The following is a 57,671-nucleotide window of genomic DNA, read 5'->3' as shown; positions in this document are numbered from 1 at the left end:
TTTGATAATATAGCGGATTCTACGCATTAATTGATGATATTCTTTCTTTGTAGGAAACCAAGCATCTACCCAATCCCAGTAAGTTTCAGAATTAGTTATAATCGTCAAATCATTGATGATATATGCATCTTTAAAGCGTGAACTAAGTTGGTTGGCTGAATCGGGTTCTAAAATTTGAAACAGCTCCCGATATGCCATACCACATGATGCGTCAAATTCATTGATGATCATTGTTTTCTGACCTTTATAGCCCGAGCCTAAATCAAAACGTTTTTTGTTAGTTGATGGAGTATGAGCGCCTAAACGATCATGTTGTTCTGCAATAAGTCGTGCTAAGAAAGATTTTCCACTATTTCCATCGCCTTGGATATAAATACTATTATGGTTCCGTTCTCCACGACTCATACGTTCAAACTCTTTTTGAATGTATTCTTGACGATTTTCTTCAAATTGTCGTTTATTTTGATTCCATGCTTTTTGGGCGGTTCGCTGTGTGAATTGCTCGAATAAATTTTCTTTGGCTTCAAGTGGTAGTAAGCCTTCTGATGAAATTTGATAACTCAGTTCTAAACAATAGTCATCAACCTCTAAGCCGTCTTCTGATTGTTCTTTGCTGTGATTTTTGATTTTGCCCATGATACTGTTGATATAGTCTCCATTTGATGATTGAATGACTTCCTCAACAGAATAGGGATATTTCCCCTCAGCCATATTTCGCTCATTTCTATGTGTCAAATACCTACAAGCTTTTATTGAGCTACGCACAACTTCAAGATTTTCTTGTCGTGAAATCTTTAATGCATTGTAAACTGATTGATAGCTATGTGCATTCTTAAAAATAATCACGAAATGCACGTGCAGGTATTTAGGTGTTCCGTCTTCATTGATATCCTTATCATGGTAAATGTAGTAAAAGACATCATCATCGTTTTGACAAAGCTCTTTGATGCGTTTTTCAACTGATTGTTTGAAATCATCTTCTGTAAGATTTTGATCAGCGTTTTTCTCATATTCATAAGAAATTTGTCCAAAATACTTCCGCTTTCGAGCGTTTGGATCAATTTTTTTTTGTTTCTTTTTAGTCATGTTTGACCTCCGTAGTGATTTTTTTTTGACACAAAATGATTGTAATGTGTCATTTTTGTTATGATAGATTTGATTATTTTTTTGGACGCCACAGACGGAGAGAAATGTGGCGTCCAAAATCATCAAAAAGGGTTCAAAATTTGACACAACACAGATTCAAATGATGTTCTAAATGTTAAGAGTTAGACGTGGATTGTTTTAATGATTTTCGTTTCTTGATACCGTATAGATAAGCTTTTTCAAAAATGCTGATCTTTTCAAGTCCATGTTCGTGCATGTTAATGTTCCAAAAACGCCTGGGCTTAGAGAATTGACCGTTAGATGTCATGATATAGCCGCTAAAACGCGGGGCATGATTATCAATATTATCTGTTTCGCCAAATACCATGCGGGCTAATTCATCTGTAATCGCACCGTTTGAGAGACAGATACGAACACCTAAATTATCACGAACAGCAGTAGAAAGTAATTCAGAACGTGGTTGCTGCATGCAGATACACATATAAACCCCACTACTGCGTGAGCGAGATACCACGGATAAAACTAGATCTTGAACCCTTTTCCGCTTTTTGGCATCAGTAATACTACTTAACATTGCAGAATATTCTTCAATGATAACGAGTTTCATTCTCATTTCTTGACCGAAATTGATAAATGTAGCACCAGTTATATCATCCCTTGCAGCTAATTGAGCAATCTCTTTTTCACGTTTAATGACTAGATCGAGCAAAGTTTCAAAATAAGCGAGGATTTCGTCACTATCTGAAATGATAGTACCTTTATCTAAAAAGTCCCATGAACTAAACTCAGATTTAACATCAAATATTGTTAAGTCAACTTCAGAATCAAACATGAAGACTTGAGCAATCATTGATTTCAAAAATGTTGTCTTTGATGATGAAGTATTGCCAACCAGTAGTAAATGAATATTTTTAACCATTGAAAAGGTCAATCCTGTTTCCACTGTTATTTCATAGTCATTTGCTGGCTTTAGTTCTGTGATACGTTTTGGATTCAGCTGTCTTGCTTGTGCTTCCTCAATACTATCTAACAGATAGACAAATTCTGTATTATCTTCAGATAGCCAGTAATCAAGAACAATTAAAGAGCGATTTTTCCCCACTAAACAAGCTGAGAGCATGTCAGCAAACTTTTCTAAATCATCAGTAGTTTGGTCAGCTAATTTATTGATAGTAACGGTAATGCGCCTGCTTTGCTTCGAGAAGCACGCAGTCGCTTTGGAAACATCTATGAACTTGCTGCCGACTTTTCGATTAGCAGTTGCTGAGTCCTTCAACGCATTATGGGTCTGATGCTCAATCAGTCTTAATTGACGATATCGAGAAAACGAACCTGCTTCTTTAATCCGATGAAGAAAACGCAAGAATAATGAACCATTGACAAGAAGCAAGACAGCTGAACCAAATATCATTAGATAGAATGCCCATTTACTGGGAGCCATAATCAGCTCTAGTTCAACTGCTTTCCTCATTAACCATTCACCAATCAACCCTGTGACTAGTAGCCCTACTCCAAGTAATTGAAGCAGGGTTACTAAACTAGGGTAGGCTCTCATCATATAGCCTAGATGTGAGTTTAAACGATATCTAATCATAACTTCTTACAGAGTTCTTCCAATTCAGCCCACATCTTACGACGTATCAATTCATAGTACATGTAAGCACGAATAAAATCAGTATAGCGGCCATTTGAATAAGTCAGACTCAGATTGATAAATGCATCAACGATTTCCTTATCTTGTGTGCTTAGGTATTTTGCAAATACCCGTCGAAATTCAATCGGAAGCTTATCAGCTTCTAAATCGTCTAATTCTTGATAAATACTATCCATTAGCTTGTCCTCCTGTTGGACGTGTCATATTGACTTCTTTGAGTTGTAAGAGTGGTTTAGCACTGACTAACTCGGTCAACCAGTACCCACCGTTTTTAAAAGAGTATCCATATGCGGTAATTTCGTAAACAACTAATGGTTCAATGGAAAGAGGTTTATCAATCGGAGATAATAAAGTTACGGTCTTACATTCTTGACCAACTGTTGAAAATTGATATTTGAGTTTTGAAGCCGTATCTTCTTTTTTATCGTAACCACGTTGATCCTTGATTTTTTGACCATTCTCATCACGAAGATAGTCTTTATACGGTGTGGCAACTGAACCCAAGTTCACTGCGGTAACTTTAATAGTCTCTTCAGAAGACTTATTAGCATTTGATACGATTTGATTAAACATAGACATAATGGTTCTCCGCTTCCTACTAGAGGAAGGTTTCTAAAAATATTTAAATCGTAAATAGTTGAACGTTCTTTATTTACATCTCTTATTGTATTATAAAAATTGGGTGCAAAAATGACAAAAATAAAATATTTTTAACTTAAAAACCACCCAAGTTTTATGGTATAATATATTAAACTGGAAGAGAGGTATCGAAGTATGAATACTGATGAAGCAATATATTCAATGATTAGCCAACGTGTAAAAAAGCGCAAAAAAGAAAAAGGGTACAATAATATTGATATTGTATTATCTGACCCTAATGTAGTTACAAATATTGTAAATAATAAGCGGTATAAGAAGAACAAGTATTTATTAACCCCAGCTTATGCGAAGGAAATTACTAGTAATTTATTTTTTGAATCAACATACACTCTTATTTGGGGTAACGAACAAGAACGTGAAGCCTATTTTGGCAAGTTGTTTTTTGTTGGAATTGATTATCTAATGAAAAAATATCCAACTATTGTAGAGCAAGCCTTGTGTTATTATGTACCATTTGCTTACCAATTAGCCCTGAAAGAATGGAAGACAAAATATGGCAACGGTATTGGTTTGTTGTTGCCAAGGTTTGATTATACAGAAAGTGAAGATCAGAGATTGTTAGCGACCCAAGTTCTGTACAATCATTATCAAGCTGAATTTGCAATAGAACACTTTGCTTATTTTGGGAAACGCTATACAAAAAAATTGGAAGAGCATATTAAATTGTTTTTTGAAACAAAGTTGTTAGCTATTCTAGAAAAAGGTGCTTTATTTAATAGGGGGAAACAATGTTACGATTTAATTTCAGATAGTTTGACTTTGGCAACGGATATGACATTTGATGCACTACCTCATCCATTTAGTGATAGTGAGTATCGACCACAATTTGATTTTGCACAGTCAACAGATATTTTTATTCAATCGTTAATTGATTATCAATCGCAGATGGAGGGAGAAGTGAAATTAGTTGATAATGTAAGTAGGTGGCATGTGGATTTACTATATAAAAATAATGAAAACCGCTAGGATTCATTAAATCTTAGCGGTTCATTTTTGCTTAAATTGGTTGATGATGGTGTTAAAAGCAGATAGTATTTCTTTTTGCTGTTTTTCAGGTAAGTTTTTTAGGTTGCTAACTAGGTCAGCTATGCTTGGATCTTCGTCTTTTGGGGTAATGTCGAAAAATGATGCGATATCAGAATTCAGTGCTGTCATAACTTTTTCTAACGTATTGATTTTGATATTAGTTTCTAGGTGTTCTAATTTATAGACGTAATTAGTACCCAAATCAGCCATTTCTTCAACTTGTTCTTGTGTTAGCCCTTTTTGCAACCTTAAAAGGCGAATACGTTTGCTAATAAACTTTTGTAATGATTCTTCCATTCTGCACCTCTTATTAGCAATAATACAGGTTTTATCTGTATTTATTAAGTTCTCAAAAGGTTGATAACAACTTTACAAGGTTGTTTTTGTGTGATAGAATTAGAATTAAGAAACCTTTTAAGGTTGGTTCTGTAAAATAATAATGGAGAATTTTATGGTAAAGAGCAAAATCAAATCCCTTGCAGCAACCACTGCAATCACAATCGCAGCCGTTGGTACACCAGCATTCGCTGAGGAAGTAACACCAACAGTTGAAACAAATACTGACACTATTGTAGAAACAACTGAAACTACAGCTGTCGAAGCACCTAAAACATCAGCTGATGTTAAACCAGCTCTTGATGCACAACAAGCTGTTGTTGACGCTACTGCCGCTGAAGCTAGCCAAGCTCAAGCTGATGCAGACGCAGCTAACCAAGCTGTTGCTACTGCTGAAGCTGACGTTGCGACTGCAACTGAAGCCGTGTCTGATGCAGAAGCTAACCTTGCTAACGCAACACCAGAAAACATTGCAGCAAACCAAGCTGATCAAACAGCTAACCTTGCTGACCAAGCTGCAAACGCTACTGAAACAGATGAAGTCAACGCTGAAATTGCTGACCAAACTGGTAAAGTCGCAGACGCTCAAACTACTGTTGATACAGCACAAGCAGAAAAAGACGCAGCTGATGCTGACGTAACCGCTGCTGAAGACAACGTAAAATCAGCACAAGACGCTATTTCTGGTACTGGTCTTGCTGAAGCTCAAGCTAATCTTGATCAAGCTAAAGCTGATGTCACAACTGCTGAAACTAATGTTACAACAGCAACTGATGCAGTCGCAACTGCAAGACAAGCTGACGCTGACCGCCAAGCTGCAATTGATGCAGCAACAACTGATGTTGCAGTAAAAACTGACGCTGTTGATACGTCTAGAGCTATTCTTACAAAAGCTCAAGATGATGTTGTTTCAACAACTGATACCTTAAATCAAGCAACTCATGCAGTAAATGATGCACAAGATGCTTTGGCAAATATTGATACTGTTACAATCGCAGACTTGACTCAATTTAAAGCTGATAAAGCCGAAGGCGACTCAGACTTTATGACTGATTCTGGTGCAGATGTAATCCAAGCATCAACTGTATCAATCGGTAAAGACAGTAAATCAGTAATTGTTGATATTGATAATCTTACAAATGAACAAAAGATTTCAGCTTCACAATTATATGTACAAGGTTTAGCTCAAATCCGTAAAGCTTTAAATGGATTGACATCTACTGCTGTAACACAAGCGGCCATTGATTTAGCACAATCACGTGCTGACCGATACGAAGCTCGTGGAACAAGCCCATTAACCGATGGACATATCGGTGCTGGTGTTGAAAACCTAATTCGTTTAGGTTCAAAATCAAACATCAAAACTGAAGAAGATTTGAAACGTGCAGTGTACAACGCTCTATTGAGCACATCATTTGCCGATGCAGTATCAAACTGGGGACACTTGCAAGCAAACTTAAACTTCGCAAACAACATTGGTATTGCTGTTGCAAATATAAATAATGATTATTGGTTGGTCGTAGCATTCACAAACGACGGTACAGTCATCACCAACCCAGAAAACCCAACTGCATTTCAAGCAGCGCTTGTGCAAGCACAAGCTGACCAAGACCAAGCTCAAGCCGCATCTGACGCAGCTAAAGCTCAATTGACTAAAGCGAGTTCAGATTACGCGACCGCTCTTGAAGCAAAAACCGCAGCAGAAAAAGTTTTGACTGAAGCTACTGCAACTCCACTTCAAACACAAGTCGCAGAAAATAACCTACGTCTTGCAGAAATTGCTTTGACAAACGCTCAAACTCGTCAAGCTGATGCACAGCAAGCTGTTGACAACTTCTCAGCAGACCTTGCAACTAAGAAAGCAGCACTTGATGACGCAAAAGCTAAACTTGCTGACGCACAAGCTGTCCAAGCAAGTAAAGTAACTGCACTTGACACAGCGAAAGCTGAACTCACAAAACAAGAAGCAACTCTTGCAAGCTTGAACGCTGAAAAAGAAGCTCTTCTTGCAGAAAAAGACCGTTTGGTTGAAGAAGCTAAAGCACTTGCTACTGAGTTGAAAGGTTACCTTGAAGCGCCAGCTATCCTTGCTGCTGCTAAAGCTGACTTGTCAGAAAAAGAAGGTGTCCTTGCTGACGCTCTTGCTAAGGCTGAAACAGCTAATAACGCACTTGAAGTTGTAAATGCTAAGCTAGCTGAAGAAAAAGCTAAACTGGCAGAACTTCAAGATGAGTACAACAAGCTCAAAGACCTTGAAGACAAAGCAAAAGACAATGTAATTACTGTTCTTCCTGACGGTACAGTCATTGCTGTACCAAAAGATGCTCCAACTGCTACTGAAAAGCCTGCTGTTGATCCTGCACTCTTTATTGCAAAATCAGATATTGGAGATGTGAATGCAGGTGTAACAGTCACACCAGAAGGCATTACCTACTCACGTGTTGCAAGAGCGAAAGCATTACCACAAACAGGAGAACAAGCAAGCCTACTTGCACTCTTTGGTGTAGCGGTATTGTCTAGCCTTGGTTTAACTGGTGCAAGAAGAAAATATAGAGGGTAGGTAAGGGATGGATATTGTTCATAAACTATTGTCATTTCTCTGGAAATTTACGAAGCTATCTTTTATAGCTATAGGAATTTTGATGGGATACATTTCTAAAGTAACAGGTAAAGTATGGAAAGAGACTGCAAAGCCAAGTCAAATAAGATACAAATGGTGGTGGGAAAAATAAAGCATTTGTTGCTTTATTTTTCCTTATGATAGGAAAAACAGAAAGAATAGTAAGATATGGGAGATAGAGCACAATTATTGAATAATCTCTATACGATACGTCAAGGGCTGACCTTTATCTATGAAAAAGAGATCGCTTTGACGAAGCTTGAAAATGCTAGAAGAAAAGCAGAGCTTATTCAAGAAGAACTAGCGGATTCATTCGCAGATGGAACAAAACCTGTATCGGAAAGACTGTTGAAGTGGTCATTCTATGCAGTGTTGATGGGAGCAATTGGAAATATAGCAAAATTCTTGTTTTTAGGTCTTTGGGGGGCAGGTAATGTTAGAGAACTGTTTTGGTATTTAGTCGCAAGTGCAGTTCTCGTTTTTCTAATCCAAAAAAAGATGCGTCAGCATAAAGGTGCATGGATAGGAATGGGGATTTTTATATCACTTTTCATTGTATTAACAACACCGCTGAATATTATACATGTAGCAGTTAAATCTTTTATGAGTGTTGATATTCTTGCAGCAATTGTATTTGGTATCATATCAGTAGTTGTAGTAGCTGTTTCTTTGATTTTAGGAAATCTTTTCTATCCTAGATGGGTTAGTTTTATTAATCAGCTGATTGATGAAGAAAATCGTAAGCGTATTGAAGACAATGAAATGAGGGTGGAAGAGTACAAGCGTCAAATTGAACGAAATGAAGAGATAGCACGGGAGAAAGAACAGTGTAAACTTGAACAAAAACAAGCTGCGCAAGTACTGTCAGTGTTTGGGCAGGGTTGGTATCCTAAAGATTATTATTTTATGGATGCTGTAGATTTCTTTATTGCATCACTTGAAAACTTCAAAGCCGATAATATCAAAGAATTGGTTAATCTTTATGATGATACACAATATAAAGCGACACAATTAGCCTATCAAGCAGAGATGCTACAACTGCAAAATGAACAATATATCAACAGCCTGAGAATGGTCGAACTCCTTCGATATAATAACTATATGCAAGCTGTACAGATAAGGCAATTAGAAGCTATTCGCATCAATACGGCTGAGGCAGCTTCTTACCTCAAAAATTTAAGAGTTCAAGAGGTTCATAATCATTATTATTGAGTATGAGAATTAAAAAATCTTCTTACTTATTGTAGGAAGATTTTTTGGATTCCTAAAAATTTCGGAAAGACTACGCTATTCCAATAATTTTTAGGAATGTTAATAGATTTTGAAAATTTTTGTTACTCCGAAACGCTTCTTTATCAAAACTTGGTCAGAGTGTATTTTTATAAAAATTCTGTATAATTCAGAAAAAACGTAAATAATTTAGAAAAATTCATTTGGTCAAAATTTGGTCAAATTCCCGCTTTTTATTACTCCATAGATAAGTAACAAACCCTTGATTATCGCCATTTTTGTTATATATTTTAACTTATTTTAACGTATAATTATCTGTTGGCGGAGTAAATAAAGCCTAGGAAACCTTGAGAAATCAAGGTTTTTTTGCACTAAAAAAACCGAAGTTTAACCTCGGTTCTTATGTCTATTGAACAAATAATTATAGAAAATAAAGAAACAGATAGCTGTCGTGGAAATTCCTAATCCCAAGTAAAATCCATGTGGAATAAATGTCAAGACGGCCTGTCGTTGACCAGGCTCTACGTCCAGTTTCATAAAACCATTTTGTGCTTTTAATATTGGTACCTTTTTACCATCGATGCTTGCAGTCCATCCCTTATCATAAGGAAGGGTTAGGAGCAGACTAGCAGGATTTTGACTTGAAAATTCTACTTCTACCTTGTTCGACTTTACAGTGGATACAACTTGCTTACTGGCTAGTATTTCCATAGCCTTAGAATATTGGCCAAGGTCTAACCGGAAAAATTGCGGTTTATCAAAGCTAACTTGTTCGTTTTCTGGAAAATGAATAGAGAAGGAAAGTTCAGTATCCTCTAAGAAATAACCAATATTGAAGAAGGAAAAGCTGTTGTCAAGTGTGAACTCATTTGACAGGTTATTGACAGTTACGACAACTTTTTTGACAGAGTCGTTTGAGAAGCTAATATTTGGTAAATTGAGATAGACCTGGCTATTGGCTGGAACATTTAGTTTATAAGTAATAGTTGCATCGGTCTGATTGACAGGTTTATTTACAGTTATGCGGCCTCCAAGGTCAACACCATTGAATGATTGAACGTCCTTAATCTGATAAAAATACTTGTAAGCCAGTCCTGTCAGTTCATTTAGAAAGGCAGATTGATTATCCAAGGACATATTTGTAAACTTGACATCTTTGTAAACAGAATTGGTCAAAAGTGCTAATCCCTGACTGTAGTTATTCTTATAGAGACTGATACTATCGGTACTCTTCTGAAAATCAAATCCATATTTATTGGGATTTGTGCTTGCCAGATTGTAGGTTATGCCAAAGAGGCTATCCGCAATCAAGGTGTTGTTCTGGTAACGCAGATTTAGATTGGTACCGTCTGAACGGAAACCCAGTTTATCTAAAGTAGAGCTAGAAGCGCGATTGCGAATGGATGAAAATTGAGAAATACCATTATAATTGAACTTCATGCTATCATTACCGGTTTGAGGTAACAAGCGTTCCATTCGATAGAAGTATTCATTGTCACTCTTGGTCTCTTTTACAAGATTGTCAATATCTGTCAACTTTTCTTCGTAATTCGACCGGCTAGGGAAATGCCACTCATCTGAAATTCCCTGAACCTGGTAATGAGTGTGGAGACCAAGTTCTAATAAGGTAAACAGTAAGAAAGAAAGTGGTATCCACTTGATATCAAACTTGAAATAATGAAGGCTGACAAATAGAACAAGATAGGCAAAGAGAAATTCAAAACTTAGTAAAAAGTTTACAGTGTCCAAGAAATCATAGTAATTTTTATAAATATATGTGAGGATAAAACCGGTTGACAGAATTGTAAAGGGAAGGCAAATTTGCCATATTTTAATGCTGGTCAAATAGGTACTTGTTTCTGCTGCTAGATAAATAATGACAATAGATAGTATCCAGGCGTAGCGGTAGAGGAACATATTTGGCGCGTGCATTCCCTGCCAGAATAGATTGAGTGGTTGTAGATAAAAACTTGCAATGATAAAGGTTACTAGCAGTCCATTTGCTAATTTTGTCTGCCATTTTATTTCTTTGACAGTAAAATAGAGCAAGGCTAAAATAAGCGGAGTTAGTCCAACAAAAATCATCGGAATAGATCCAAATTTTGTGGTGTCAAAACTTCCAACTAGACTCTTAGCAAAAAAGTCTAGATACCAGGAGTCCTCAGTTTTTAAGTTGACAATCTTTGTAAATGTCTCTCCGTGAGTCTTTAGGTCTAGATAGGTTGGCAGTAACATGACCATAGCAGTCAATGTTGACAGAATTGACACCACTGTAAAGTCTATAAATCGAATAATTTTTTTATCGAATTTGGTTAGCTGAGCAAGTGTCCAAATCAATAAAAAGATGGCAGTCATGTAACCAAAGTAGTAGTTTTGAATGAAAAGACAGGCTAGACTGATATAGTAGATAATCCGACCTTTACCATTCAGCATTCTGTGTAAACTCAGTAAAATAATAGGAACCAGAATAAAAACATCCAGCCAACTGGAAATTTCTAATTGACTAGTTGAGAAACTCATGAGAGCAAGGCTGGTGGAGAGAAGTAAGCTCCATTCAGTTTTGATGTTTTTATAAATGCCTCTCAGGCTAGTATAGGTTGACAATCCTATCAAGCCAAACTTTACAAGAGTTGACAGATAAATATAATCTGGCATGGACTGCAAGTCAAAGAAATATACCAAAGGCGATAGAAAAGAGCCCAGGTAGTAAGACGATAGGGCGTAGAAATTCAAGCCTAATCCACTTGTAAAGGTATAAAAGATTGAACTATTACCGTGTAAAGCATTCCGTAAAGTTTGATGAAAGATGACATATTGATGGAACCCATCGCTGGCCAAAATGGTTGTATCACTTCCCCACCAAATACCTTGGGTTGACAAGATAATGACCATTATTGTAAATGGAAGAAAAAAGGCTAACAGATAAAAAATGGATTTATGTTTAAAAATTGATTTCATAAATTTATAAGAAAAGGCGATAAAATCGCCTTTTTTGATTATGCTTTCCAGAGCTCTTGAACTTTTGCCTGTACTTCAGCATTTTCAAGGAACTCATCATAGGTCTCATCGATACGGTCAATGACCCCGTTTTTCGAGATGACAACGATGTGGTTGGCAATGGTTTGGATGAACTCATGGTCGTGACTGGCAAAGATAACGGACTCTTTGAAGTCTTTCACGCCATCGTTAAGGCTAGAGATGGATTCCAAGTCCAAGTGGTTGGTTGGGTCATCCAGCAAGAGGACGTTTGACTTGAGCAGCATGAGCTTAGATAACATGACACGGATTTTTTCTCCCCCTGACAAGACGCTGACAGACTTCTTGACTTCGTCGCCTGAGAAAAGCATACGACCAAGGAATCCACGCAAGAATGTATCGTCGTCTTCACCTTTTTCAGCGAACTGACGGAGCCATTCCAGGATGGATTCGCCAGTTGCGAAGTCTTTTGTATTGTCTTTTGGCAGGTAAGATTGTGAAGTCGTTATACCCCATTTGATGGTTCCTTCATAGTCGATGTCGCCAGCCAGGGCACGCATAAGGGCAGTTGTCTGGATGTCGTTTTGACCGATGATAGCGGCCTTATCACCTGGACGGAGGATAAAGCTGATATTGTCCAAAATCGTCTCTCCATCGATAACAACCTTGAGATTTTCAACTGTCAGCAGGTCGTTACCAATCTCACGCTCGGCCTTGAAGTTGATAAATGGGTACTTACGGCTGGATGGAATGATTTCTTCCAACTCGATTTTATCCAGCATTTTTTTACGAGAGGTTGCCTGTTTGGATTTTGAAGCGTTGGCAGAGAAACGGGCAACGAATTCTTGCAATTCCTTGATTTTTTCTTCCGCCTTAGCATTGCGGTCAGCCTGTAAACGAGCTGCCAATTCAGATGATTGTTTCCAGAAGTCGTAGTTACCGACAAAAATTTTGATTTTACCGAAATCTAAGTCCGCCATGTGGGTACATACTTTGTTGAGGAAGTGGCGATCGTGGGATACGACGATGACGGTATTTTCAAAATCAATCAAGAAATCTTCTAACCAGTTGATAGACTGGATGTCCAAACCGTTGGTCGGCTCGTCCAGCAGAAGGACGTCTGGCTTACCAAAGAGGGCCTTGGCCAAAAGCACCTTAACCTTTTCACCGTTGGTTAATTCGCTCATGTTTTGGTAGTGGCGGTCTTCAGCAATGTTCAGGTTTTGGAGCAATTGTGAAGCCTCAGCTTCAGCTTCCCAGCCACCAAGCTCGGCAAATTCGCCCTCCAACTCGGCAGCACGGACACCGTCTTCATCAGAAAAATCTTCCTTCATGTAGATGGCATCTTTTTCTTTCATGATACTGTATAGCTGCTCATTTCCCATGATAACCACGTCAATCACGCGCTCATCTTCGTAGTCAAAATGGTTCTGACGGAGGACGGACAAGCGCTCGTCTGGACCGAGTGAAATGTGGCCAGTTGTTGGCTCGATATCTCCTGCTAAAATCTTCAGGAAAGTTGATTTACCGGCACCGTTGGCACCAATTAAACCGTAGGTATTTCCAGCTGTAAACTTGATGTTGACATCGTCGAATAATTTGCGGTCGCTAAAGCGGAGCGACACGTCTGATACTGTAAGCATAGTTTCTCCTATTTTCTGTCTATTAGATTTATTGTACTAGAAAGCAGTCTAAACTTCAATTATAATCATCCTGGGATCAAAATATCTTCGTCATAGGATTTATGATCTTTTTGTAAGCTGAAGCCGCGACCACGAACTTGGCTAGCTGGTAAGATAATAATAAAGGCTGTTTCGTCAATTTGGAGTATATGATTTTCCAATTTTTGTACTTCTGGGATAGAAACAGTTGTCATTAACATGCGTTTTTCAGACCCAGTATAGCCACCAATTACGGGCAATTCTGTTACTCCACGGTCCACTTCGGTCGTGATATAGGATTTGATTTCCTTGTATTTTTGGGAAATAATCAAAAGGTTTCGAGAAGAGTTTGTACCCGTCATCATACGGTTAATCACATAGCTGATGGTCATCAAGGCAAGGATGGAGTACATGACAGTATCAGGATCGAAAGCGATAAAGCCAAGGCCAACGATAATACCATCAATAATAACCATGGTTTGACTGAGTGATAGGGGAGAATACTTATGGATAAATTGGATGAGGATGCCTGTTCCTCCCGTTGATGAATTACCGAGAAAGACAAGTCCGAGACCAAAACCTAAAACAATACCGCCAAAAATTGCAGCAAGTAAAGGATTATCGGTCAAATTTGGCAAACCAGCTGTCAATTTCATGCAGAATGGGTAGAGGATGGCACCGTAAACAGTTTTTACAAAGACAGATTTCCCAAGGAAATAGAAACAAATTACCAGGAGAGGAATATTGCAGAATAGTACAAAGGTAGCTGGGTCCCAACCGAATAATGTGTTTAGGGCAATGGCCAGGCCACCAATTCCTCCAGATACAATATTACTTTCCAGAAAAAAACTATTGAAGCCAATAGCCATAATGATGCTACCCGCCGTCACAAATGAAATATCTTTTAACTTGTCTTTCATGATTTCTCCTTTAATACTATATTCTAATATACACGCACGTTCTATTATGCAGAATTTTAAGCCAATCGTCAAGGCTTTCTCAGCTTGACTTTCTCTTAGTTAGCAGTTATAATGATAATCAATCAGAAGAGTAGTAAAGGAACGGTTTTTAGAGAGCTTGTGGTCGGTGTAAACAAGTGATTCTTCTTTATGAATGGGCTGATGGTAAATAGAAATCTGAACAAATAAGGATTTGGCTAGCAGGCCTTATGTGCAAAGAGAAATGAATGGCTTTACTGTTCATAAGCTAAGGTGGTACCGTGTCCTTGACGCCCTTGCACAGACTTGTGCTGGGCTTTTATTTTTTGTTGACAATAAGTTTACAGTGTTGTAAATAAGTGTAAAAGGAGAAGTTATGACAAAACCAATTATTTTAACAGGCGATCGACCGACCGGAAAATTACATATTGGTCATTATGTAGGTTCCTTGAAAAATCGTGTGCTCTTACAGAATGCAGGCAATCATGAATTATTTGTATTTTTGGCAGACCAGCAGGCTTTGACAGACCATGCTAAAGAACCGCAGAAGATTATTGAGTCGGTTGGTAACGTAGCCTTGGACTACTTAGCGGCAGGTCTCGATCCAGCTAAGACAACCATTTTCATCCAAAGTCAAATTCCAGAATTGGCTGAATTGACTATGTACTATATGAACCTGGTGTCAGTTGCTCGTCTGGAACGCAATCCGACTGTCAAGACAGAAATTGCCCAGAAGGGCTTTGGTGAAGGCATTCCAGCAGGTTTCTTGGTCTATCCGGTTTCTCAGGCTGCAGATATTACAGCTTTCAAGGCAAACTTTGTACCAGTTGGAACCGATCAAAAGCCCATGATTGAGCAGACCCGTGAGCTGGTTCGTAGTTTTAATCACGCTTATCAGACGGATGTTTTGGTGGAACCAGAAGGGATTTACCCTGAAAACGAGGCTGCAGGTCGTTTGCCGGGGTTGGATGGCAATGCCAAGATGTCTAAATCACTTGGCAATGGGATTTATCTGGCAGATGACATGGACACTTTGAAAAAGAAAGTCATGTCCATGTATACCGACCCGAACCATATCCGTGTCGAGGATCCGGGTCAGATTGAAGGAAATATGGTTTTCCATTATTTGGATGTTTTTGGTCGTGAGGAAGATCAGGCTGAGATTGAGGCCATGAAGGAGCATTACCAGCGCGGTGGTCTGGGAGATGTCAAAACCAAGCGTTATCTCTTAGATATTTTGGAGCGGGAATTAGGTCTAATCCGTGAGCGTCGTCTGGAATTTGCCCAGGATATGGGACAGGTCTATGCCATGTTAGAGGCTGGCAGTCAAAAAGCTCGTCAAGTAGCAGCAACCACTCTGGACCAAGTCAAGGATGCTATGGGAATCAACTATTTTAAATAGGACTAACGAATGAAGAAGTGATGTTGAAAAACGTTGCTTTTTTATTTTTAATTGTGATTTTTTAAAACCAAAACGTTCGTAAATGTTTTATATTTTAGGAAAGAATTTTCTGGATTTTTATGTTTAATGATATTAATACGAATAATGATTGACAAATATTCTTAAAATGTTATCATAGATAAAATAAATTTCAAACAAAAGAGAAAAGAGGAAACCATCCATGTCAAATTGGGAAACTAAATTTTTGAAAAAAGGCTTTACATTTGATGATGTCTTGCTCATTCCGGCTGAGAGCCATGTCTTGCCACACGATATTGACTTAAAGACACAGTTAGCTCCGAATTTGACCCTCAATCTTCCTATCATTTCAGCAGCTATGGATACGGTAACCGACAGCAAAATGGCGATTGCTATGGCGCGTGCAGGTGGCCTGGGTGTCATTCACAAGAATATGTCCATTGCAGAGCAGGCAGAGGAAGTGCGTAAGGTAAAACGTTCTGAAAATGGGGTTATTATTGATCCTTTCTTCTTAACACCAGAGCATACAATTGCAGAGGCTGAAAAATTGATGGCGACTTACCGTATTTCAGGTGTGCCGATTGTTGAAACCCTTGAAAATCGCAAACTGGTGGGTATTATTACCAACCGTGATATGCGTTTTATCACCGATTACTCACAGCCGATTTCTAGCAATATGACCAGCGATGGTTTGGTAACAGCTCCTGTTGGAACGGATTTGGAAACTGCTGAGGCGATTCTCCACCAACACCGTATTGAAAAATTGCCATTGGTGGATGAAAATGGTCGTTTGTCAGGCTTGATTACGATTAAAGATATTGAAAAAGTGATTGAATTTCCAAATGCTGCCAAGGATGAATTTGGTCGTCTCTTGGTAGCTGGTGCGGTCGGTGTCACTTCTGATACTTTTGAACGTGCGGAGGCTCTCTTTGAAGCTGGTGCAGATGCCATTGTTATTGACACAGCTCATGGGCATTCTGCAGGTGTTATCCGTAAGATTGCGGAAATTCGTGCCCACTTCCCAGACCGTACTTTGATTGCAGGTAATATCGCTACAGCTGAGGGAGCTCGTGCCCTTTACGAGGCTGGTGTGGATGTTGTCAAGGTGGGTATTGGACCTGGTTCTATCTGTACCACTCGTGTTATTGCGGGTGTTGGTGTACCACAGGTTACTGCTATTTACGATGCTGCTGGCGTTGCGCGTGAGTATGGTAAGACCATCATTGCGGACGGTGGTATCAAGTATTCAGGTGATATTGTTAAGGCCTTGGCTGCTGGAGGTCATGCGGTTATGTTGGGGTCAATGTTTGCAGGAACAGATGAAGCACCGGGGGAAACAGAAATCTTCCAAGGACGTAAATTCAAGACCTACCGCGGTATGGGCTCTATCGCAGCCATGAAACAAGGTTCTAAGGATCGCTATTTCCAAGCTTCTGTCAATGAGGCAAACAAGCTGGTTCCAGAAGGTATCGAAGGCCGTGTCGCTTATAAAGGTTCTGTTGCAGATATGATTTTCCAAATGGTCGGTGGACTTCGCTCGGGTATGGGCTATGTCGGAGCTGGAAACTTGGCTGAATTACGTGAAAATGCTCAATTTATCGAAATGTCAGGCGCTGGTTTGAAAGAAAGTCACCCACACGACGTTCAAATTACAAACGAAGCACCAAACTATTCCGTACAATAATTGACAAAACTGTAAATAAAAAAGAAAGACTTGTAAACGATATTTACAGGTCTTCTTTTACAGTTCCCTTGGAAATATGGAATATTTTTAGACTTTCTGGGAGTTTATGGAGGTGGTCTAAGGAAGTTGTTGTGATAAAGGTTTGAATTTTATCTGTGATGGTTTCCAGTAATTTGACTTGACGGCTATTGTCCAATTCACTCATTACATCGTCGAGCAGTAAGATCGGATATTCTCGCGTAATTTCTTTCATGAGCTCAATCTCAGCCAGTTTAAGGGAGAGAACGAGGCTACGATGTTGACCTTGGCTACCATAATGGGCATTCATACCATTGATGAAGAAAGCAATATCGTCTCTGTGAGGTCCCACTCCAGTATTTTTTTTGAACAAATCTCGTTTCCGACTTTTTTCTAAATCTGTCAAGAAATCGTCAACTAGGTTGACAGAGTCTGTCAACGAAACAGATGATAGGTAGTCAATCCGAAGTTCTTCTTTTTGACCAGAAATTTCGGCTACTTTTCGGCTACCAAATTCCTCTAATTTTTTGAGGAAATCAATCCGATGCTGGATAACACGACTACCGTAATCAGCTAGTTGATAGTCTAGTACGCTGAGAAAATCCATGTCAACTTTTTCGGTTGATTTTAGATAGGTATTTCGCTGTTTGAGAACGTGATTGTAGTTGGACAAGTCTGATAGGTAGACGGGTTTTATTTGCCCCAACTCAACGTCAATAAATTTTCGGCGGAGGGCAGGTGCTCCTTTGATGAGCTGTAAATCTTCCGGGGCAAAAAGAACAACGTTCAAGTGCCCGATATAGTTAGATAATTTGGCTTGTTTGAGGTGATTAACCTTGGTCACCCGCCCCTTGTCTGTCAAGTTGATGTCAAGTGGAAGTTTACCGCTAGTCCGGTGGAGTAAACCTTGAATGGATAAATCTTTTTCTTCAAATTGAAGTAAATCCTTATCTGAACGAGTTCGGTGACTGCGTGTCAAAGCTAGAAAATAAATAGACTCTAAAATGTTTGTCTTACCCTGTGCATTCTGTCCCAAAAAGACATTGAGCCCTTGATGGAACTCAATATCTAATTGGTCATAATTGCGAAAGTGGCGTAATTGTAATTTTTCTAACCACATCTTAGGTACCTGGGAAACGGACAGGCTTCCTGTCAACCTTCTTTACAGATTTCTTGACAGGAGGAGCTTGTTTCTTCTGCTTTTTGTTTTCTTGGTTGAGTTTTTTTACGATATCAGCAACACGAGCTTTTTCAGCTTGATCTTCTTGGTGCTGGAGAATTTCTTCCTGACTTGGAGCCACAAGGGTGATGTCAATGCCGTGGTCCGGTAGACTGATCTTGTCACCGACACGAATTTTCTTACCCCGTCTTTTTTCATCCTCTCCATTAAACAGGATGGTATTCTCTTCTAGAAAGCCCTTGATAGCCCCGCCGGAATGCACAATTCCAGTTGTTTTGAGCAGAGCTTGTAGGGTAATGTAGTCGTCGAATAATTTAAATTCCATAAGTCACCTCGTTACAGAATATTATAACACAATTTGGTATAATGAAAGGTACAATGTTTTGAAAGAGGCAAAGGATGAAATTACAAGAAGGTGTTGAGCTTCATTTTATTGAATCAGATAAATTCACGACCAATCGAATTCGTGTGCGGTTTGCGGCGGAGATGAGTGAACAGACGGTTGCAGGACGTGTATTGGTGGCGAATTTGCTAGAAATGGGCAATCAAGATTATCCTAGTGCCCAACGTTTGCGGATGCGTTTGGCAGAACTCTACGGAGCTCATTTTTCAACTTCTGTATCAAAGAGAGGACGAGTTCATTTTGTGGATGTGACGATTTCCTACATCAACCCTCACTATTTGCCTGAACAAGAGGATATTACCGGTGAGATTATTGATTTTCTTGAGGCCTGTCTCTTCAAACCTTTGAAGAATGGCAGTGCCTTTAAGGAAGATATCTTTGCAGTTGAGAAAAATAATCTGCTTAGTTTTTTAGAAACTGAGGTGGAGGACAATTTTTATCATGCGGATGTTGAGATGAGTAAACTTTATTATGAGGATGAGGCAGTTCAAATTCCCCGTGTTGGACGGATTGATTTGGTGGAGCAGGTAACGGCGGAGACAGCCTTCAAAACCTATAGTAACATGCTGCGCTTGGATAAGATTGATATTTTCGTTCTCGGTCAGGTAGACCAGGCTTTGGTGCAAGAAAAGTTTTCATCTTTCAGTTTTAAATACCGTAATCCCAAGTTGGAATTAGAATACCAGCAAGCTTATTCTAAGGTTACTAGGGAGAGAGTTGAGCGAAAAGAGGCTCGTCAATCGATTTTAGAACTAGCTTACCATTTACAGGTGGTTTACAATGATGTAAACTATCCAACCTTATTGGTTTTCAATGGTTTACTGGGTGCTTTTTCCCATTCAAAATTATTTATGAATGTGCGGGAAAAAGAAAGTTTGGCCTATACGATTGGCAGTCAGATTTCAATTTTTTCAGGAATGTTGAAGATTTATGCCGGTATCAACAGACAAGATAAACTCAAGGCTATCAAGTTGATTAGACAGCAATTTATGGCTCTTAAGCAGGGGAAGTTTACAGAGGATGACCTAAATTTGACAAAAAATATGCTGGTTCATTCTGCAACTCTGGCCCAGGATAGGCAAAATAATCTACTGGAACAAGTTTACAATCAGGTCACCATGGGTCAAAGGAATGTGACATTGGAAGAGTGGATTGAGGCTGTAAACAAGGTATCTAGAGAGGACATTTTACGAGTTGGTCAGCTGGTGCGTTTACAGGCTGTTTACTTCATGGAGGGCATTAAAGAATGAGAATTAGAAGAAAAAAGTACCCCTACATGAAGGAAGTACTCTACTATGCGACAGTTGACAATGGGTTGACAGTTACCTTTCTTCCCAAAACAGATTTTAAGGAAACCTATGGTATCTTGACCACAGAATTTGGTGCCCTTCATACTAATTTTAAAAAGAAGGGACAGGAATTTTCCTATCCTGAAGGGATTGCTCATTTTCTGGAGCATAAATTATTTGAGACTGCTGATGAAGATGATGTGATGAATTTGTTTGCGGATTTGGGGGCTAGTGCCAATGCCTATACTAGCTTTAGACAGACTAGCTACCTCTTTTCAACAACGGAAAATGTTTTGGAATGCCTGGCCTTGCTCCAGCAGTTTGTCCGCGAGCCACATTTTACGGCTGAAAATGTGTCCAAGGAGCAGGGGATTATTTGTCAAGAGATTGAGATGTATCAGGATGATGCGGACTACCGTCTCTATACAGGTATATTGTCGTCCCTTTATCCAGAAACAGCCCTGGCTAACGATATTGCTGGCACGATTGAATCTATCAAGGCTATCACTGCTGAGGATTTATATGAAAATTTTGAGGCTTTTTATCATCCTTCAAAGATGAGCCTGTTTGTCATTGGGAATTTTGATGTTAAGAAGGTCTGGAAACAGGTAAAAACTTTCCAGCTTGCCCAGAATGATACAGAGATTGAGCCGATTGAGCATTTGCCGGTTAAAAAGTTGGATATTTTGAAAAATCGGACTGAGTATTTTGAAGTGGCCAGCCCTAAATTGGCATTAGGTCTGCGAGGTAACGATTCCATTTCTCTCGCTAACTTACCATCCTATCGAATCAGCCTGCAACTTTTGTTTGCCATGCTTTTTGGTTGGACATCACAGCGTTACCAGACCTTGTATGATCAAGGGAAAATTGATTCGTCCTTCCATTTTCAGGTTGAGGTAACACCAGACTATCATCATGTCATTTTTTCAGCGGATACCAAGGAACCAATCAGTTTATCAGCCAGCTTGCGCAAGGCTGTCAGCCGTTTCGCCAAGGATCCGGATGTTTCGGAGGAACACTTGGCCCTGCTGAAGAAGGAAATGTACGGGGATTTTATTCGTAGTCTCAATTCTTTGGAATTTACGGCCAGCCATTTTGTAGCCAATAGTTTGGAGGGGACAAGTATTTTCGACCTTCCTCAGTTGATAGAATCTATCGGTCTGCAGGATGTCTTGGAAGTGGGTCAAGCCTTTATTGAGAACTGTGATATGACAGATTATATGATTTTTCCGAAATAATTAGCAACTTATCATCGAAATTTCACGAGTTTTTTGTTAAAATATTATATTGAAAATTATTGTAAGTGAGAGGAAACTATGATCCAGAAAAGTATAGGAGAGGTATTGCGGTCTGCCCGAGAGAGTCGCGGTTGGAATTTTGTAGAAATTCAGCGATTGACGGGGATTCAAGCTAAGTACTTACAGGCCTTAGAATTTAATAACTTTGATGTCATACCAGACCCATCCTATACGCGTTCTTTCTTGCAAAAATATGCGGAAGTACTAGACCTAGATGGTGATGTCCTGGTAGATGCTTTTATGACAAATAGTTTGGTCATCTATCATGAGGATGGGCAGGAAGAAGAGCATGCTTCAGAATTAAAACGAAGCTATAAGGTTAGAAAGAAGAAACCGTCGATTTTACCATTGGTTTACCTGCTACTAGCTGCGACCTCTATCTTTATCTTGTTGACCTATGTCGTATTGAGTAGAGTTCAGAATCAAGAACGAAAAGAGTTGGCTCCGTCGACTGTCCAGGTGGTTTCAGAGAGTTCCCCAGCATCGACCGAGGAAGCAAGTGATACATCTTCTACAAGTACAGATGAATCCTCTAGTTCATCTAGTCAAGAGGAATTGGCTTCAGGGACTTTAACGACCTCGGGTGGCGGCTCAGAGTTGACGGTCGTCCTTTCTGAACACGCGGGTCCAGTTGAGGTGGAACTTTCAGTGACAGATGCTACTAGCTGGGTCAGTCTATCTGATACAGAAATTGCGGGTGGATTTGTTCTATCTCCAGAAACCAATACAGTCACGGCGACTATTCCAGAAGGCATAAACGCCGCTAATCTGGTTTTAGGTGTGACAGAGGGTGTCTCTATCAAAATTGCTGGCAATAGTTTGGATACGTCAGCCATCACAGCTGATCCTGGAGTAATCTATTTAACGGTTGAATAATATGAAAAAAATGAAAAAAGAAAACATACCCAACGCCTTGACGGTAGGACGGATACTGGTGATTCCGATTTTTATCCTACTCTTGACCGTCTGGAAAGATGCACTGAGCCATTATTTGGCTGCGATTATTTTTGCCTTGGCTAGTGTGACAGACTATTTGGATGGCTATCTGGCCCGCAAATGGCAGGTTGTGACCAATTTCGGAAAATTTGCCGATCCCATGGCTGATAAGATTTTAGTTATGACGGCCTTCATTATGCTGGTGGAGCTTGGTTTTGCCCCTGCCTGGGTGGTGGCTATTATCATCTGTCGTGAGTTGGCCGTGACAGGCCTTCGCCTATTGTTGGTAGAAAATGGTGGTACTGTGCTAGCTGCGGCTATGCCAGGTAAAATAAAGACCTTCTCACAGATGTTTGCCATTATTTTTCTCCTATTGCACTGGAATTTGCTCGGTCAAATCACGCTCTATATCGCACTCTTTTTCACCCTCTATTCAGGCTATGATTATTTCAAGGGTGCGTCTTATTTATTTAAAGATACATTCAAATGACAGATATTATCCAAGTAAAGCATCTCAAGTATAAATACGAAGAAGAAGCTGAAAATTATACCTTAAACGACGTGACGTTTCACGTGAAACAGGGGGAATGGTTGTCCATTATCGGCCACAATGGTTCAGGAAAGTCAACGACGGTTCGTCTGATTGATGGTCTTTTGGAGGCTGAGTCTGGAGATATTTTTATCGATGGAGATAAGCTGACTGTTGACAATGTTTGGGACAAGCGTCGCTTGATTGGTATGGTTTTCCAAAATCCAGATAATCAATTCGTCGGGGCAACGGTTGAGGACGATGTGGCCTTTGGTTTGGAAAACCAAGGCATCCCCTTGGCTGAAATGCGTCAGCGCGTCCAGAAGGCGCTTGAATTGGTTGGAATGGCCGATTTCAAGATTAGAGAACCAGCTCGTCTATCTGGCGGTCAGAAACAACGTGTTGCCATTGCTGGTGTGGTTGCCTTGCGTCCAAAGATTATTATTTTGGACGAGGCGACCTCCATGCTGGATCCAGAGGGGCGCCTGGATTTGATTCAGATTGTTAAAGATATTAAGGATCAGCATGGCATGACGGTTATCTCCATTACCCATGACCTGGATGAGGTAGCGCTTAGCGATCGGGTTATTGTTATGAAAAATGGTCAAGTAGAGTCGATTTCGACACCAGCTGACTTGTTTATGCGGGACGATTTGACTGATTTGGACTTGGACCAGCCCTTTACGGCAGAATTGGCCGAGTCCTTGCGTCAGGCTGGACTAGCTGTTCCGCTCCGCTATTTTACAGAGGAAGAATTAGAGGAAACTGTATGGGAATTCATCTCCAAGAAGTAAGCTATACCTATCAGGCCGGCACTCCTTTTGAGGGGCGGGCGCTTTTTGGTGTGGATTTGGAGATTGTGGACGGATCCTACACGGCATTGATTGGTCATACTGGATCCGGGAAGTCGACGATTTTACAGCTTTTGAATGGTCTTAATGTACCGACAGAAGGCAGTGTGGTCATCGATGATGTGGTTATCACGGCCACATCTCAAAATAAGGATATCAAGCAGGTGCGTAAGAAAGTCGGCTTGGTCTTTCAGTTTCCAGAAAGCCAGGTCTTTGATGAGACTGTCTTGCAGGATGTGGCATTCGGTCCGCAGAATTTTGGTGTTTCTAAGGAAGAGGCTGAGAAGATTGCGCGTGAAAAACTGGCTCTGGTTGGTATTTCAGAGGAAGTCTATGACCGCAGTCCCTTTGATTTGTCTGGAGGTCAGATGCGCCGTGTAGCCATTGCCGGCATCCTGGCTATGGAACCGTCTGTTTTAGTTCTGGATGAGCCGACTGCTGGCTTGGATCCGGCTGGTCGTCAGGAACTGATGGATATTTTCAAGAAACTCCATGCGAATGGGATGACCATTGTCTTGGTGACGCATCTGATGGATGACGTGGCTAATTATGCTGATTTTGTCTACATCATGGAAAAGGGCAAGCTGGTTCGTTCTGGCAAGCCGATTGATGTTTTTCAAGAGGTTGATTTTTTGGAATCGATTCAGCTGGGTGTTCCCAAAATCACCAAGTTTGCTGCCAATCTGGAGCGCAGGGGCTTTGTTTTTGAGCGCTTGCCTATTACGATTGAGGAATTTACAGGGATGGTGACGCATGGATAAGTTAATTTTAGGTCGCTATATTCCTGGTGACTCGCTGTTGCATCGCCTAGACCCTCGAAGTAAGCTCTTGGCCATGTTTGCCTTTCTGTTAATTATTTTCTGGGCCAATAATCTGGTAACTAATGCGCTGTTGATTGCCTTTGTTCTCGGTTTGATTTTGCTCTCTCGCATTCGCTTGTCCTTTTTCATCAATGGTGTCAAGCCCATGATTGGGATTATCCTGTTTACCACTTTCTTCCAGATTTTCTTTACACCAGGAACAACGATTTTATGGGAATTCTGGATTTTCAAATTGTCGGTGGAAGGTTTGCAACAGGCGGCAGTGATTTTTGTGCGCTTTGTCCTGATTATCTTCTTTTCAACTCTCCTAACTCTGACAACGACACCACTTAGTTTGGCGGATGGTATTGAGGCGGGGCTTGCTCCTCTCAAGAAAATCAAGGTGCCAGTTCATGAAATTGGGCTTATGTTGTCCATGAGTTTGCGTTTTGTGCCGACCTTGATGGACGACACGACTCGGATTATGAACGCTCAGCGGGCGCGTGGTGTTGACTTCAATGAAGGAAATATCATTCAAAAGGTTAAGTCCGTTATCCCTATTTTGATACCGCTTTTTGCATCTAGTTTTAAGCGAGCAGATGCCCTGGCGACAGCTATGGAGGCTCGAGGTTATCAGGGGGGCGATGGCCGGACCAAGTATCGGGTACTGGATTGGAAGTTGGCAGATAGCCTAGCAATTCTGGCTATGATTTGTTTGGGATTGCTCTTATATTTTTTGAAAACCCCTTAAAAAACGCGAACAATCGTGTTTTTTAGTTAACAACAAACAATGCTGTAATATTTGTAATGGAATTATAAAACAAAAGTAATAATCAAGTTGTAAGATAGTTTCAGTCATACGAAAGGAAACTATATATTTTATGACATTTACAAAAAAATTGAAAAATGTAATTATCGGAGTAGCGACCGCCCTTGCAGCACTTACAGCTGGCGTTGCTATCGCTGATACCTACCATTCTGAATTTAGCATTGCTGATTTTGTTGACCAATCCACCAATTCTTCAGCTGTTGCAGCCAAAGAGGATACGACAAAGAAGACATATGAATCCAAGGAAGAGAAAAAGGTTTCTGATGTAAAAAAAGAAGAGAAGGAGCCAGAGAGTACCGAGGAAAGTACGACGACTGAAGCTTCCAAAGCGGAAGAAGTTGCTCCAGCTACAGAAACAAGTCAAGTAGCTAGCCCTGAGTCAAACCCAGGAGTACAACAGCCCGTTGTTCAAGTTGCTCAACCTGAATATCAACAAGTACAGGTGCAACAAGTTTCTACTGAAGCTGTCCAAGCCCAACCTGTAGCTCAGGTTCAAGTAGCCCAGCCAGTTGTTACTGCAGGTGTCGGTGAAGCAGCTGCCAAAGAATTTATTGCTCAAAAAGAGTCTGGTGGCAGCTATACAGCTCAAAACGGTATCTACTATGGTCGTTACCAGCTCACAAGTTCTTACCTAAATGGTGATTTTTCACCTGAAAACCAGGAGCGTGTAGCAGACAACTATGTATTGCAACGTTACGGTTCATGGGAAAATGCCTACCAGTTCTGGATTGCCAATGGTTGGTATTAAGCTAACCAGAGGCCTGTATGAGATATTCGAGGATGAGATAGTTAGGACAGGCGATTGCTTGTCCATTTTTTTGTAAAAAAGGGTAAAAATATAAAAATTCTGCAACAAAATACTTGACAACCGAGATATATATATATATAATGGAGTTATATCTATAGGAATATAGGTAAATGAGATTATACTATTTCTGACAAAATAGGGGAAGGAATCATTATGTCAAATAATACAATCAAGTTTTCACTTAGAAAAACTTCAATCGGTTTGTTGTCAGTAGCAGCAATTGCTGTTGCAGGTACAGCAACTGTATCTGCAGCTGAAGTTGAGGTTGCTAACGTTACAGCGCATGGTACTGGTGTAACAGCTGATCCAATTCCAACGTTTGATTTGAATACAGGTGAATTGACAGCTAAAGGTTCAAGCGTATTGAATTCTGACTACAAACCAGCTTTGGATCCAAGCACAGTTGATATCCACGTTCATGGAGAAGGAACTACTACAGAGGTTCCAGAAGTTAAACTTGCTTTTGAAAATGGCGAACCATATGTTTATGCTACAGGTACTGGTGTAACAGCTTCTGCAGAACTACCAGCTTTGGACCCAAGCACAGTTGATATTCAAGTAAATGGTGAAGTCGTTACTGCACCAGCTTTGGAAGAAGCTAAAGTAGCCTTGGATGAGAATGGTTTGTATCTTACAAATGTACCAACTGAAGCACCAACAGCAGAAGCACTTCCAACAGTTCAAATTGGTGGTAAAGACGGTGACTATTACCTTTATACAAACGGTGAAGGTACGACAGCTGCAGAATTGCCAACAATCGATCCTTCAACGATTGAAGGAGCAATCGAAACAGCTAAGGGTGAGGGTGTAACAGCTCCTGAACTACCAGTTGCAGAATTGCCAGAATTGGTTACTTCTAAAGGTGAAGGCGTAACAGCAGAAGCACTTCCAACAGTTGAGCTTACTACTGATGCAGAAAGCGAATTTTTCAGCGCTAAAGGTGAGAGTGTAAAAGCTCCAGTACTTCCATCAATCGACCCAGCTAGCCTTGTTGCTCCAGCACCAGCAGCAGTAGCTTCAGAACCAGTTGCTAAAACTACTTCTACTACTGCAGCAACACTCCCAAATACTGGTCAAACAAATAGTCTTGTGTATTTGCTTCCAGCATTGGGTCTCCTTGGTGCAGCAGCAGTTGTAGCTAAGAAAAAAGAAATCTAATCACATCCTATTAAGAGAGGCAGAATTTGCCTCTTTTTTCGTTTATATGACTTTCAGCTCTTAGGCTTTATCGGCTGAAAGATAGAACAGAACGTAAGCATTCAAAATGTAAGCTGGTATTTGAGAAACGAGTTATGGTTAGAGTTATCGTGAATTTGAAGCAAGAAAACTTTACAAATAGATGGATTTTACTTATAATGTTGGAAAAATTAAGGAAGAAAATGGCAGATGAATTTACAAAAACGGATTTTTCGTCTTAATATGCTGATGTTAGGGATTTCCCTGCTTGCCATGTTGGCCATCAGTGTCTTTGTTGTCAATAACATTTACCTGAATCGGAGTAGTTTATTGTCCACAAGCCAGAAAACAGCAATGAGTCAAACCAGCATTGAAGAATTTTCGGGAACAGATTATGTGTCTCTAGCAGAGAAACTAGCAACTGGAGGGGCCCAGCTCTATGTGGAGAGTGACGGTTTTATTTTGTTTTCCAATATCCAGGAAGATGTAGAGGATGTCACGGCTGTTGCAATTAGCGAGACTACTCATTTGACCTACATTGATGAGGAAATTGTAATCAGTAGGCAGTTGGAAACGCAGGGGCAAACAGTCTCCCTCTATGCGGTAATTGAAGATACGGAAGACCAACAAGACGCTAGGGAATTCCAGACCTACCTGTTACAAATTGCGTTGATGGGTGGTACTGGCATTGTGGTTATCTTACTTTTGAACCTGATGGTTACCAAACGCATTTTGCAGGCCATTATGAAACCGATGGATGAACTCCACAAGGGGGTTGAGCGGATTCGCAAAGGAAATTACCAGGAAAATCTAGATTATAGCGGTGATCGAGAATTTGAAGAATTGACAGAAGGTTTCAACCAAATGCAGACAAGCTTGTTGGAGGCTCAGGAGAAAAATCGCCTGTATGAACAAAATCGGACCCAGATGGTGGCGGATATATCCCATGATTTACGGACACCTCTCACATCCATTAAGGGCTATACTAAGGGGATTCTTGACGGAATCGCCAATACAGATGAAAAGCGGCAGAACTACCTGACCATTATCTATCAAAAATCATTGATCATGGAGAAATTGCTGGAAAAATTGTTTGTTTTTTCTCAACTAGAGACTGACAAATTGCCATTTGATACAGTAGAAGTCAACTTGAGGGAGGTGTTCGAAGCCTACATCAGTGAGAAGAAGGCAGAATTGGTAGATGAAGCGATTGATTTTCGCCTACAAGTAACAGAGGAATTACCTGTTGAATTGGACCCAGTCCAATTTAGACGGATTTTGGATAACTTGGTAGACAATGCGCGAAAATATGCTACTGCTAACCCGCTTTTGTTGACCATTTCAGGCTTTACTGAAGGAAATCAAGTGGTTTGGACTTTTGCTGATAACGGCCAAGGCGTTTCTAAGGACCAGCTTGACAAACTTTTTACGGAATTTTACCGGGTAGATCAGGCCCGTCAGCAAGTGGATGGACATGGTCTGGGACTCTCAATTGTAAACAATATTGTGCATCGTCTGGGTGGCACAATCGTGGTTGAAAATAAGGCTGGATTGATCTTTACCATTCATCTGCCTAAGAAAGGATAAGAAATGACACGGATATTGATTGCTGAAGATGATATCGAAATTGCACAGCTTGAGCGAGATTATTTGGAAATGCAGGGCTATCAAGTTGATGTCGTAACAGATGGTGCCCTAGTTGAAGAGCAGATTCGAACAGAAACCTATAATCTTTTACTTTTAGATGTCATGCTCCCTAACAAAACTGGCTATGATATTTGCCGCGACCTCCGTAACCAAGTGGATTTTCCTATTCTGATGGTGACGTCCAAACAAGAAACTATGGATGTCGTTCGGGGCTTAGGTTTAGGAGCGGATGACTATATCAGTAAACCTTTTGATCCCATGGAGTTGGTTGCGCGTGTGAAGGCCCACCTGACACGCTACCAGCGCCTGCAGCCTACCAAAGAGGAGAAGGTACTTCGGATTGGTGACTTGGTGATATATTTGGAGAGTTGGAAGGTGGAAAAAGCAGGGCAGCCGATCAAGTTGCCCCATAGGGAATTTGAATTACTGGTTCACCTCGCCCAACATCCCAACAGGGTCTTTTCAAAAGATCAACTCTTCGAGACAATCTGGGGCTATGACTATGTAGGCGATAGTGCAACAGTAACGGTCCATATCAATCGATTGAGGGATAAGCTGGGAGCAGATTTGATTGAAACGGTTTGGGGAGCCGGTTACCGACTCAATGCATAAATTCTTTCGAATTTGTTTAGAAACTGTTTAGAAACTTTACCTAAAGTGTTGAGAATTGTCCTCTATAATAGACTTATCAGCAAAGAGCTGAAGAAAATCGTAAAAAAGAGGAAACACAAATGGAAAACCAAAACGAAAACAAGCAAATTATCGAGCAAGAAGTGCAAACGGAAGAAAAAGCATCTCTCCTAACCAGTTTAAAAACAAAAGTAAGTAAGATGAGTAAAAAATCAATCATCTTGCTTTCAGCAGGAGCTCTACTCTTGGTAACAGGTGGATTTGTCGCAGCTGAAATATATGAAAATCGTTTGGAAGCTTTAGAAACTCAAGTTGAACAGAGCCTGGGTCTATCAGACGATGATGATAATCAAGTCACCACGGCCCAGTCAGTTGTTGCAAGCTCTAGCTCAACAGCATCAAGTAGTACAACAGCAGCTTCTTCAACAACTACAACAGCGATCACAGCTGAGCAAGTTGCAGCAGGTTATGGCATTACTCTGGTAGATAGTTCAGAGCTAGATGGAACTTATACAGCTACGGTCGGAAATGATACGTATACCTTGACCATCAAAGGCAATCAGGGTAGCCTGGTTGAAGTTGACAATGATGGGGAACAAGATAGTGAATTAGTCGTTTTGGACCTTGAGAAAAAAATTGCCTATATCGATGGCGAAGCGGATACCTATAGTTTAAGCGGATCAACCTTGACCTTGACAGAAGTTGACACCAACGACACGACCTTGGATAAAATCAGCTTTACAAAACAATAAGAAAAGGACCGTAGAGGTCCTTTTATCTTGACAAGGTTGTCAATTTTCACCAAAGATTTCTTGTGCCAGTCGGCGACCAGTTGGTGTGGCAGCTAGGCCTCCTTCGGCAGTTTCACGGAAGGCGGTTGGTAGGGCAGAACCCACTTGGTACATGGCATTGATAACCTCATCCACAGGAATTTTTGATTCAATTCCTGCCAGTGCCATATCTGCGGCCACCATAGCGTAGCTAGCTCCCATGGCATTTCGTTTGACACATGGGACTTCTACCAGACCTGCGACTGGGTCACAAATCAGTCCCAGCATATTTTTAATGACGAAGCAGATAGCTTGACTAGCTTGGTAGGGACTTCCTCCAGCAGCCAGGGTCAATGCCGCTGCGGACATAGCAGAGGCAGAGCCGACTTCTGCTTGACAACCTCCTTCTGCTCCAGAGATGGAGGCATTGTTGGCAATGACTAGACCAAAGGCCCCAGCTGTAAAGAGGAAGTCAAGTTGCTGTTCTTCTGTCAAATTGAGCTTGTCAATTGCAACACCAAGAACGGCAGGCAAGCAACCAGCAGAGCCAGCAGTTGGTGTGGCACAGACCAAGCCCATTTTGGCGTTCAACTCATTGACAGCCATAGCATTTCTTGCTGCCGATAGGATAGAGGAATCAGACAGCGTCTTGCCCTTTTTCATATAAGCGTCCAACTTGGCAGCGTCACCACCTGTCAATCCAGAAACGGACTTGCTTTCTGTTAATCCGTCAACAATCGACGCTTTCATAACTGTCAAGTTTCTTGACATGATTGTCAAGATTTCTTCTCGGCTACGCCCTGTCAATTCAATTTCAGTCGCAATCATGAGTTCAGCTACATTGCCAGAAAACTGTTCGGCTTGCTGAACTAATTCTTCGATAGTATAAAACATGTCTTTCTCTTTCTAGTTGAAGAAGGTTACATTGTGCAGGTGTGGAATTTTTTCGATTTCTGCAATGGAATTTTCACACTGGCGAGCATCCACTTCGATAATCATAATAGCTTTTTCGCCAGCCTGCTCACGTGTCACGTTCATTTGAGCAATATTGATATTGTATTTTGATAAGATGTCAGTTACCTTGGCAATCATACCTGGAACATCTTGGTGAACGATTATAATAGTTGGCGTATTCATGTTGAGGTTGACAGAAAAACCATTGAGTTCGGTTACCTGAATATTGCCTCCTCCAATCGAAACGCCTGTAGCAGAGATAGACTTTTTGTCATTTTTAATGATGATACGGGTGGTGTTAGGGTGTGGGGTATTGCTGTCATCCTTGTTGACACGCCAGTAAACCCTGATGCCTCGTTCATGAGCAATGTCAAGTGAATCGGGAATTCGATGATCGTCTGTATCCATACCCAAAATACCTGCCACTAAGGCTACGTCTGTTCCATGACCACGATAGGTTTTGGCAAAAGAGTTGTAGAGTTGAAACTCAACTTCTGTTGGCTCATCACCAAAGATAGAAGATACGATTTTTCCGATACGGACTGCACCAGCCGTGTGGCTGGAAGATGGTCCAATCATAACAGGTCCGATAATATCAAAGACCGATTGAAATTTCAAGTTGCTCATAATTTGCCTCTCATTTTTTCTTACCCTTATTATACCAAATTTTCTAGTTAGGGAGTATGCCTAGATGAATTGGTTTTCATGTCAAATTCCTGTTGCTCCTCCATTTTGTGTGGTATAATACAAGTTGTTCAAAATCGACCTTCAAATCGTTTTTTGAAAAAATTTTTGGAATACGACCTTCAAATCGTTATTTCAGCGAAAAGATGGGAGAAAATGATGTCAATAGACAATTCGAAAACCCGTGTTGTTGTCGGTATGAGTGGCGGTGTGGATTCATCGGTTACGGCTCTCTTGCTCAAGGAGCAGGGCTACGATGTGATAGGTATCTTCATGAAAAACTGGGATGACACGGATGAAAATGGCTTCTGTACAGCAACAGAAGATTACAAGGATGTGGCTGCGGTGGCAGACCAGATTGGCATTCCTTACTACTCTGTCAACTTTGAAAAGGAGTATTGGGATCGCGTATTTGAGTACTTCCTAGCGGAGTATCGGGCAGGTCGCACACCCAATCCAGATGTCATGTGTAACAAGGAAATCAAGTTCAAGGCTTTCTTGGATTACGCTATGAACTTGGGTGCGGACTATGTGGCGACAGGGCACTATGCTCAGGTGTCACGCGACGAGGACGGCACTGTCCATATGCTACGTGGGGCAGACAATGGCAAGGACCAGACCTATTTCCTCAGCCAACTCTCACAGGAACAGTTGCAGAAAACCATGTTTCCGCTCGGCCATTTACAAAAGCCTCAGGTGAGGGAAATAGCAGAGCGAGCAGGCTTGGCGACAGCTAAGAAGAAAGACTCGACAGGTATCTGCTTTATCGGTGAGAAGAACTTCAAAGAGTTTTTAGGGCAGTATTTGCCAGCCCAGCCCGGTCGCATGATGACCGTTGACGGTCGTGATATGGGAGAACATACTGGTCTCATGTATTATACTATTGGTCAGCGGGGCGGGCTTGGTATCGGCGGACAAATCGGTGGGGACAATGAGCCCTGGTTTGTTGTCGGAAAAGACCTGTCAAAAAATATCCTCTATGTCGGTCAAGGCTTCTATCATGAGTCCTTGATGTCAACTTCTTTACAAGCTAGTCAAGTACACTTTACACGTGATATGCCTGAAGAATTCACTCTTGAATGCACAGCTAAGTTCCGCTACCGTCAACCAGATAGTCAAGTGACTGTCAAGCTGAAAGGTGATAAGGCAGAAGTGATCTTTGCAGAGCCACAACGAGCAATCACACCAGGGCAAGCCGTTGTTTTCTATGACGGACAAGAATGTCTAGGAGGCGGCATGATCGACATGGCCTATAAAGATGGAGAGGCTTGTCAGTATATTTAGTTGACAGGTTTGTAAAGATTGTTTAACTTGACTTGTCAGGACAATTTGATACAATATTTCTAACAAGAACTATGATGGTCAAAGCTCATGGGAATTGTAGGCTTTTTTGTCCTGCAATTTTCGAGAGTTTTGGCTATTTTTTGCTATGGGGGAGAGAAGATGGATTTCAGAACCAGAGTTGACAACCAAATTTTCGGTGTCCGTGCCACTGCATTGATTATAAAAGATGGGAAAATATTTCTCACGAAGGACTCTAAGGGGCGTTATTATACCATTGGTGGTGCGGTTGAGGTCAATGAGGTAGCAGCAGATGCGGCTGTTCGAGAAATCAAAGAAGAATTAGGGATTGACAGCCGTGTCAATCAACTGGCTTTTGTTGTCGAAAATCAATTTACACATGAAGGCATGGATTTTCACAATATCGAATTTCATTTTATCGTAGAGCCTATTGGAGAAATGCCAAAGGAGATGATTGAAGGGAAGTTGAAGCAACTTTGTGAATGGATTGAAGTTGACAACCTTGTCAACTTAGATGTCGTACCAGCTTTTTTGGCTCAAGAATTGCCAAACTGGAGTGGACAAGTTAAACACATTATGAATATGAAGGAGAAAACAACATGACACACACATTTGCAGAAAATTATGATGTCATCGTGATTGGAGCAGGGCATGCGGGTGTAGAAGCAGGCTTGGCAGCCAGTCGGATGGGCTGTAAGACCCTGCTTGCGACCATTAACTTGGATATGGTGGCCTTTATGCCATGTAATCCCTCCATTGGTGGCTCTGCCAAGGGAATTGTGGTCCGAGAAATTGATGCCTTGGGTGGCGAAATGGGTCGCAACATTGACAAGACCTACATCCAGATGAAAATGCTCAATATGGGCAAGGGACCAGCTGTTCGTGCCTTGCGGGCTCAGGCAGATAAGGCAGAGTATGCAGCAGAGATGAAGCGGACGGTGGAGCGTCAGGAAAATCTGACCCTGCGTCAAACTATGATTGATGAGATTTTGGTGGAAGAGGGCAAGGTGATTGGTGTCCGTACGGCTACCAATCAGAAATTCTCAGCCAAGGCAGTTGTGGTGACGACGGGCACTGCCCTACGTGGTGAGATTATCATCGGTGACCTCAAGTATTCGTCAGGGCCTAACAATAGCTTGGCTTCTATCACTTTGGCGGATAATCTAAAAGAACTTGGCCTTGAAATCGGTCGTTTCAAAACAGGAACGCCACCGCGTGTCAATGCTCGTACCATTAACTACGAAGAAACCGAGATTCAACCAGGCGATGAAAAGCCAAATCACTTTTCATTCTTGTCGAAGGATGAGGATTATTTGCAGGATCAGATTCCTTGCTGGTTGACCTACACCAATGCGACTAGCCATGAGATTATTAACAGCAATCTTCATCGGGCACCTATGTTCTCAGGGATTGTCAAAGGGATTGGACCACGTTATTGTCCGTCAATCGAGGACAAGATTGTCCGTTTTGCCGATAAGGAACGCCATCAGCTCTTCCTAGAGCCAGAGGGTAGAAACACCGATGAGATCTACGTTCAAGGCTTGTCAACCAGTCTGCCAGAAGATGTGCAGCAGGACTTGATCCACTCTATTAAAGGTTTGGAAAATGCCCAGATGATGCGGACAGGCTATGCTATCGAGTACGATATGGTCATGCCACACCAGTTGCGGGCGACGCTTGAAACCAAGAAGATTTCAGGGCTCTTTACAGCAGGTCAGACCAACGGAACATCAGGTTATGAAGAAGCAGCAGGTCAGGGAATTATCGCTGGGATCAATGCCGCCCTCAAGGTACAGGGTAAGCCAGAGCTGATTTTGAAACGAAGTGACGGCTACATTGGTGTTATGATTGATGACCTGGTGACCAAGGGAACGGTGGAGCCTTACCGCCTCTTGACCAGTCGGGCAGAGTACCGCTTGATTTTGCGTCATGACAATGCCGATATGCGACTGACGGAGATTGGTCGTCAGGTCGGCTTGGTGGATGATGAACGCTGGCAGGTCTTCCAGATTCACAAAAACCAGTTTGACAACGAAATGAAGCGCTTGGAGTCTATTAAACTCAAGCCAATCAAGGAAACCAACGAAAAAGTGGTGGCCATGGGCTTTAAGCCTTTGACGGATGCTCTGACAGCCCAAGAATTTATGCGTCGTCCAGATGTGACCTATGCTGATGTGGTCCAATTTGTTGGTCCGGCAGCGGAAGATTTGTCCGCCAAAACTATCGAATTGATTGAGACAGAGGTCAAGTATGAGGGCTATATTGCCAAGGCCTTGGACCAGGTAGAGAAGATGAAGCGCATGGAAGAGAAACGCATTCCAGCCGATATTGACTGGGATGACATTGACTCGATTGCCACGGAAGCTCGTCAGAAATTCAAGTTGATTTCACCAGAAACTATTGGCCAGGCCAGTCGGATTTCCGGAGTCAATCCAGCAGATATCTCTATTCTCATGGTCTACTTGGAAGGACGCAGTCGTTCCATTGCTAAAAATAGGGATAAGAAGTAGTCCTTGTGACTGCTTTTTCCTTTGGATTTCAGGGTCATAGCTAGAATTTTTCGGTAATTTATGGTAGAATGGCAGTCAGAGGTTAGTGATGAAAAAATTTCGATTTTCGACAATTCATTTTGTCATGATTGGACTGATTTTGTTTGGACTAGTGGCTGTTATTCACCGCATTTTTCCGACAAGCGTCCTCACAATTTTTGCGCTTTTACTGAGCTTAATTGTCTTAGTTGCGCTCTTTATTTATCAGAAACATTCCTATGAATTTAGCGAACTGGAGCAGATTGAATATTTAAATAGTCAGGCAAATTCTGGTCTCATGAAGCTTTTGGACCAGATGCCGATCGGTGTGATTAAGGTTCAAGCAGAGACCAATCAAGTCGAGTGGTTTAATCCTTTTGCGGAGTTGATTTTCGCTCAGGAAAATGGTGAATTTGACCAGAAAAAGCTACGTGAAATTATTGATGTCGGTCTAGATGAAGATAGGGTTTATGCTAATTTTTCTGGAAAACGCTATGCGGTCAATGTTGATTTTGAACAGGGCTTGTTTTACTTTTTTGATGTCTCCAATGAATATTCTGCAACCAATAGTTTGATTGGCAGTCGACCAGTTATCGGGATCATTTCGGTGGATAACTATGATGAGCTGGAGGATACAATAACGGATTCTCAGATTAGCCAGGTCAATTCTTTCTTGGCTCAGTTTGTGTCCGATTTTTGTAATGGTTATGGCATTTACTACCGCCGTGGTTCTATGGATCGTTTCTATTTTTTCACGGACTACGGTGTTTTGGAAAGTTTAATTGAAGATAAATTTTCGGTCATTGACAAGTTTCGTGAAGAGGCTAAAAAGTTAGAATTAAGTCTAACTCTTAGTATGGGTTTGGCTTACGGGACAACCAACCATCATCAAATTGGTCAAGTTGCCCTGCAAAATTTGAACATGGCAGAGGTCCGTGGTGGTGACCAGGCTGTTGTCAAAGAAAATGACGACCGTAAACAACCGCTCTTTTTTGGTGGCGGCTCAGCATCATCTGTCAAACGTACTCGTACCCGTACTCGTGCCATGATGACAGCGGTGTCTGATAAGCTCAAGTCAGTCGATGCGGTGTTTGTAGTCGGACATCGAAACTTGGATATGGATGCTCTGGGCTCCTCTGTTGGGATGCAGTATTTTGCGCAAAATATCATGAACAATGCCTATACGGTCTATAATCCCGATGAGATGTCCCCGGATATTGTTCGTGCGATAAAAAAATTGAGCGATGAGAATTGTTCGAACCTGCTTACAATTCAAGAAGCCAAGCAGATGGTTACTTCCCACTCTCTGATGATCATGGTGGATCATTCTAAGATTGGCTTGACCTTGGATAAGGAATTGTATGATTTGTTTACCCAGGTTATAGTCGTAGACCACCATCGTAGAGATACGGATTTCCCTGATAATGCTATCTTGACCTATATCGAGAGTGGTGCAAGTTCAGCCAGTGAGTTGGTGACAGAGCTTATTCAATTCCAGAATGACAAGCGCCACAAGCTTAATCGTCTTCAGTCAAGCTTGTTGATGGCGGGGATTATGCTGGACACCAAGAATTTTACCTCGCGCGTGACCAGTCGGACCTTCGATGTGGCTAGCTATCTGCGTACTCGCGGTAGTGATAGTCTGGAAATTCAGCAGATTTCAGCGACAGAATTTGATGAATACCGTCAGATTAACGAGCTGATTTTGCAAGGACAGCGGTTTGAACCCCAAATCGTCATTGCACGTGGCAAGGAAGGAACCAAGTACGATACAGTTGTTCCAAGTAAGGCGGCGGATACAATTTTGAATATGGCAGGCATTGAGGCAGTCTTTGTTCTGACGGAAAATACCCAAGGTTATGTGGCGATTTCTGCAAGAAGCCACAGTAAAATCAATGTCCAGCGGATTATGGAAGAAATGGGCGGAGGCGGTCACTTTAACCTGGCTGCAGCCCAAGTCTACGACCTTACAATGGATCAAGTCTATGATAAATTGACGGATACGATTCGTCAGGAACTTAGTGAAAGTTAGGAGAGAATAGATGAAAGTTATCTTTTTAGCAGACGTAAAAGGTCAAGGAAAAAAAGGCGAAATCAAGGAAGTGCCAACAGGCTATGCCCAAAACTTTTTGATTAAGAAAAACTTAGCCAAAGAGGCAACTACCCAGGCTATCAGTGCCCTGCGTGGTCAAGAAAAATCAAAAGAAAAAGCCCATGCCGAGCAAGTTGCAGCAGCAGAAGCCATCAAGGCAAAGCTGGCTGAGGAAGCTACCTTGGTCAAATTTGTCGAAAAAGTGGGTCCAGACGGACGTACCTTCGGCTCTATTACCAGCAAGAAGATTGCGGAGGAATTAGAAAAACAATTTGGTATCAAGATTGACAAGCGTCATATTCAATTGGACCACCCAATTCGTGCCTTGGGTTTGATTGATGTTCCTGTGAAAATCTACCAGGATGTAACAGGCGTCATCAATTTGAGTATCAAAGAGGCTTAAACTATTTGATTTTTAGTCATATTGGTGAGGAGGTGAAATCTTGGCAGAATTAGACGAATTGAGGGTACAGCCCCAGGATATTTTGGCGGAACAGTCGGTGTTGGGTGCCATTTTCCTAGACGAGGGCAAGCTGGTCTTTGTCCGTGAGTATATCGAGGCTGAAGACTTTTTCAAGCACGCCCATAAGCTGATTTTCAAGGCAATGATTGCGTTGGCGGACAAGAATGAGGCCATTGATGCGACCACTATGCGTAACTACTTGGTCAATCATGGTGACTTGGAAAATATCGGTGGCTTGGCTTATTTGGCAGAGATTATCAGTTCGGTACCGACGGCGGCCAATGCGGAGTTCTATGCCAAGATTGTCGCTGAGAAATCTAACCTGCGTAAGTTGATTGCTCGTCTGACAGAGGCTGTTAATCAGGCCTACGATGGAGCTGACGGGTCGGATGATATTATTGCCAATGCGGAGAAGGCCCTGATTGATGTCAGCGAAGGAGCTAGCCGTAGCGGTTTCAAACGGATTGACGATGTCCTCAATATCAACTTTGATAATCTGGAAACCCGTGCCAAGCAGACTTCGGACATTACGGGGATTGCGACGGGCTATCCTGCACTGGATGCAATGACGACAGGACTCCACGAGGAAGAGTTGATTATCCTTGCGGCCCGTCCTGCGGTGGGGAAAACGGCTTTTGCCCTCAATATCGCGCAAAATATCGGGACCAAGCTAGGCTTGACCGTCGCCATATTTTCTTTGGAAATGGGTGCAGAGAGCTTGGTGGACCGTATGCTGGCCTCGGAAGGGGTTATCAATTCGCGTGCCATTCGTACGGGTCACTTGACTCAAGAAGAGTGGAACAAGTATATGGTAGCTCAAGCTAATTTGGCTCGAGCAAGTATCTATATTGATGATACTCCAGGTATCAAGATTACCGAAATTCGCTCGCGGTCGCGGAAATTGGCCCAAGAAACCGGCAATCTCGGTCTGATTTTGATTGACTATTTGCAGTTGATTACAGGGACTGGTCGCGAAAACCGACAACAAGAGGTTTCGGAGATTTCCCGTCAGCTGAAAATTCTGGCCAAGGAATTGAAAGTGCCGGTCATTGCCCTCAGTCAGCTATCTCGTGGAGTTGAGCAACGGCAGGACAAACGTCCAGTTCTTTCTGATATTCGTGAATCGGGTTCGATTGAGCAGGATGCGGATATTGTTGCCTTCCTCTACCGTGATGATTATTATGAACGCGGAGAGCAAGAAGATGGTGGCATTCCAAACAATACGGTCGAGGTTATCATAGAGAAAAACCGTTCGGGTGCGCGTGGTACTGTGGAACTCATGTTCCAAAAAGAATACAATAAATTTGCAAGTATTTCCAAGAGAGAGGATGGATAGAGAATGAGTGATGCATTTACAGATGTTGCCAAGATGAAGCAAATCAAACAGGATATTAAGGACCATGAAGGGCAAATTGTGGAATTGACCCTGGAGAATGGGCGTAAGCGTGAAAAAAACAAGCAAGGTCGGATTATCGAGGTCTATCAGTCACTCTTTATTGTGGAGTATGAGGATCCCAACAATACCTTTGTGGAATCTTATACCTACTCAGACATCTTGACGGAGAAGATTTTGATTCATTATTTGGACTAATCGCAACAAAAGGCTTTACAGAGCCTTTTTTCTGTGCTATACTATTCTTTGTGCGAAATAACAGCAGGGCAAAATGAAGCTCGTCAACAGAAGGTCAGCAAGAAGAGTAATCGTTGCTGTTTCGATGAAGGCCTCCTGCACGAATCAGGTTTGCTTAAAACGTTATTTCCTACAATAATAATTATTTTAGGAGGACATAACAAATGTCACGTTATACAGGACCATCTTGGAAACAAGCTCGTCGTCTTGGCTTGTCATTGACAGGTACAGGTAAAGAATTGGCACGTCGTAACTACGTACCAGGTCAACACGGACCAAACAACCGTTCTAAATTGTCAGAATACGGTTTGCAATTGGCTGAAAAACAAAAATTGCGTTTCTCTTATGGTTTAGGTGAAAAACAATTCCGTAACTTGTTCGTACAAGCTACTAAAATTAAACAAGGTACAGTTGGTTTCAACTTCATGCTCCTTTTGGAACGTCGTTTGGACAACGTTGTTTACCGCCTTGGTTTGGCAACTACTCGTCGTCAAGCTCGTCAATTTGTAAACCACGGTCATATCCTTGTTGATGGTAAACGTGTTGATATCCCATCATTCCGCGTTGAAGTTGGTCAAGTAATCTCAGTTCGTGAAAAATCATTGAACGTTCCAGCTATCCGCGAAGCAGTTGAAGCAACTCTTGGTCGTCCAGCTTTCGTATCATTCGATGCTGACAAACTTGAAGGTTCATTAACTCGCTTGCCAGAACGCGATGAAATCAACCCAGAAATCAACGAAGCCCTTGTCGTAGAATTCTACAACAAAATGCTCTAAGATATTCTATATCTTCAAAGCCCTGTTTATGGGCTTTTTGTGTATGTTTAGGAGGTTCTTATGTGGCGTAAGTATCTTGTCGCTGTCTTGCTGGCAGTCCTGGGGATTGCTGCTATCTGGTTCTTCGTTGGTCAAATTAGCCAACCAGCTGTAGCTGAGTCTGATTATGCAAAGGCAGTAAAAGATTTTCAGGAAATTAGTATTGAGGATTTGGAAGAGAAATTAGGGACGGATGAAGACTTTATTCTCTATATTGGTCGCGAGACTTGTCCTTATTGTCGTGCCTTTGTTCCAAAATTGCATCAGGCTGCTAAGGAAACGGAGATTCCAGTCCTTTACATTGATAGTGAGGAGGATCCAACTGGAAAATTGGAGCTTTTCCGTCAGGCCAGTGGGATTAAAACAGTTCCAAGTCTGACCTATTTTAAGGACGGTAAACTGTCCGCCTTTCTTCAAAAAGGTAGCCAGGCCACTAAAGAAGAAATCACACAATTTCTGCAATTGCTCTCAGAATAAGTATAATGCACAGGCTATCTAGCTTGTGCATTTTATTTCATGTAAATCAAAAATCATTTCAAAATTTTGTGAAAATGATCTCAAAAACAATTGAAAACTCTTTCACAAAATGGTATAATGTGAATATCATAACAAATCGGAGGAGTTTATGAAAAAGAAAACTTGGTTAGGCTTGCTTTTTAGCCTAGTTGCAGTTCTATTTTTAGTCGCATGTGGTGGTAAGGCTGAGAAAACAGCTACATCTACCTCTTCTTCAAGCACAACAGAATCATCTTCAAAAGAAGAAGCTGTTTCAGGTGCGTCACAACGTGAATATACGGATCCATCCGAATTGAAAGACAGCTATGATGTTGTCGTAGTTGGTTCTGGTGGAGCAGGGATGTCTGCTGCAATTTCAGCAAAAGATGCAGGTGCTAGCGTAGTACTATTAGAAAAAATGCCAGTTATTGGTGGTAATACTGCTAAATCATCAGCCGGCATGAATGCTTCTCAAACCAAATTCCAGGAAGCAGAAGGAATTGCTGATTCCAATGATAAATTTTATGAAGAAACTTTGAAGGGTGGTAAGGGAACAAACGATCCCGAATTGCTTCGTTATCTTGTCGACAATTCAGCTAGTGCGATTGACTGGTTGGATGGGTTGGGTATTACTCTTAGTAACTTGACTACTACAGGTGGTATGAGTGAAAAACGTACACACCGTCCAGCAGATGGTTCAGCTGTCGGAGGTTATTTAGTAAATGGATTATACTATAACCTTGTGGAACGTGAAGTACCTATTTTTGTCAATGCAAATGTTACCAAATTACAAGAGGAAGATGGAGCAGTAACAGGTGTTGAAGTTGAGATTGCTGGTGAAACCAAGAAAATTTCAGCTAAGGCAGTAGTGTTAGCTACAGGTGGTTTTGGCGCGGATTTAGAGATGGTTGCCAAATTAAATCCAGCATTGGAGGGGTACGTGACGACCAACCAAGAAGGTTCAACTGGTGATGGCATTGCTCTTGCTGAATCAAAAGGTGCAGCAACAGTTGATATGGAACAAATCCAAATTCACCCAACTGTAGAGCAAGAAACTTCTTACTTGATTACGGAAGCTGTTCGTGGGGAAGGTGCTATTCTTGTCGATGCAAATGGTGATCGCTTCGTTAATGAATTGGAAACTCGAGATAAAGTTTCAGCGGCCATCAATGCCTTGGATCCAAACCATGCCTATGTCATTTTTGACGACGCTTTAAAAGAACGTGTGAAGGCAATTGCACAGTATGAAGAAAAAGGCCTTGTGAAAACTGGTGCTACTCTAGCAGACTTAGCTAAGGAAATTGGTGTTCCGGCTGATAAACTACAAGCTACACTTGATGTGTGGAATAAGGCTGTAGCTGATAAAAATGATGCAGCGTTTGGTCGTACATCTGGTATGGACAATGCTTTGAATACAGGTTCTTATCATGCAATTAAAGTAGCACCTGGCGTTCACCATACAATGGGTGGTGTGAAAATTAATACAAACGCGGAAGTATTGAAGACAGATGGTTCAGCGATTACAGGACTCTATGCTGCTGGAGAAGTTACTGGTGGTGTTCACGGCCAAAACCGTATTGGTGGTAATGCGGTGGCGGACATTATCGTATTTGGCCGTCAGGCAGGTATGAAGGCAGCAGAGTTTGCAAAATAATGACGAAGTTAAACTGATTTTTCAATTTGAAAAGGTTCTTAGGAGCCTTTTCTTGTTGGTAAATGTTATCAGTGATATACTGGGACTATGAAGAAAATGATAATCTTAGCTGGTTTGTTGCTCAGTATTTTTTTAATTTTGAACTTCACTACTCAACAGCAGGTCGTTGCATATCCGAATCGAAATTTGACCAAGGAGGATCAAATTTGGATTATCAGTGATATCCATTATCTGTCACCAACTTTATTTGATACTGGCGAGGCTTTCTCCTATATCGAAAAGACGGCTGCTGGTAAGGAGCTCCGCTATGGAAAAGAGCGGATGGATGCTCTTTTGGAGCAGGTCAAACGGGATAAGCCCAAGCATTTGCTGGTCAGTGGAGATTTGACCCTCAATGGTGAAAAGCAGAGCATGCTGGAGTTGGCGGAGTATTTTGGGAAGATGGAGAAAGCTGGTACCCAGGTGCAGGTGATACCCGGAAATCATGATATAGCCAGTGGCTGGGCGCGCGCCTTTAAGGGAGACCATCAGGAAGTGGTTGCTCAGGTTTCCCATAAGGATTTTGCGGAGATTTTTGCAGATTTTGGTTATAATCAAGCGGCCAATCGCGATACCTATTCTCTTAGTTATTTGAGCAAGGTTTCTTCTAATCTGTGGTTTATCATGCTGGATTCCAATATCTACAGCGATGGGATGGGAAAAGGAGGTCCAAAGACCAATGGTCGTATCAAGAAGGAGACGCTAGACTGGATGGAGGAGCAGTTGCAGGCGGCTGAAGAGGCTGGTGTGCAGGCCCTTCCAGTTGTTCACCACAATGTCCTTCGGCAGCACCACATGCTGTCCAAAGGCTATACTCTGGATAATATGCTAGATGTCAAGCGGCTATTGGATCGCTATGGGGTTCAATTTGGTTTTTCTGGTCATACGCATGCCCAGAACATTGTTTCAGAGGACCTTGGAAAGACCACTTATACTGAGGTGGTGAACGGAGCCTTTTCAGTCTATCCTGCTGTAATAGGTCAGGTGACTGTGGATAAGTCTGGCTTAGATTATCAAAAAGGGCAATTGGATACGGCTTTTTGGGCAAAAAAAGCTCAGCCTACAAATCCAGATTTACGTGAATTAACAGCTCATATGCAGTCTGTTTTTGACAATAGTAGCGACATTATGGTCCACCGGATGATGCACGATGAGGGTTGGTACTCTACGGAGGTTGCGGAGAGTATTTCTCAGTTTATGGTACCAGTCAATCGCGCTTACTTTTCTGGTGAAAAGATTGACCAGAATTGGTTGGCAAAGGATGTTTATCCCAGCCAGGCTTATAAGGAGTTAAGCAAGGTCAATCCGAAGAGTTTCCTTTATGATTATGCCGAACATATCTTTTTACGAAGTCAAGAAAGGGATGTGGAGAAGGTTTTTTTGGAAATGAAACCCTAGTTTTCCACAGAAAATGTCATTTTTACACAAGTTTTCCACAGTTTGTGCAAAACTTGTTCATAGATTTGCAAAACCCGGCATTTGTCGGCTTTTGTGCTATAATGGGAATAGAAAAACGTTTTCAAAAGGAGTATCCAATGCAAGAATTAGGACAAACAGGTTTACAGGTATCACGGATTGCCTTGGGCTGTATGCGCATGGTAGCCCTGTCAGATCAGGAAGCTAGTAGGGTCTTAGAGACCAGTCTGGAAGAGGGAATAAACTTTTTCGATCATGCCGATATTTATGGTGGCGGTCAATCGGAAATCCGCTTTGCCTCTGCCATGAAGGAGCTGGGTATCAGGCGCGAGGACATCATTCTCCAGTCCAAATGCGGTATCCGCAAGGGCTATTTTGATTTTTCAAAAGACTATATTTTGCAGTCGGTTGATGGGATTTTAGAGCGCTTGGATACGGACTATCTGGATGTGCTATGTTTGCACCGACCGGATGCTTTGATGGAAGCAGAGGAGGTAGCTGAGGCCTTCTATTTGCTAGAAAAAGCCGGTAAGGTTCGCCATTTTGGCGTCAGCAACCAGAATATTTACCAGATGGAACTGCTCCAGTCCTATTTGGATAAGCCCTTGGCTGTGAATCAACTCCAGTTGTCGCCTGCCCATACGCCTCTGATTGATGCGGGTCTCCATGTCAATATGAAAGATGATGTGGCTACGATGCGGGATGGTGGACTGATTGATTATTGCCAGCTCAAAAAAGTCACTATTCAGGCTTGGTCACCCTTCTTGATTGACCTACAAAAGGGGATTTTTGCTAACCATCCAGACTATACAGAGCTCAATCGCACCCTTGAGGAAATAGCAGAGCGGTACCATGTTTCACATGAAACCATTGTTGTTGCCTGGATATTACGCCATCCAGCTACCATTCAAACCATAGTTGGCTCTATGAATCCAGACCGCCTGAAAAAGATTGCCCAGGCTAGCCAGCTTATCCTAACTCGACCAGAATGGTACGATATTTACAAGAGTGCAGGCAATTTCTTGCCTTAGGAGGGGATATGAATTGGGAAATCAAGGCCTTTGACCAATTAAGTTTACAGGAGCTTTACAGCATCTTGACACTGCGAATGGATGTCTTTGTTGTAGAACAAGCTTGTCCCTATCCTGAAGTTGATGGAAAGGATCCAAACTGTCTTCATCTTTTGGGAACTGATGAAGGAGAGTTAGTAGCTTACTTGAGAATCTTGCCAGCTGGTCTAAGTTATGATGAAGTTTCCATCGGTCGTGTGGTCATCAAGCCAAGCCATCGTGGTAAAGGATTGGGTCGGCCAATGATGGAGAAAGCTATCGCTTACATTATAACCGAGTGGAAGGAAAGTCAGATTAAAATCGGGGCCCAAGCCTATTTGGAAAAATTCTATCAATCGCTTGGCTTCGAACCTATTTCTGAAGTATATTTGGAGGATGATATCCCACATTTGGATATGTTATACCGTAAACCAGTCAACTAGGGCTGGTTTTTCGATTTTTCTCGGCAATTTCTCCCAAAAATCAGCCATTTTATGGTAGAATGAATAGGTATATTAAAGAATAAATAGTGAAATAAAGAGGAATATTATGGAACGTAGCATGTATGCGGGACGTGTTCGTAAGGAGCATGTCGGACAGGAAATAACTTTGAAAGGTTGGGTTGGTCGCCGTCGTGACCTGGGTGGACTGATTTTCATTGACTTGCGTGACCGTGAAGGAATTATGCAGTTGGTTATCAATCCAGAGCTAGTGGATGCTGACCTGATGGCGACTGCTGAAAGCCTCCGTAGTGAATATGTTATCGAAGTGACAGGCACTGTCGTGGCGCGTGAGCAGGAAAATAGTAACCTACCGACAGGTGCCGTAGAGATGCAGGTAACTCGCCTAACAGTTCTCAATACAGCCAAGACCACTCCATTTGAAATCAAGGACGGTATTGAGGCTAGTGATGATACCCGCTTGCGTTACCGTTATTTAGACCTTCGTCGTCCAGAGATGCTCAATAATTTCAAGCTCCGTGCAGCTGTCACCCACAGCATCCGTAACTACTTGGACGAGTTGGAGTTTATCGATGTGGAAACACCGATGCTGACCAAGTCAACACCAGAAGGGGCGCGTGATTACTTGGTGCCATCTCGTGTGTCCAAGGGATATTTCTATGCCCTTCCACAAAGTCCACAGATTACCAAACAGCTCTTGATGAATGCAGGTTTTGACCGCTACTACCAAATCGTTAAGTGTTTCCGTGATGAAGATTTGCGTGGGGACCGTCAACCTGAGTTTACACAGGTGGACTTAGAAACCTCATTCTTGAATGAAGTTGAGATTCAAGACATCGTAGAAGGACTGATTGCTAAGGTCTTGAAAGATACCAAAGGGATTGAGTTGACCTTGCCATTCCCTCGTATGGCCTATGACCATGCTATGAACTTCTACGGTTCAGACAAGCCGGATACTCGTTTTGAAATGCTTTTGCAAGACTTGACAGAACTTGTCAAGGAAGTTGACTTCAAAGTCTTCTCAGAAACACCAGTTGTCAAAGCCATTGTGGTCAAGGGTGCGGCGGATAGCTATTCTCGTAAGGACATTGATAAGCTGACAGAATATGCCAAACAGTTTGGTGCCAAGGGATTGGCTTGGGTCAAGGTAGATAATGGTGAGCTCACCGGACCAGTTGCCAAGTTCCTGACAGACATTACAGCTGACTTGACGGCTTCTTTACAGTTGGTTGACAAGGACTTGGTACTTTTCGTAGCGGATGAGCTGGAAGTTGCTAATAATACGCTTGGTGCACTCCGTAATCGCCTGGCTAAAGAGCAAGGTCTGATTGATGAGAGTAAGTTCAACTTCCTCTGGATTGTTGATTGGCCAATGTTTGAATGGTCGGAAGAAGAAGGACGTTTTATGTCTGCCCACCACCCATTCACCTTGCCAACGGAAGAAACCGCTCATCACTTGGATGGTGATTTGGCCCAGGTTCGTGCCGTTGCCTATGATATTGTTCTCAACGGTTATGAACTCGGTGGCGGTAGTCTCCGGATTAATCAAAAAGAGATGCAGGAACGTATGTTCAAGGCACTTGGTTTCTCAGCAGAAGAGGCACATGAGCAGTTTGGTTTCCTGCTAGAGGCTATGGACTACGGTTTCCCACCACATGGTGGTTTAGCTATCGGTTTGGACCGCTTTGTCATGCTCTTAGCTGGTGAGGACAATATTCGTGAAGTCATCGCCTTTCCGAAGAACAACAAGGCGTCTGATCCGATGACACAAGCACCAAGCACGGTTGCAAAGGCTCAATTAGAGGAATTAGCATTAAACATCCAACTTGAAAATGAATAAATTTTTCAGAAAACTACGTGTTCTTTTCTTAAGAAAGGCCAGAAAGAATAAGTTTTGGTCGGTTCTGTCAGGGATTTCGCGTGAAAAGTATGCAGAACGGATATCGGGGTCCATTATCTATGGGCTCCTATCTAGTATTGCAGTCAATTTTTTCTTTCGTCCGGGAAATGTCTATTCGTCTGGTGTGACGGGCCTGGCCCAGATTGCATCAGCTCTTGTGGAGACTTATCTTGGCTGGTATTTGCCTATTGCGGTGGTCTATTATGGTCTTAACATCCCCTTGCTGTTACTGGCCTGGTATAAGATTGGCTACAAGTTTACAATTTTTACCTTTATCACAGTAACCTTTAGTTCCCTCTTTATCCAGTTTATGCCGTCGGTTACTCTGACAACTGATCCTCTGGTCAATGCTATTTTTGGTGGACTTATGCTGGGGACAGGGATTGGATTTGCCCTGCGCAATAATGTGTCCTCTGGCGCTACAGATATTATTTCTATCATCATTCGTCAGAAGACGGGCCGGCAGGTTGGCTCTATCTCTCTTATGGTCAATATCCTGATTATGCTGATTGCTGGCATGACTTTTGGCTGGAAGTTTGCCCTGTATTCCATGGTGTCCCTTTTTATCTCCAGTCGGATGACCGATGCGATTTTTGTTAAGCAAAAGCGGATGCAGGCCATGATTATCACTAGTCATCCCGACCGTGTGACCAAGATGATTCAGAAGAAACTTCATCGGGGTGTGACTATTATCAAGGGTGCCGAGGGTGCCTATCAGCACGAACAAAAGACGGTCCTCATTACCATTATTACCCGTGCGGAGTTTAATGAATTTAAGCAAATTATGAAGAAAACTGACCCGCGGGCCTTTGTTTCCGTGGCGGACAATGTCAATATTATCGGTAATTTTGTAGAAAGTGAGTAGCTATGACCGAAAAATTGTATCTGGTTTATATCAGCCTCAGTGGCAATACGGATAGCTTTGTCAAGCGTCTCAAGGCTTTCTTCCAGTTCCAGACGAATTTGTCTATCGAGCTGGTGCATATCAAGGATCTGGTCAAGCAGGATATTCCCTTTTATAGCCTGGATGCGCCCTTTGTTGCCTTTTTGCCGACTTATTTGGAGGGTGGCAATGGCGTTGACAACGGCGATGTCGAAATTCTGACCAATCCTCTGGGAGATTTTATCGCCTTCGGTGGTAATGCAGAGCGTTGCCTGGGCGTCGTTGGCTCCGGAAACCGTAATTTTAACAATCAATACTGTCTGACAGCCAAGCAATATGCAGAGCGATTTGGATTTCCTGTTATCGATAATTTTGAACTTCGGGGCATGCCTAATGATGTCGAGCGTATTGGTCAGAAAATTTTGGCCTTGCTTGAAAAATAAGCCTGAAACTCAGCTGTTTGGCTGGGTTTTCTTGTTTTCAAAAACACAAAAACCACCAACTTTCGCTGGTGATTTCTAAGGAGATATGAAAAATATTTAGGATTGTTTATAGTATAACCGAGTTTATCCAAAATGAAATCGGTCTCAGGTCCTATTTTTCATCTTCTAAGACACAAATACTTTGTCCGGCCAGCGTGATTTGCTGGGCCTTTTTGTCCCCAAGAGGAGGGAAGTTGAAGCGGACGGTCGTATCTGTGTCCTTTTCAAATGTGAAATCACTATTTGAAAAATTGATAATGAATTGAATAGTCTTCTCTTCAGTTTTGACCGTATAGCGGAGGACAAATTCTGTCAGCCAGAAAAACTCGCAGGCAGTTGAAATTGTCTGATAGTCATCCAGGCTGAGTGTAGGATTTTCCTTGCGAAAGGCAATCAAATCCTGGATAAATTCTATGTGCTCCTGGTAACGAACGGCCCGTGTCCAGTCCAGTCGGTTAATGGCATCTGGAACATTGTAGCTATTTTCAATCTCATCTTTGGTACGGAAGAATTCTTGTCCACTATGAATAAAGGCCATTCCTTGAGAAATGAGAACCAATTGGAGCCCAAAACTGGCAGCTCGTTTTTGCTGGGACGTGGTCCAGTCCGGATTTTCAATATGGCAATAGTCAAAGGCGGTCGCATTGTCATGGCACTCGATGTAGTTGAGAGACTGCTGCGGTGTCAAGAAGTGACTATAATGACTGCCGGTCAATAGATGCTGAATTTTCTCATGGAGTTGCTTGTCTACCAAACGCTGCGGATTGAGCAAGACCTTCTTGAAGGTATCACGAAAGTCATCGTTGAAGAAACTCACTTCTGGGAGCTGATCTGCATTGTACTGATGAGCTAGTTTTTCATAGTCTAGACCAGTTGCCATCTTCCACCCTTCACCATAGAGGTAGACATTGGGATGAAGGCTGGACAGTTCCGCTTGGATTTGGTTAATGGTTTCGATATCCAAAATACCCATCAGGTCAAAGCGGAATCCGTCAAAACCGTAGATTGCCAACCATTGGTGGAGGGATTGCTTGATATAATTGCGAACCATACTGCGCTCGCTGGCCACATCATTGCCACAGAAGGTACCGTCTGTCCGCTTGCCATTTTCATCATAGCGGTAGAAATAACCGGGAACAGTGCGTTCAAAGGCGTATTCTTCAGCATGGTAGACATGGTTGTAGACCACGTCCATGATGACAGAAATATCGGCATCGTGATAGGCCTGGATAGCCTCTTGGAGCTCCACAATGCGGGCGTAAGGATCATTTGGCTGGCTGGTAAAGGAACCATCTGGTAGATTGTACTGGACAGGGTCGTAGCCCCAGTTGTAAACAGCTTGTGGTTGATTTTCATCTACGCTACCGAAATCATAGACTGGCAGGAGCTGGACGTGGGTCACGCCCAACTGTTTGATGTAGTCCATCCCAAAGTTCATACCATCAAGGACAGGTGATTCCGTCAAGCCCTTGAACTTCCCAGGGTGTTGGAAACCAGCTTCTTTCTGCTGGGAAAAGTCACGGACACTCATCTCATAGACAATAGCCTGCGAAATGGGACGTTGGGTCTTGGCGCGTGTCGGCTTTTTGAGCTTGCCTAGGTCGATAACATAGCTGTCGCCAGAATTGGCCTTAGAGGACAGAGCATAAGGGTCGTGGACAGATACCCACTGGCCATTGACTTTGTGCAGATAGTGGTAGCTAGAGCCTTCAAGGTCGCCCTCTACCGTCACCTGCCAGACCCCCTTTTCAGCCTTTTCCATAGCGTGCGGTCTTCCCTCCAGCACCAGAAAGACCTGCTTGGAAATAGGTGCCCACAGCTTGAAGGTGGTCGATTGCGGGCTATAGGTCGCCCCCAAGTCCCTACCGGTATAGGTAAAGTTTTTTTCAAAAATAGCAGAGCGGACAATCTGACCGTAGCCTAATTCAGCCTGATTTCGGTCCTGATCGTAGATGTGATAGTCCTGGTCAAAGTCCAGTCCCTGTGGACTGGTCAAGTGGTAGATAACCAGCTCACCCTCTTCCTCTACAGATTGGATAGGAAGTCGAAAAGAAACTTTGTCAGACTCCAGGGAGAAATTCATCTCTTCAGAGTCGAATCGTTTTTCCATGACCAAGCGAATGTTGGTTTGGTCGTTTAAAAATGCTTGAAATTGTCGTAATGCCATGAGCCAAAAGGCTCCTTTCTAAATCAAAGTTCAGTGATAGTGTGCGGAATGACTCTGCGGTAGCAGACCAGCTTGTCTTCCTTGCTGTCGTTGATAATCTGGTGGAGAGTGTCAAAAGCTTCACGTCCCAGCTGGATAGCGTGGACGTCCACATAGGCCTCGATATCTAGTTTAGGTTTGACAGAGTCAAAGGAAATAATGGGCAGCTGCTGCCCGACTTCCTTGAGATACTTGACAATCCCTTCGGCCACCATGGTATCGGTGGTCACAATGGCGTCAATATCCTGCTTGAGCAGTTTCTTGGAAATCTTGTAGGATGAATCCTCCAGCAAGAAACCAGATACAAAGCGAACCTTGTTTTCATCCAGAGGGATATGATGAGATTTAAGGGCATTTTTATAGCCAGTATAGCGGTCTTGGGATACGACCAATTCCTTGTTACCAGCCATGAAGGCGATATTCTTGTAGCCCTTGTTGATGAAATAATTGGTAGCCTCAAAGCCTGCCTGGATATTATCATTGTCGACCAGGGAAATGAAGGGCGAGTCGGCCTTACCCAGGATGAGGAAAGGGAACTTGTGCTGGATAGCCAATTGGACCAGTGGATCGTCTGGCTTGGAGTAGAGGAAAATTAAGCCGTCTACCCGCCTGCCGTAGACCATTTGAGAAATAGCCTCTAAGCGCTGCTCTTCATTTTTACCAGTCGAAATCTGAATGGCATAGTTGTGGTCGGCTGCCACTTGAGAAATCCCCCGCAAAGCAGTTGGAAAGAAGGGGTTTTGGTAGAAAACATCGGAGTCATCCGGCAGCACCAGCCCGATAACCTGGCTATAAGACGACACCAGACTGCGGGCATTGAGATTGGGATGATAGTTGAGCTCGGCCATGGCCTTTCGGACGCTGTCCTTGGTTTTTTGGGAAATAGCAGAGCTGTTTTGGATGACGCGGGTCACCGTAGACGGCGACACACCAGCCAGTTTGGCTACGTCCTTGATGGTTGCACGCATAGGAACCTCCTAAAGTTGATTACGGAATTTTGTTTTGAAAAATACCCACAAGAGACAGAGGACAAAGAGGATGTTTTGAATGGTTAAGATAGTCGTTACAGGTTGACCAAAGAGTCCAATCAAGCAGGCAATCAGACTTGGCACACCCAGGCAATTCAGGGCGAAGTTATAGCACTCCTTGAAGGTTTCAAAGTGGAAGAAACGAGATTTCTTGGTCAGATAGAGAAAGAGACTGGCCCCCAAGAGGATAAAGAGTAGATTGGCTGCCAAGATAAAGCTTGATACCAGACTGATACCCAGCCCAATCAAAGCCTTGTTTGCCTGGTACCAATTTTTAGAGATGGCCTTGGTTAGCTTTTCCTTACTAGAAAAATCATCGGCGGTCATGCCTGTGTAACCCAGCTCAGCCAAGGTATTGCTGCCCTTGCGAATGGTCAGCGTGTCCTGGCCAAATTGATAGGAAAAATCCGGGCTCTGGCTGACTTGATTGCCAAAGGTGATTTGGTCTGAAATGCCCTGTCCTGTGTAGGTCAATTGATTGTTTTCCAGCTGGCTATGTTGCTGTAAATCCTCGACCACCTGGTCTGTCAGGGGTGCATAAACACCCTCGACAAAATTGTCCAACGGATAGTTTTCTAGACTCAAGGTCTGTAAGGAAGTCGGCAGGACCAATAGGGCCACCAAAAAGACGGTTGTAAAGAGACGCTGCCAGAGAGTCAGCAAGCGACGGTTGTCAAACATTTTCCTAGCAGAGAAAATACTGGAAAAATAAGAAAATGGATAGGGCAGCATGGAGTGTCCTTTCTAGGAAGAAGTGTCTATGGTTGAGTCTGTATCTGAACAGCCTTGGTTTCTCAATCAAGTCAAGGCAAAGGATATGACCGAAAAAGGGAAAAGGTGGGATAAGGTACTACCCCTTATCACCACCGCTAGTTAAACCAGATACAAAGTTCTTTTGTAGGAAGAAGAATAGAATACTGATTGGGAGGGCGATGAGAACAGCCCCTGCTGCAAAATAGGCAACCTTGAGGTTTTTCACATCTGAGATGAAGGTTTGCAGACCAACGGCAACAGTATAGAATTCTTTTTCACGAAGCAAGAATTTGGAGAGGATGTAATCTCCAAATGGTCCCATGAAGGCCCAGAGTGCTTGTACGGCAATCATTGGGCGTACCAATGGCAGAACGATTTGCCAGAAACGTCTGAAGTGACCAGCACCGTCCAGTTTTGCAGATTCATCCAGAGAGATTGGCACCGTATCGAAGTAGCCTTTCATGAGCCAAGCGTTCATCGGGATACCACCACCAACATAGAGGAAGATGAGGAACCAGCTTTGGTTGAGTGCATTGAGCATGAGGGCCATAACGAAGAAGGCTGTCAGAGCGGCCATGGTTGGCACCATTTGAATAATAAGGAAGAAGACCAAACTCTGCTTACGAGCGATGAAATTATAGCGACTGTAAGCGTATCCCGCTAGTACCACTATACTGGTTTGGATAAGCATTGTCAAAACCGCGATAATCAGCGTGTTGAGGTACCAGGTACCGTAGAGAGTTTCGGTAAAGAGTCCCTTGAAATTGTCCAAGGTAAGTGCTATCGGTTCTAACTTGAAGGCTACCACGTTCCCTGACTTAAAGGCAGACATAATGGTAATCAAGAGAGGATAGATGATAATAATAGACAGGGCAATCAGATAGAGATAGGTCAGGGTTTGCCCTAGTTTGCGTTTGAAACTTACTGACATTTTCATCTTATACATCCTCCATTTCAAAAGCATTTAATTTCTTGAAGGCAATCATGGAAATACTGATGACAATCATGGAAATAATCAAGGTTACGGCAGCCGCCATTGAGTATTGTGGAGCTGTACCTGTGGTCAATTTGTAAATCCAAGAAATCAAGATATCGGTTGAACCAGCACCACCACCGACACTACCAGGACCACCATTGTTAAAGAGATAGATGATCGAGAAGTTGTTGAAGTTGAAGGTGTACTGACTGATCAGAGTAGGAGCAGCCACTGCCAAGATCATTGGCAAGGTAATGCTACGGAATTTTTGAATAGGACTTGCGCCGTCGATATAAGCTGCCTCATAGAGGTCATTTGGAATGGATTGCAAAATACCCAAGGTCAAAACGTAGATATAAGGGAAACCAAGCCAGGCCTGCATCATGATCAGGGCTACTTTTGTCCAAAACGGATCGGTCTTCCACGGAATCAGGAAATTATCGATAAATGGCAAGAATTTGCTGAGGAAAGGCAAGACCTGAGTGTTGATAGCGCCGACACTATCGTTGAACATGTTACTGAAGGTCAAGATAGTCACAAAGGCAGGTACTGCCCAAGGGAGCAAGAAGATAACACCGAAGATGCGTTTGCCCTTGATAAATGGCTGGTTGGCAACGATAGCCGTAAAGATACCAATGACAATCTGTGCTGTTGATGCTGCCAGAGCCCAGATAATGGTCCAACCAAGGACAGAACCGAAGGCGGCACGGAAGGTGCTGAGTTTCCAAATATTGCTAAAGTTGGTAAAGCCAATCCAGTCTAGAAGAGCACCTGGTGGCAGGTGTTGGAAGTCGTAGTTGGTAAAGGCGATGAAAAGAGTCACCACAACCGGGAAGATGATAGCAAAGGTCATGGCAATGTAAGACGGAATAATCAAGAGATAGGGGAAACCATTCTCATAGATGCCTTTGATCATGTCCTGCAGGCTTGTCGTTACTGGTAGACCAGCATTCCAGCGTTTGGCTGTAGAGTGGGCATCCTTTAGGTTTAGGGCGTAGAAAGCAAGATAGACAACTGTAATGATGAGGTGGAAGGAACCACGGATCAACATGAAGAGGGAGTTGTCACGGCCGCGTTGGCTACCAAGGGTAATCAAGTTTCCAATTTCTCCACCTGCTATTGCAATGAAGTAGACTAGAAAAGCGGCAGTTACACCCAGGAAGATGTAGCCTTTGGCTTTCTGCTTGTTGTAAATCTGTCCCAGTCCAGGAAGGAGGGACATCAGGAGGGCTTTGGTTGGGTTTTGTTTCATATCATAGTCTCCTTAGGTGTTATGGTTATTTGACAGAAGAACCGAGTGCTTCAGTCCTTTTGTGAAATAACCATTACTGGTTATTTCTAACAAAAAAGTGGGGCTAGGCCGCTTGCCCAGCCCTACTTCTATGGTTGATTAGTTGCTGTATTTTTGAGCGATTGTATCTTCAATCAATTTCACAGCGTCGGTTGCAGCTGTTTTAGCGTCTTTTGCACCGCTTGCTGCTTCGAAGAGCATGTTAGCAGCTGGTTCCCAAACTGTGCTCATTTCTGAGATGTTTGGCATTGGTTGAGCTGATGCGAATTGGTTGATAACCGCTGTAGTCAACTCATCGTTTTTGCCAACTGCGTATTCACGAGCTTCTGTGTTAGCAGGAATTTCGTTGGTTGCATCGTAGAAGGCTTTTTGTTGGTCAGTTGATGTCAAGAAATCAACGAGTTTTTGTGCCAATTCAGGGTTTTTAGAACCTGAAGGAACAATCCAAGCTTTACCACCACCGAATGCAGTGTACTGCTTGCCGTCAGCAAGAGTTGGGATAGTTGCTACACCATAATTGAGGCCTGCGTCTTTGTAAGATGCTGCTTTCCAAGGACCTTCGATGATTGCTGCTGCCTTACCGTCTGTGAATTGTGTGTTGATCAAGTTATTAGCAGCTGAACTGTCTTGGAGACCTTGAGGCCATTTTTCATACCAAGTTTTAGCGTATTCAATCGCCTTGATAGCACCGTCGTTAGCCAAACCGATGTCTTTTGGATCCGTACCGTTAGCACCAAATACATAACCGCCGTAACCGCCAAGCAAACCGTAAGTGTAGTAGAAGTTTGTCCAGTCAGCTAGAAAGGCAGTTGTTTTACCATCTTCCCCTTCAAAAGCGTACTTGCTGTCTTCTGCCAATTTTTCAAGATCCGCAAAGGTTTTTGGAGCTTCTGACAAGAGGTCTTTGTTGTAGTAAAGAACCAATGTCTCGATAACAGCTGGTGATCCGTAAACCTTACCACCGTTGCTTACAAGTGCTTTAGTCGTATCATCTGTCTTGCTAGTGTCAGCCAATGTCAACTCAGACAATTGACCTTCTGAACCAAGGCTACCTACGCGGTCGTATGGTGCCATCATGACGTCTGGAGCTGAACCTGATTGGTTATCCAATGACAAGTTATCCAAACCTGTAAGAGCATCACCGGTTTTAACGATAACGGTTACACCATTTTCTTCTTCAAAGGCAGCTTTGGCTTCGTTAATGTAGCTTTCGTACTGACCTTCAACGTAGATGGTCAATTCTTTTCCTGCTTCAGCAGAATCAGATGAGCTTGACGAGCTTGAATTTGAACAAGCAGCCAAAACAGCAGTTGATGCAGCGAGAAGAGCAACGCTCTTGAGCAAATTGAGTTTCATATTATTCCCTCCAAGAATAAAGTTTTGATGTTATCGCTCGCTTGTGCAAACGATTTCCTAATGTGAATTAATTATACACCATTATAAAAACGTTTGCAAGCATTTTTATAAAAATTTTTAAAATTTTTTTCTGTTAATGAATTCAGCACAGAAAAAGTCTTTTATTATCACTCTTTAGAGTTCAAAGCTGGTGATTTATTGAGCAATTTTTCATAGGAATTTTTGAAAGAACTTGATTTGTTACCGTTTACATAGTATAATAGATGGCAAGCAATCGTTTGCGCTCTGACGCAGTTAATCATTCATTATAAAGGAGAAAAATATGAAAGTGAGACAAAGTGGAGTACTCATGCACATTTCATCATTGCCAGGTGCCTATGGCATCGGCTCCATGGGGAAATCAGCCTATGAATTTGTAGACTTTTTGGTACGAACCAAGCAACGTTACTGGCAGATTTTGCCATTGGGAACCACCAGTTACGGTGATTCTCCCTATCAATCATTTTCAGCCTTTGCAGGGAATACGCACTTTATTGACTTGGACCTACTGATTGAAGAGGGCTGGTTGACAGAGAAAGATGTGCAGGGTATTGACTTTGGTCAGAGTGCAAAAGAAGTAGATTATGCCAAAGTTTTTACTGCCCGCCGTCCGATTTTGGAGCAGGTTGTTGCCAATATGAAAGAGGCTGGTTTGCCACAAGACTATTGGAATTTCTTGGGTGAAAATGATTTTTGGAT

General features: G+C 42.3%; 52 protein-coding genes and 1 other annotated feature (2 of these 53 only partly in view). Of the genes, 34 read left to right on the top strand and 18 right to left on the bottom strand.

The window, feature by feature from the left end; genetic code table 11:
- The 4 genes from AB1F57_RS13015 to AB1F57_RS13000 all read right to left on the bottom strand — a co-directional run.
- On the bottom strand, positions 1–1,086 hold the 5' portion of the coding sequence (locus AB1F57_RS13015; RefSeq protein WP_367985865.1) for a Rep family protein. It extends 279 nt beyond the left edge of the window; the window shows 1,086 of its 1,365 coding nt (coding positions 1–1,086); it begins with the start codon at positions 1,084–1,086; its stop codon lies off the left edge, out of view.
- Positions 1,087–1,261: 175 nt separating this feature from the next.
- On the bottom strand, positions 1,262–2,665 hold the full coding sequence (locus tag AB1F57_RS13010; protein WP_367985863.1) for an FtsK/SpoIIIE domain-containing protein: 1,404 nt from the start codon (positions 2,663–2,665) through the stop codon (positions 1,262–1,264).
- 32 nt (positions 2,666–2,697) lie between these two features.
- A complete protein-coding gene (locus AB1F57_RS13005) occupies positions 2,698–2,937 on the bottom strand; it encodes a hypothetical protein (RefSeq protein ID WP_367985862.1) in 240 nt (79 codons plus the stop codon).
- Complete coding sequence (locus AB1F57_RS13000; protein WP_367985860.1) at positions 2,930–3,340, bottom strand: hypothetical protein; 411 nt, start codon at positions 3,338–3,340, stop codon at positions 2,930–2,932. The genes AB1F57_RS13005 and AB1F57_RS13000 overlap by 8 nt, the downstream gene beginning before the upstream one ends.
- Before the next feature lie 195 nt (positions 3,341–3,535).
- On the opposite strand from AB1F57_RS13000, the gene AB1F57_RS12995 reads away from it, so the two are divergent.
- Entirely contained in the window at positions 3,536–4,387 is an 852-nt protein-coding gene (locus AB1F57_RS12995; protein ID WP_367985858.1) for a hypothetical protein, read from the top strand.
- A gap of 21 nt (positions 4,388–4,408) precedes the next feature.
- Here AB1F57_RS12995 and AB1F57_RS12990 read toward each other — a convergent pair whose 3' ends face one another.
- Complete coding sequence (locus tag AB1F57_RS12990) at positions 4,409–4,744, bottom strand: helix-turn-helix domain-containing protein (RefSeq protein ID WP_367985856.1); 336 nt, start codon at positions 4,742–4,744, stop codon at positions 4,409–4,411.
- Between the two features lie 154 nt (positions 4,745–4,898).
- On the opposite strand from AB1F57_RS12990, the gene AB1F57_RS12985 reads away from it, so the two are divergent.
- Both AB1F57_RS12985 and AB1F57_RS12980 read left to right on the top strand, forming a co-directional pair.
- Positions 4,899–7,343, top strand: coding sequence for an SEC10/PgrA surface exclusion domain-containing protein (locus AB1F57_RS12985; RefSeq protein WP_367985855.1), 2,445 nt, complete (start codon positions 4,899–4,901; stop codon positions 7,341–7,343).
- 228 nt (positions 7,344–7,571) lie between these two features.
- Positions 7,572–8,615, top strand: a complete 1,044-nt coding sequence (locus AB1F57_RS12980) for a hypothetical protein (RefSeq protein ID WP_367985854.1) — start codon at positions 7,572–7,574, stop codon at positions 8,613–8,615.
- Positions 8,616–9,020: 405 nt separating this feature from the next.
- On the opposite strand, the gene AB1F57_RS12975 is transcribed toward AB1F57_RS12980, so the two are convergent.
- The 3 genes from AB1F57_RS12975 to AB1F57_RS12965 form a co-directional block, all read right to left on the bottom strand.
- Positions 9,021–11,591, bottom strand: coding sequence for a YfhO family protein (locus AB1F57_RS12975; protein WP_367985852.1), 2,571 nt, complete (start codon positions 11,589–11,591; stop codon positions 9,021–9,023).
- 38 nt (positions 11,592–11,629) lie between these two features.
- Positions 11,630–13,252, bottom strand: a complete 1,623-nt coding sequence (locus AB1F57_RS12970; protein WP_367985851.1) for an ATP-binding cassette domain-containing protein — start codon at positions 13,250–13,252, stop codon at positions 11,630–11,632.
- 65 nt (positions 13,253–13,317) lie between these two features.
- Positions 13,318–14,190 carry a YitT family protein gene (locus tag AB1F57_RS12965; protein WP_170238823.1) on the bottom strand — a complete coding sequence of 291 codons (873 nt, stop codon included), beginning with the start codon at positions 14,188–14,190 and terminating at the stop codon, positions 13,318–13,320.
- A 108-nt stretch (positions 14,191–14,298) separates the two neighbouring features.
- Positions 14,299–14,509, top strand: a binding site (T-box leader).
- A 75-nt stretch (positions 14,510–14,584) separates the two neighbouring features.
- On the opposite strand from AB1F57_RS12965, the gene trpS reads away from it, so the two are divergent.
- A complete protein-coding gene (trpS, locus tag AB1F57_RS12960) occupies positions 14,585–15,610 on the top strand; it encodes a tryptophan--tRNA ligase (protein WP_105138557.1) in 1,026 nt (341 codons plus the stop codon).
- A 220-nt stretch (positions 15,611–15,830) separates the two neighbouring features.
- Positions 15,831–17,312, top strand: a complete 1,482-nt coding sequence (gene guaB / locus AB1F57_RS12955) for an IMP dehydrogenase (protein ID WP_105138558.1) — start codon at positions 15,831–15,833, stop codon at positions 17,310–17,312.
- Between the two features lie 43 nt (positions 17,313–17,355).
- Here the strand turns inward: guaB and recF are convergent, their stop codons facing one another.
- Complete coding sequence (recF, locus tag AB1F57_RS12950) at positions 17,356–18,450, bottom strand: DNA replication/repair protein RecF (protein WP_170238824.1); 1,095 nt, start codon at positions 18,448–18,450, stop codon at positions 17,356–17,358.
- 1 nt (position 18,451) lies between these two features.
- Positions 18,452–18,835 carry a S4 domain-containing protein YaaA gene (gene yaaA / locus AB1F57_RS12945; RefSeq protein ID WP_367985849.1) on the bottom strand — a complete coding sequence of 128 codons (384 nt, stop codon included), beginning with the start codon at positions 18,833–18,835 and terminating at the stop codon, positions 18,452–18,454.
- Positions 18,836–18,909: 74 nt separating this feature from the next.
- On the opposite strand from yaaA, the gene AB1F57_RS12940 reads away from it, so the two are divergent.
- The 12 genes from AB1F57_RS12940 (at position 18,910) to AB1F57_RS12885 (ending at position 30,458) form a co-directional block, all read left to right on the top strand.
- On the top strand, positions 18,910–20,163 hold the full coding sequence (locus tag AB1F57_RS12940) for a pitrilysin family protein (protein WP_105138561.1): 1,254 nt from the start codon (positions 18,910–18,912) through the stop codon (positions 20,161–20,163).
- The gene (locus AB1F57_RS12935) at positions 20,160–21,440 is read left to right on the top strand and encodes a pitrilysin family protein (protein WP_167786129.1); all 1,281 of its coding nucleotides are present in this window, start codon (positions 20,160–20,162) and stop codon (positions 21,438–21,440) included. The genes AB1F57_RS12940 and AB1F57_RS12935 overlap by 4 nt, the downstream gene beginning before the upstream one ends.
- Before the next feature lie 78 nt (positions 21,441–21,518).
- A complete protein-coding gene (locus AB1F57_RS12930; RefSeq protein WP_170238825.1) occupies positions 21,519–22,376 on the top strand; it encodes a helix-turn-helix domain-containing protein in 858 nt (285 codons plus the stop codon).
- A gap of 10 nt (positions 22,377–22,386) precedes the next feature.
- Positions 22,387–22,926 carry a CDP-diacylglycerol--glycerol-3-phosphate 3-phosphatidyltransferase gene (pgsA, locus tag AB1F57_RS12925; RefSeq protein WP_105122462.1) on the top strand — a complete coding sequence of 180 codons (540 nt, stop codon included), beginning with the start codon at positions 22,387–22,389 and terminating at the stop codon, positions 22,924–22,926.
- The gene (locus AB1F57_RS12920; RefSeq protein ID WP_167786127.1) at positions 22,923–23,759 is read left to right on the top strand and encodes an energy-coupling factor ABC transporter ATP-binding protein; all 837 of its coding nucleotides are present in this window, start codon (positions 22,923–22,925) and stop codon (positions 23,757–23,759) included. Before pgsA ends, AB1F57_RS12920 begins: the two co-directional genes overlap by 4 nt.
- Positions 23,735–24,577 (top strand): energy-coupling factor transporter ATPase, encoded by an 843-nt coding sequence (locus AB1F57_RS12915; RefSeq protein ID WP_367985848.1) that lies wholly within the window; start codon positions 23,735–23,737, stop codon positions 24,575–24,577. Before AB1F57_RS12920 ends, AB1F57_RS12915 begins: the two co-directional genes overlap by 25 nt.
- Positions 24,570–25,367, top strand: coding sequence for an energy-coupling factor transporter transmembrane protein EcfT (locus AB1F57_RS12910; protein WP_105138566.1), 798 nt, complete (start codon positions 24,570–24,572; stop codon positions 25,365–25,367). The genes AB1F57_RS12915 and AB1F57_RS12910 overlap by 8 nt, the downstream gene beginning before the upstream one ends.
- A 130-nt stretch (positions 25,368–25,497) precedes the next feature.
- Positions 25,498–26,193, top strand: a complete 696-nt coding sequence (locus AB1F57_RS12905) for a peptidoglycan-binding protein LysM (protein WP_367985846.1) — start codon at positions 25,498–25,500, stop codon at positions 26,191–26,193.
- Positions 26,194–26,406: 213 nt separating this feature from the next.
- Positions 26,407–27,411: a YSIRK-type signal peptide-containing protein gene (locus tag AB1F57_RS12900; RefSeq protein ID WP_367985845.1), complete on the top strand. Its 1,005-nt coding sequence runs from the start codon at positions 26,407–26,409 to the stop codon at positions 27,409–27,411.
- Positions 27,412–27,639: 228 nt separating this feature from the next.
- Complete coding sequence (locus tag AB1F57_RS12895) at positions 27,640–29,016, top strand: sensor histidine kinase (RefSeq protein ID WP_367985844.1); 1,377 nt, start codon at positions 27,640–27,642, stop codon at positions 29,014–29,016.
- A 3-nt stretch (positions 29,017–29,019) separates the two neighbouring features.
- A complete protein-coding gene (locus AB1F57_RS12890) occupies positions 29,020–29,688 on the top strand; it encodes a response regulator transcription factor (protein WP_367985843.1) in 669 nt (222 codons plus the stop codon).
- Positions 29,689–29,807: 119 nt separating this feature from the next.
- Entirely contained in the window at positions 29,808–30,458 is a 651-nt protein-coding gene (locus AB1F57_RS12885; protein WP_167786122.1) for a hypothetical protein, read from the top strand.
- A 39-nt stretch (positions 30,459–30,497) separates the two neighbouring features.
- Here AB1F57_RS12885 and sdaAA read toward each other — a convergent pair whose 3' ends face one another.
- Together sdaAA and sdaAB are read right to left on the bottom strand one after the other, a co-directional pair.
- Positions 30,498–31,370 carry an L-serine ammonia-lyase, iron-sulfur-dependent, subunit alpha gene (gene sdaAA, locus AB1F57_RS12880; protein ID WP_044767841.1) on the bottom strand — a complete coding sequence of 291 codons (873 nt, stop codon included), beginning with the start codon at positions 31,368–31,370 and terminating at the stop codon, positions 30,498–30,500.
- Between the two features lie 12 nt (positions 31,371–31,382).
- Positions 31,383–32,057, bottom strand: a complete 675-nt coding sequence (sdaAB, locus tag AB1F57_RS12875) for an L-serine ammonia-lyase, iron-sulfur-dependent subunit beta (protein WP_367985841.1) — start codon at positions 32,055–32,057, stop codon at positions 31,383–31,385.
- Positions 32,058–32,273: 216 nt separating this feature from the next.
- Here sdaAB and mnmA point away from each other — a divergent pair, with 216 nt between their 5' ends.
- From mnmA to nrdI, 16 genes are all read left to right on the top strand, one after another.
- Positions 32,274–33,398 (top strand): tRNA 2-thiouridine(34) synthase MnmA, encoded by a 1,125-nt coding sequence (gene mnmA, locus AB1F57_RS12870; protein WP_367985840.1) that lies wholly within the window; start codon positions 32,274–32,276, stop codon positions 33,396–33,398.
- 159 nt (positions 33,399–33,557) lie between these two features.
- The gene (locus AB1F57_RS12865; RefSeq protein WP_167786119.1) at positions 33,558–34,019 is read left to right on the top strand and encodes an NUDIX domain-containing protein; all 462 of its coding nucleotides are present in this window, start codon (positions 33,558–33,560) and stop codon (positions 34,017–34,019) included.
- The gene (gene mnmG, locus AB1F57_RS12860) at positions 34,016–35,926 is read left to right on the top strand and encodes a tRNA uridine-5-carboxymethylaminomethyl(34) synthesis enzyme MnmG (protein ID WP_367985839.1); all 1,911 of its coding nucleotides are present in this window, start codon (positions 34,016–34,018) and stop codon (positions 35,924–35,926) included. The genes AB1F57_RS12865 and mnmG overlap by 4 nt, the downstream gene beginning before the upstream one ends.
- A gap of 88 nt (positions 35,927–36,014) precedes the next feature.
- Positions 36,015–37,976: a DHH family phosphoesterase gene (locus tag AB1F57_RS12855; RefSeq protein WP_367985838.1), complete on the top strand. Its 1,962-nt coding sequence runs from the start codon at positions 36,015–36,017 to the stop codon at positions 37,974–37,976.
- A 10-nt stretch (positions 37,977–37,986) separates the two neighbouring features.
- On the top strand, positions 37,987–38,439 hold the full coding sequence (rplI, locus tag AB1F57_RS12850) for a 50S ribosomal protein L9 (RefSeq protein ID WP_105122429.1): 453 nt from the start codon (positions 37,987–37,989) through the stop codon (positions 38,437–38,439).
- A gap of 40 nt (positions 38,440–38,479) precedes the next feature.
- Complete coding sequence (gene dnaB / locus AB1F57_RS12845) at positions 38,480–39,835, top strand: replicative DNA helicase (RefSeq protein ID WP_105138580.1); 1,356 nt, start codon at positions 38,480–38,482, stop codon at positions 39,833–39,835.
- Positions 39,836–39,838: 3 nt separating this feature from the next.
- Positions 39,839–40,090, top strand: a complete 252-nt coding sequence (locus AB1F57_RS12840) for a Veg family protein (protein ID WP_105111313.1) — start codon at positions 39,839–39,841, stop codon at positions 40,088–40,090.
- A gap of 203 nt (positions 40,091–40,293) precedes the next feature.
- Positions 40,294–40,905 (top strand): 30S ribosomal protein S4, encoded by a 612-nt coding sequence (gene rpsD, locus AB1F57_RS12835; RefSeq protein ID WP_024391326.1) that lies wholly within the window; start codon positions 40,294–40,296, stop codon positions 40,903–40,905.
- Positions 40,906–40,965: 60 nt separating this feature from the next.
- On the top strand, positions 40,966–41,421 hold the full coding sequence (locus AB1F57_RS12830) for a thioredoxin domain-containing protein (RefSeq protein ID WP_367985836.1): 456 nt from the start codon (positions 40,966–40,968) through the stop codon (positions 41,419–41,421).
- 148 nt (positions 41,422–41,569) lie between these two features.
- Positions 41,570–43,093, top strand: coding sequence for a flavocytochrome c (locus AB1F57_RS12825; protein WP_367985835.1), 1,524 nt, complete (start codon positions 41,570–41,572; stop codon positions 43,091–43,093).
- Positions 43,094–43,180: 87 nt separating this feature from the next.
- Complete coding sequence (locus AB1F57_RS12820) at positions 43,181–44,530, top strand: metallophosphoesterase (protein ID WP_367985834.1); 1,350 nt, start codon at positions 43,181–43,183, stop codon at positions 44,528–44,530.
- Between the two features lie 137 nt (positions 44,531–44,667).
- Positions 44,668–45,579: an aldo/keto reductase gene (locus AB1F57_RS12815; protein ID WP_174852934.1), complete on the top strand. Its 912-nt coding sequence runs from the start codon at positions 44,668–44,670 to the stop codon at positions 45,577–45,579.
- Between the two features lie 8 nt (positions 45,580–45,587).
- Entirely contained in the window at positions 45,588–46,040 is a 453-nt protein-coding gene (locus AB1F57_RS12810; RefSeq protein WP_170239261.1) for a GNAT family N-acetyltransferase, read from the top strand.
- Between the two features lie 106 nt (positions 46,041–46,146).
- Entirely contained in the window at positions 46,147–47,898 is a 1,752-nt protein-coding gene (gene aspS / locus AB1F57_RS12805; RefSeq protein ID WP_170239260.1) for an aspartate--tRNA ligase, read from the top strand.
- Positions 47,891–48,823 carry a YitT family protein gene (locus AB1F57_RS12800; protein ID WP_367986364.1) on the top strand — a complete coding sequence of 311 codons (933 nt, stop codon included), beginning with the start codon at positions 47,891–47,893 and terminating at the stop codon, positions 48,821–48,823. The genes aspS and AB1F57_RS12800 overlap by 8 nt, the downstream gene beginning before the upstream one ends.
- 2 nt (positions 48,824–48,825) lie before the next feature.
- Positions 48,826–49,284 (top strand): class Ib ribonucleoside-diphosphate reductase assembly flavoprotein NrdI, encoded by a 459-nt coding sequence (gene nrdI / locus AB1F57_RS12795; protein WP_318830910.1) that lies wholly within the window; start codon positions 48,826–48,828, stop codon positions 49,282–49,284.
- 151 nt (positions 49,285–49,435) lie between these two features.
- Here nrdI and pulA read toward each other — a convergent pair whose 3' ends face one another.
- The 6 genes from pulA to AB1F57_RS12765 all read right to left on the bottom strand — a co-directional run bounded on the left by pulA (position 49,436) and on the right by AB1F57_RS12765 (position 56,933).
- Complete coding sequence (gene pulA, locus AB1F57_RS12790) at positions 49,436–51,490, bottom strand: type I pullulanase (RefSeq protein ID WP_167786110.1); 2,055 nt, start codon at positions 51,488–51,490, stop codon at positions 49,436–49,438.
- 23 nt (positions 51,491–51,513) lie between these two features.
- On the bottom strand, positions 51,514–52,497 hold the full coding sequence (locus AB1F57_RS12785) for a LacI family DNA-binding transcriptional regulator (RefSeq protein ID WP_367985833.1): 984 nt from the start codon (positions 52,495–52,497) through the stop codon (positions 51,514–51,516).
- Positions 52,498–52,506: 9 nt separating this feature from the next.
- Positions 52,507–53,289: a hypothetical protein gene (locus AB1F57_RS12780; RefSeq protein ID WP_105138593.1), complete on the bottom strand. Its 783-nt coding sequence runs from the start codon at positions 53,287–53,289 to the stop codon at positions 52,507–52,509.
- A gap of 118 nt (positions 53,290–53,407) precedes the next feature.
- Entirely contained in the window at positions 53,408–54,247 is an 840-nt protein-coding gene (locus AB1F57_RS12775) for a sugar ABC transporter permease (protein ID WP_105110256.1), read from the bottom strand.
- Between the two features lies 1 nt (position 54,248).
- Positions 54,249–55,538 (bottom strand): sugar ABC transporter permease, encoded by a 1,290-nt coding sequence (locus AB1F57_RS12770; RefSeq protein ID WP_170239507.1) that lies wholly within the window; start codon positions 55,536–55,538, stop codon positions 54,249–54,251.
- A 138-nt stretch (positions 55,539–55,676) separates the two neighbouring features.
- Complete coding sequence (locus AB1F57_RS12765; protein ID WP_367985832.1) at positions 55,677–56,933, bottom strand: extracellular solute-binding protein; 1,257 nt, start codon at positions 56,931–56,933, stop codon at positions 55,677–55,679.
- Between the two features lie 322 nt (positions 56,934–57,255).
- Here AB1F57_RS12765 and malQ point away from each other — a divergent pair, with 322 nt between their 5' ends.
- A protein-coding gene (gene malQ / locus AB1F57_RS12760; RefSeq protein WP_367985831.1) for a 4-alpha-glucanotransferase crosses the window boundary here: on the top strand, positions 57,256–57,671 show its 5' end (the start). The gene runs 1,099 nt beyond the window's last position; the window shows 416 of its 1,515 coding nt (coding positions 1–416); the start codon lies at positions 57,256–57,258; its stop codon lies beyond the right edge, outside the window.

This window comes from Streptococcus nasisuis, from assembly GCF_040836615.1.
Classification (GTDB): domain Bacteria; phylum Bacillota; class Bacilli; order Lactobacillales; family Streptococcaceae; genus Streptococcus; species Streptococcus suis_V.
Note: the sequence above shows the minus strand (reverse complement) of the source record. Positions and strands in the feature narration are given on the sequence as shown.

Coding starts and splice junctions, on each gene's coding strand:
- AB1F57_RS13010 (WP_367985863.1), bottom strand. CDS start 2,665: ATGATGAGAGCCTACCCTAGTTTAGTAACCCTGCTTCAATTACTTGGA.
- AB1F57_RS13005 (WP_367985862.1), bottom strand. CDS start 2,937: ATGGATAGTATTTATCAAGAATTAGACGATTTAGAAGCTGATAAGCTT.
- AB1F57_RS13000 (WP_367985860.1), bottom strand. CDS start 3,340: ATGTCTATGTTTAATCAAATCGTATCAAATGCTAATAAGTCTTCTGAA.
- AB1F57_RS12995 (WP_367985858.1), top strand. CDS start 3,536: ATGAATACTGATGAAGCAATATATTCAATGATTAGCCAACGTGTAAAA.
- AB1F57_RS12990 (WP_367985856.1), bottom strand. CDS start 4,744: ATGGAAGAATCATTACAAAAGTTTATTAGCAAACGTATTCGCCTTTTA.
- AB1F57_RS12985 (WP_367985855.1), top strand. CDS start 4,899: ATGGTAAAGAGCAAAATCAAATCCCTTGCAGCAACCACTGCAATCACA.
- AB1F57_RS12980 (WP_367985854.1), top strand. CDS start 7,572: ATGGGAGATAGAGCACAATTATTGAATAATCTCTATACGATACGTCAA.
- AB1F57_RS12975 (WP_367985852.1), bottom strand. CDS start 11,591: ATGAAATCAATTTTTAAACATAAATCCATTTTTTATCTGTTAGCCTTT.
- AB1F57_RS12970 (WP_367985851.1), bottom strand. CDS start 13,252: ATGCTTACAGTATCAGACGTGTCGCTCCGCTTTAGCGACCGCAAATTA.
- AB1F57_RS12965 (WP_170238823.1), bottom strand. CDS start 14,190: ATGAAAGACAAGTTAAAAGATATTTCATTTGTGACGGCGGGTAGCATC.
- trpS (WP_105138557.1), top strand. CDS start 14,585: ATGACAAAACCAATTATTTTAACAGGCGATCGACCGACCGGAAAATTA.
- guaB (WP_105138558.1), top strand. CDS start 15,831: ATGTCAAATTGGGAAACTAAATTTTTGAAAAAAGGCTTTACATTTGAT.
- recF (WP_170238824.1), bottom strand. CDS start 18,450: ATGTGGTTAGAAAAATTACAATTACGCCACTTTCGCAATTATGACCAA.
- yaaA (WP_367985849.1), bottom strand. CDS start 18,835: ATGGAATTTAAATTATTCGACGACTACATTACCCTACAAGCTCTGCTC.
- AB1F57_RS12940 (WP_105138561.1), top strand. CDS start 18,910: ATGAAATTACAAGAAGGTGTTGAGCTTCATTTTATTGAATCAGATAAA.
- AB1F57_RS12935 (WP_167786129.1), top strand. CDS start 20,160: ATGAGAATTAGAAGAAAAAAGTACCCCTACATGAAGGAAGTACTCTAC.
- AB1F57_RS12930 (WP_170238825.1), top strand. CDS start 21,519: ATGATCCAGAAAAGTATAGGAGAGGTATTGCGGTCTGCCCGAGAGAGT.
- pgsA (WP_105122462.1), top strand. CDS start 22,387: ATGAAAAAAGAAAACATACCCAACGCCTTGACGGTAGGACGGATACTG.
- AB1F57_RS12920 (WP_167786127.1), top strand. CDS start 22,923: ATGACAGATATTATCCAAGTAAAGCATCTCAAGTATAAATACGAAGAA.
- AB1F57_RS12915 (WP_367985848.1), top strand. CDS start 23,735: ATGGGAATTCATCTCCAAGAAGTAAGCTATACCTATCAGGCCGGCACT.
- AB1F57_RS12910 (WP_105138566.1), top strand. CDS start 24,570: ATGGATAAGTTAATTTTAGGTCGCTATATTCCTGGTGACTCGCTGTTG.
- AB1F57_RS12905 (WP_367985846.1), top strand. CDS start 25,498: ATGACATTTACAAAAAAATTGAAAAATGTAATTATCGGAGTAGCGACC.
- AB1F57_RS12900 (WP_367985845.1), top strand. CDS start 26,407: ATGTCAAATAATACAATCAAGTTTTCACTTAGAAAAACTTCAATCGGT.
- AB1F57_RS12895 (WP_367985844.1), top strand. CDS start 27,640: ATGAATTTACAAAAACGGATTTTTCGTCTTAATATGCTGATGTTAGGG.
- AB1F57_RS12890 (WP_367985843.1), top strand. CDS start 29,020: ATGACACGGATATTGATTGCTGAAGATGATATCGAAATTGCACAGCTT.
- AB1F57_RS12885 (WP_167786122.1), top strand. CDS start 29,808: ATGGAAAACCAAAACGAAAACAAGCAAATTATCGAGCAAGAAGTGCAA.
- sdaAA (WP_044767841.1), bottom strand. CDS start 31,370: ATGTTTTATACTATCGAAGAATTAGTTCAGCAAGCCGAACAGTTTTCT.
- sdaAB (WP_367985841.1), bottom strand. CDS start 32,057: ATGAGCAACTTGAAATTTCAATCGGTCTTTGATATTATCGGACCTGTT.
- mnmA (WP_367985840.1), top strand. CDS start 32,274: ATGTCAATAGACAATTCGAAAACCCGTGTTGTTGTCGGTATGAGTGGC.
- AB1F57_RS12865 (WP_167786119.1), top strand. CDS start 33,558: ATGGATTTCAGAACCAGAGTTGACAACCAAATTTTCGGTGTCCGTGCC.
- mnmG (WP_367985839.1), top strand. CDS start 34,016: ATGACACACACATTTGCAGAAAATTATGATGTCATCGTGATTGGAGCA.
- AB1F57_RS12855 (WP_367985838.1), top strand. CDS start 36,015: ATGAAAAAATTTCGATTTTCGACAATTCATTTTGTCATGATTGGACTG.
- rplI (WP_105122429.1), top strand. CDS start 37,987: ATGAAAGTTATCTTTTTAGCAGACGTAAAAGGTCAAGGAAAAAAAGGC.
- AB1F57_RS12840 (WP_105111313.1), top strand. CDS start 39,839: ATGAGTGATGCATTTACAGATGTTGCCAAGATGAAGCAAATCAAACAG.
- rpsD (WP_024391326.1), top strand. CDS start 40,294: ATGTCACGTTATACAGGACCATCTTGGAAACAAGCTCGTCGTCTTGGC.
- AB1F57_RS12830 (WP_367985836.1), top strand. CDS start 40,966: ATGTGGCGTAAGTATCTTGTCGCTGTCTTGCTGGCAGTCCTGGGGATT.
- AB1F57_RS12825 (WP_367985835.1), top strand. CDS start 41,570: ATGAAAAAGAAAACTTGGTTAGGCTTGCTTTTTAGCCTAGTTGCAGTT.
- AB1F57_RS12820 (WP_367985834.1), top strand. CDS start 43,181: ATGAAGAAAATGATAATCTTAGCTGGTTTGTTGCTCAGTATTTTTTTA.
- AB1F57_RS12815 (WP_174852934.1), top strand. CDS start 44,668: ATGCAAGAATTAGGACAAACAGGTTTACAGGTATCACGGATTGCCTTG.
- AB1F57_RS12810 (WP_170239261.1), top strand. CDS start 45,588: ATGAATTGGGAAATCAAGGCCTTTGACCAATTAAGTTTACAGGAGCTT.
- aspS (WP_170239260.1), top strand. CDS start 46,147: ATGGAACGTAGCATGTATGCGGGACGTGTTCGTAAGGAGCATGTCGGA.
- AB1F57_RS12800 (WP_367986364.1), top strand. CDS start 47,891: ATGAATAAATTTTTCAGAAAACTACGTGTTCTTTTCTTAAGAAAGGCC.
- nrdI (WP_318830910.1), top strand. CDS start 48,826: ATGACCGAAAAATTGTATCTGGTTTATATCAGCCTCAGTGGCAATACG.
- pulA (WP_167786110.1), bottom strand. CDS start 51,490: ATGGCATTACGACAATTTCAAGCATTTTTAAACGACCAAACCAACATT.
- AB1F57_RS12785 (WP_367985833.1), bottom strand. CDS start 52,497: ATGCGTGCAACCATCAAGGACGTAGCCAAACTGGCTGGTGTGTCGCCG.
- AB1F57_RS12780 (WP_105138593.1), bottom strand. CDS start 53,289: ATGCTGCCCTATCCATTTTCTTATTTTTCCAGTATTTTCTCTGCTAGG.
- AB1F57_RS12775 (WP_105110256.1), bottom strand. CDS start 54,247: ATGAAAATGTCAGTAAGTTTCAAACGCAAACTAGGGCAAACCCTGACC.
- AB1F57_RS12770 (WP_170239507.1), bottom strand. CDS start 55,538: ATGAAACAAAACCCAACCAAAGCCCTCCTGATGTCCCTCCTTCCTGGA.
- AB1F57_RS12765 (WP_367985832.1), bottom strand. CDS start 56,933: ATGAAACTCAATTTGCTCAAGAGCGTTGCTCTTCTCGCTGCATCAACT.